A 57,671-nucleotide genomic window follows, 5' to 3' on the forward strand; every position below is an offset into this window, starting at 1 on the left:
AAAAAAGTATTCACCTGTTCTGTCCAAAAGAAATTCTATGGTACCTGCATTCTCATACCCGACTGCTCTGGCAGCCAGGACAGCGGTTCTGCCTATCTCTTCTCTCTGGCCCGGGGTGATTGCACTGGATGGAGACTCCTCAATCAGCTTCTGATGCCGTCTCTGAACGGAACAGTCTCTTTCTCCCAGCTGCACCACATTCCCATATTTGTCTGCGATAATCTGTACCTCTATATGTCTTGGCCTTCCCACATACCGCTCCAGGTACATGGTATCGTCTCCAAATGCATTGACAGATTCCCTCTGGGCCGTATTAAAATTATCCGGGAACTCTTCCTCTGATTCTGCAATGCGCATTCCTTTGCCTCCCCCTCCGGAGGAAGCTTTGATCATGACAGGGAAGCCAATCTGCTTTGCAGCTTTCAGGGCTTCCTCCAGGGTATATACAGGCTCTCTGGTCCCCGGCACCACCGGTACACCTGCCTCTATCATGGTTCTCCTGGCCTCAGATTTATTACCCATTTTGTTAATCAGGGCTGCAGAGGGACCGATAAATGCCACGCTGCATTTTTCGCACATTTCTACAAACTTACTGTTCTCCGATAAAAAGCCAAATCCCGGATGAATAGCTTCTGCCTTGGTAGCAATGGTAGCGCTCAGGATTCTTTCCATGTTCAGATAACTCTCTGAGGCCTGGGCCGGACCAATGCATACGGCCTCATCTGCCAGCTGTGTATGCAGGGCATCCCTGTCAGCCTCTGAATAGACCGCCACCGTTTGTATTCCCAGTTCTCTGCAGGCTCTGATAATCCGTACGGCAATCTCTCCCCGGTTGGCAATTAATATTTTCTGAAACATACAAACTCCTAACTGATTGCAAATGTCAGCTCTGCAACCGCTGTAATCTTCCCCTTTTGGTTGGTGGCCTTCGCAGCCCCTACCCCGATGGGCCCTTTTTGCTTTATAATCTCTATCTCCAGTGTCAGTACATCCCCCGGCAGCACTTTTTCTTTGAACTTAGCTGACTTAATAGACGCAAAGAAAGCAGTTTTTCCCCTGCACTCAGGTTTGCTTAAGATAGCCACTGCCCCCAGCTGAGCCAGTGCTTCAATCTCCAGGACACCAGGCATTACCGGCTGTCCCGGAAAATGTCCGGCAAAATAAGGCTCATTAAAGCTGACACATTTTGTCCCTTTTGCCCTCACTCCGGGCTCCAGTTCCTGTACGGTATCTATCAGTAAAAATGGCTGTCTGTGAGGAATAATCTCCATAATTTCTTTGGTACCCAGTTCCATTCACATCTCCTCCTATCTAATGACGAACAGCGGCTGTCCGTATTCTACTACCTGCTCATTTTCTGCTAAGACCTGCTCTACCACCCCGTCATATTCTGATTCAATTTCATTCATCAGTTTCATAGCCTCTACAATTCCAAGAACCTGGCCTTTTTTTACGGTGTCGCCCACATGGACAAAAGGACCTGCTTCCGGAGAGGCTGAATTATAAAAAGTACCCACCAGAGGAGCCTTTACAACTTTTCCTGCGAGGATCTCCTGTCCCTCTTCCTCTATCTTTACAGAAAATTCAGACCCGCTCTGTGCCGTTGGCACAGGATCCAGAACGACCTGTCCGGCAGCAAACTTCGGCTGCTTATTCGTTTTCATGGATAGTTTCAAATCCTTATCTTCCATTTGAAAATGTGTCAGTGAAGAGTCACTAACTGTGCGAATTAAGGTAATAATCTTATCAAATTCCATTCTCATCCCCTCCTACTCTGTGTACTTTTTCACCAGCAGACTGGCGTTGTGTCCGCCAAACCCCAGGGAATTGGTAAGGGCATAAGGAACATCCATCTCAATTCCGTGCCCTGTCACATAATCAAGGTCACATTCTTCATCCTGCACCCGGTACCCCACGGTTTCATGGACATAGCTGTCCTGTATGGATTTTACACAGGTGATAAATTCCACTGCTCCGGCAGCCCCCAGAAGGTGTCCAATCATGGATTTGGTAGAGTTCACTTTCAAATTTTTGGCGTGTTCCTGGAACAGTTTTTTAATCGCCCTTGTCTCAAACAAGTCGTTGTGATGGGTACTCGTGCCGTGGGCATTAATATACGGCACATCCTCAGGAGTGATTCCTGCTTCCCTTATAGCATGCTCCATGGCCCTGGCCGCGCCTTCCCCATCTTCTGCCGGAGACGTGATATGGTAGGCATCACTGGTCGTTCCATAGCCGGCCACCTCCGCCAGAATCCCGGCGCCTCTGGCCTTTGCATGCTCCAGCTCCTCCAGAACTACGACACCTGCCCCTTCCCCCATAACGAAGCCATCTCTTTCTTTGTCAAAGGGGATAGAGCAGCGTCCCGGATCAGTGGATGTGGACAGCGCTGTCAGCGCCGCGAATCCGCCGATGCCGATGGGAGTCACCGATGCCTCTGTGCCCCCGGCTACCATGATATCAGCCTCTCCCAGCTGAATCGTCCGGTATGCTTCTCCGATGCTGTTGGTTCCTGTTGCACAGGCAGTTACCACGTTGATACTTTTCCCCTTCAGTCCAAACTGAATGGAGACATTTCCTGCTGCCATATTGGAGATCATCAGGGGAACCAGAAGCGGATTCACGCGGTTCGGCCCTTTTTCCAGAAGTTTTGTGTGTTCACGTTCCATAGCCTGGAGGCTTCCGATCCCTGAGCCTACAGCACATCCAACCCGGTAGGGATCTTCCTCCCCAAGACAATATCCAGACTGTTCAATTGCTTCCTTTGCAGCCGCCACTGCATACTGGCAGAACAGTTCCATTCTCTTTGCCGCCTTAAAATCCATGTATTCCTTGCCCACAAAGCCTTTCACTTCTGCCGCCAGATGGGCTTTGTATTCAGATGCGTCAAACTTTGTAATCTCTCCAAACCCAGTCTTCCCTGCCTTCACTCCTGCCCAAAACTCTTCTACATTCAGCCCCAGAGGGGTAATGGCTCCCATTCCTGTCACTACTACTCTCTTCATTTTGTCCCTCCTACATGCTCATGCCGCCATCCACACAGATGACCTGGCCGGTAATATAGTCTGCATTCTCAGAAGCCAGAAATGCCACCATCCGGGCAACATCCTCAGGACTCCCAAAGTGTCCCAGAGGAATCTGGCTTTCCGCATATTTCTTCACGTCTTCACTTAAGACTTCTGTCATCTCTGTGGCAATAAACCCGGGAGCTACCGCATTCACGGTTATCCCCCTGCTTGCCAGTTCTCTGGCCATTGATTTTGTAAGTCCGATCACCCCAGCCTTAGACGCGGAATAATTTACCTGACCCGCATTGCCCATAACTCCAGAGACAGAAGAAATATTAATAATTTTTCCCCCGCGCTGCTTCAGCATCTGACGCGCTGTGTGCCGAATGGTGTTGAAGGTTCCTTTCAGATTCGTTGCGATGACCTCGTCAAACTCTTCTTCTCTCATCTTCATTGCCAGATTGTCTCTGGTGATTCCTGCATTGTTCACCAGTATATCCAGGGAGCCATAAGCTTTTACAATCCCTGCGATCATCTCCTGACAGGCGCCATAATCAGCTACACTGCACTGCCATACAGTCCCGTCACCTCCTGCCTCCTTTATTTCTCTCACTGCTTCTTCTGCCCGTTCCCGGGATCCGTTATAATTTACCACTACAAATATGCCTTCTTTTGCAAGCGTAAGGGCGATGGCTTTTCCGATGCCCCTGGACGCTCCTGTCACTAAAGCTATGCTTTTTTTCATATCCAATTCCTTTCTCACAGGCCTAAGCCAGGTGTTCCATTACCTTCTGAAAGTCTTCTGTGTTCTGTATATTCATTACTGTCACATCCCGGCTGATTTTTCTGATAAACCCGCTGAGAGTTTTTCCTGGTCCAATCTCCACAAAGGTATCAACACCCCCGGATATCATCGTCTCCACGCTTTGCTGCCACTTTACGGGGGAAGACACCTGCCGGACGAGAAGCTCCTTTACACAGCCGCTGTCCTCGATGTATTCTGCCGTGACATTCGTTACATAGGGAGTTTCAATGGGATGTATCTCTGCCTTTTTTAATTCCTCCCGGAGTTTTTCGCCCGCACCGTCCAGCAGCCGAGAGTGGAAAGGCCCGGAGACCTTGAGGGGGACAATTCTTCTGGCTCCCGCCTCTTTTAGTTTTACTTTGGCAGCCTCCACGGCCGTCTCCTGTCCGGTTATTACAATCTGTCCCGGACAATTATAATTAGCTACAGAAACTGTCCCCGGGACAGCATCACAGATCCCTGCAATCGCATCTCCGTCCAGCCCCATGACAGCAGCCATAGCTCCTCCAAAGGGAACTGCCTCCTGCATAAAGATTCCCCTCTTTCTCACAAGGGCGAATGCATCCTCTAACGACAGAGCTTTGGACGCCACGAGGGCTCCGTATTCTCCCAGACTCAGCCCGGCGTTCACACAGGATGAGAGTCCGGTTTCCTCCACCGCCTTTAATATGGCTGCTGATACCGTCAGCATAGCAATCTGTGTGTATTCTGTAATATTCAGACGACTATTTTCCGTAAAACAAAGTTCCGGAAGATCCAGTCCCGTTACCTGGCTGGAGCAGTCGAACACCGCCTTACATACAGGCATCTTCTCATAGAAATCCTGTCCCATCCCTGCATACTGGGCTCCCTGTCCCGGAAAAACAAATGCAATTTTCTTCATCTCTGAAAACTCCTTTGTGCATAAAATATTTTGTATATCAAACTATATGTTCACAAGAAAGATTGCGCGAAAGCGCAATCTCGGCCTGCAGCGGGCTGTCGCAGACAGCATCTTCCTTTCCGCCGCAGTGTGATCCCCCGGAGGGTTTTTTATTACATAGGGAACAGAGTTTCCTATTTAGTAAAAAAATCCGGCTTGCCGGATTCACATGTATTTCTTATAGAGAAAGGTGTGGGCTTTATGCCTCCACACCTTTATTTTTTAAATACTCCATTACAGCGCCCACAGTTGTCAGCTCCTGCAGTTCCTCAGCAGGAATCTCTACAGAGTATTCATCTTCAAGAGCCATCACTAATTCGAATAAATCCAAAGAATCTGCTCCCAAATCATCCTTGAAGGACGTCTCCGGAGTAATGTTGCCTTCTTCGCAATTTAACTGTTCAGCAATGATTTCTCTCATCTTTTCTAACATATCATAATCTCCTTTAATTAAACTTTACCATACAGCGAAAGCTGTATGCTCACCCAGAGGAATCTTCCTCCGGCCCGAATACTTTGACATTCAAAGTATATCTGCTATTGCCCGTTTTGTCAACTATAATTTTCTATTCTTCCTGCTTCTGAAACTTTATCCGCCGGGATACACTGAGGGCAATTCCGATCTCTGACATCAGGAATAGAATGGACGTACCTCCATAGCTGATAAAGGGAAGCGTAATTCCCGTAGTAGGAATCAGATTAATTACCACGCAGATATTCAGTATAACCTGGAGGGCTATATGGCCGAAAATGCCGCAGACAAGCAGTGAACCGTACAAATCCGGGGCATTCTGAGCAATAAACATCAGCCGGTACAGCAGGTACGCAAACAGTATCAGCACTACAGCTCCTCCAAATACCCCAAGTTCCTCACAGATAATGGAAAATATCATATCGTTCTGTGCCTCCGGCACGGCTCCAAGTTTCTGCGCGCTGTTTCCCAGGCCTTTCCCAAAAAAGCCGCCGGATCCTATGGCATACAGCGCCTGCATAATCTGGTATCCTCCGTCGCTGATATACTTCTCCGGCTCCAGCCATACAAGTACTCTTCGAATACGAAAGCTCTCGCTGGTCTCCAGAGTCTTTGCCAGGATTGCCACCCCTCCGGCTATCAGGGCCGCTCCCCCCGCACCGGCTATAATAAAAGGTTTTGTTCTGGGGTGGGCTATAAATATCATGATAACCGTGATTCCAACAATAATAATACCTGTGCTCAGGTTTTCTGTAAAAATATAAGCAAGCGCTCCCAAAAATCCTCCTGCACACAGCAGCATCACGCACGCCTTCCATGTTTTAATCTGCTTCCCCATCTTGATAATCAAGAGAGGAATAAACGTAATCACCGCAATCTTAGCTACCTCCGACGGCTGAAACTGAATGGGGCCAATCTTCAGCCACCTCCTGGCTCCGTTTACAACAATTCCCAGAGGAGATTTTACCAGTACCATCAGTACTGCCGCTGCCAGATAGATAAAGGAAGCCAGAGGCATCAAAAGGTGGTAATCCAGCCGGGAAATTACCAGTGCAAACAGAATACTGACTACACTGATCAGTGCCTGCTTTCCAAAATAGGCCATATCATCCCCGAATTTCAGTTCCGCCACATAGGCGCTGGTGCTGTATAATATTACAAGGCCAAAGCAGGTAAGAAGCAGCACCACAGCCACCAGATTGAAATCATAATAATCAATCTGCGCCCTTAGCCGTTCTTTTGCCCTCTGCCTGGCTCTCGCACGTTTCTCTCTGCTTTTTACTAATGCCTTCACTTGTGCTAACATGAAGTTCCTCCGTTATTATCTTTCCGTTATTTCAAGCTCTATATGCGAAGAGCATATTTCATCAGTTCCCAAAATCCTGTTCTTGTATCACTCTCCTGGTCCAGTACCTTCCGCACCAGAACGGGGTTATCGGTAATTATGTTATCTACCCCGCAGTTTATCATTCTCTTGACATCTCCCCTGTAATTCACTGTCCAGGCATGTACTTCTTTGCCGCAGGCATGAGCCTCTGCCACAAAGTCTTCATCTACATAAGTGTGTTTCACACTGAAAAAATCAGCGTATTTCACATTGGCAATACTGCCGTAAGTCATGGTCATAATATAACCGGTTCTAATATCAGGATTCGCCTTTTTAACCTGTTTCAGAAAATCATAGTTCATTGAAGTAATTACACAGTGGTCAGCAAAATCGTTTTTCTCTATCTCCCTGACGACCCGCTTAGCGATCCCTTTATTCTCACCATTATACTTAATCTCAATATTTAAGTCCAGCTTTCCTTTGGAAAAATTTATGGCCTCCTCCAGTGTGGGGATTTTTTCCCCCCTGAATTTTTTATGAAAACTGATTCCTGCATCCAGTTTGCTCACCTGGGGGTAGGTTACGTTCCATATATTTTCCTTCAGGCCTGCCGTTCGCTTCAGAGAATTGTCGTGGAGCAGTACAAGCACACGATCTTTTGTCTCCTGCACATCAATCTCAGCATAATCGCAGAGGGTATCGTTTGCATAAGCCAGTGCGCTTACCGTATTCTCAGGCGCCATCAATGCCCCTCCCCGGTGAGCTGTAATCCCCACAGAATTCCATATATTCTCCGCAGTCTGGCGGCTCTGTATCATCACATAGACACCGTAAAACCCTTCAGATACCAGCAGAACGGCAGTCAATACCCCGGCAACTCTTCTTCTCAGCTTCAGCCCCTTTGAGGTATGCCTGGGAAACAATATCCGCTTCTTCCAGTTGCTGACCGAATCGGGATAGGCTTTCTCATAAATCACAAAGACAAAGGCTAAGGTCAGAACCAGCTCAACCGCGCCTGCTGCCAGCCCCAGTCCAATATCCAGCCACCGGCTGTAGGTCAGGACAGCCCCCGCTGCCATGGCTGTTGATTTGGTCAGCATAGAATAAAGGACCACAAATATAACTGCAATGAGATATACCGTTCCTACAATCAGAGCCACAAGTATATTAATCACCGCAATTCCAACAACTGTCTTTCCGGCATTTTTCCGAAATAATTTCAGGGCTTCCGGCACCCGTTTCCCTAATTTTCCCCCAGTCATAAAGCTGCCGGGAAGGATATAGATGAAAAGCAGGGAAAAGGCAAGCAGTAATCCGCATACGGCAAACAGCACCCAGTGCCATGGCACAGCCTTATAGAGCTGCTGTGCCGAAAACTGCAGCAATTTAATATAAGAGATCTCCCTCACAATAAGGTGCAGCTCCATAATAGGAGCCGGCAGTCCCGCTGCAAGAATCCATGCTGCCTTATTTTTCCGGATCATGATAAAGGTCCTGTAGAGCCCCCCGAACAAAAGATCCCCCGGTGTCACCTTCTGCCTGTTGGACGAAGCTTCAAAACAGGTGATCAGCGCACCTGCTTCTATCAGCAGAAAAAACAGAATTTGGAGAAACACGGCCAGCGCCAAAACCACAGAAAGGGGATGGAAAATAAAGCTTGTATAGTTCTCAGCCGTAAGATAGCTGAACCCCTGTTTTTTCAGAGAAAAGTCGATGGCTGTCTGCACGCAGTAGCCACTGAGAAGAAATGTTGCAGTCCGGTACATAATTTCAAATACCAAAAGGCTTCTCATATTCTTCTTTACAATGTAATACAGACGGCCAAATATTTTTCTCATATACCCTTAAACTTCTGCCTTTCTATCCTGAATTCAGCTCATATCCCTGCAAGACATAAGAAACACCTCTTTTTGATCCAGCCAGGGAATAGCGGCGGCTGTTGCCATAACCTTCTTCCCCAGCACTTCGCTGTATAAAACCCCACTGACTTTTTTTCCTCCCCTCTTCAGTCGGAGGCTGGGACAGTACTCACAGGGGGTGTCTCTGCAGTAGAAGGCTTTGTAGCATATGCTGCCCTCTGCAGCCTCCCTCACAGCTTCCCGGGTAGCCAGATTCGCGTATTGAATCTTATAGGTATTGCGTTCCACAGCATAAATCCATTCTTCCTGATTGTCTAAAATCATGTGCAGGCTGTCCAGCAGCTGCTCCTTCCTGTCCTGGGCTCTTTTCTTCAGAAGAAAAGTCCCTACCATTTCCGAAATCAAAGCGAGCGTTTTAATCTGAGCCTGCGGCCAAAACCGATTCTCCCGGCACTCATCAAACCCTACGTATCCCCTGTTTTTTCCTCCGTCACGAATCAGGCAGTGAAGCATAGATTTAATTCCCTGCGCGTCCAGGATTTCAAATTGTTCTTTTGTCATCTCCCGGATATTCCTGCAGTAATATATGCCGTACTCATCAAAATTATCATAATAATCTCCCAGCACTGCGTATGGCACCTTCTGAAGAAACTCCTTCTGCGGTGCAATTCCTTCCGAACACCATTCAAAGGTGTTGGTACAGTATGTGCCGTCCTCAGAATCCTCAAATATATAGACTCTGCTTACATCCATCTGTCTGCCCACAATTTCAAGGATCAGAGGAATCGATTCCTCAAGATTGTCCCCATTATAAAGGATGTGAAACACGTATTCTGCCAGCTGGTAGGGCAGCACCCCCAGATTTTTGTCGGATTCTATCTCTTTTTCCCCGGAGGCCGCAAACGACTTCAGCTCCGCAGCAGTCAGTGACTGGGGAGGCATCCCCTTATCATACACAGCATATCTATTCTTCCCTTTTTTCTTGGCATAATACAGTGCCACATCTGCATTTTTGAAGATGTCCTGAAAGGTTCTGCCGTCTCCGGGTATCCTGGCAATACCGATGCTGCAGGAGATCTGCTGTTTATCCATTTCCTTATTCATCAGCTTCCCAAAGGCATCCAATATCGCTTTGGCCTTCTTCTCTGCATCCTCTGTCTTTTGAATCCCCCACAGGAGTACTGCGAATTCATCGCCTCCCACTCTTCCCACAATATCGTTGCTCCGCACCAGCTTTTTCAGGCTTCTGCCGGCCTCTGCCAGCATCACATCCCCGTTCAGGTGTCCGAATACGTCATTGATTTGCTTGAAGTTATCTATATCTATGATAAAGAAGGCACCCTGCTCCCCTTCCTGCATATGCAAAAGTTTTTCTTCTGTCAGATTCTGCACCGTTATCTTATTATACAAACCTGTGAGAGCATCCCTCTGTGCCTGTTCTCTGAGCTTCAGAGACTCTTTTTTCATATGATCAATATCCGTCAGAATGCAGTAAAAAACCTGGCTGCCGTCTTCTCTGTTTACTACCTGCCCTTTATCGTGGACATAAAGAAGCTTTCCGTCTCTGCAGATTATCCTGTATTCAATTTCTTTTTGATCCCTATGTGCCAGCTGCTTTTCTACCTTGTCCCAGGTTTTTTCCAAATCCTCGGGATATATCATGCGTGAGAATTCATTTTGAAACCGTTCTGCAATCTCCTTTCTTGTATATCCCGTCATCTTCAGAAAACCGTCACTGATGAAAAGCAGCTTTAATTCTCTGGTATATTCACAGCACATCACTCCTCCAGGAATGTTCTGAATCAGCGCATTCATGTCCTTTGTCTTTTCTTTTAATTCCAAAGACTTCTGCTCTACCAACTCGTGCAGATTCATGAGTTTTTCCCCTTTCCAAATACCAGTAAGTCAACCTGAGGAACAGGCAGCAGTCTATAAATTGCAACCTCTGCACTAATTCATACCCTGTCCTGACAAGAATCTCTGCCTGTAACCGGGTCTGCCCCTACTGCTACTGTACTCATATGTAATTTACACTCATTCTACCCTTTTCAGCCGGAAAAGGCAATCATTCCGCGGAACATTTTCCATGAAAAGACATAGGATAGTACTGTAATAACTTAAATTTTGTAAAGGATATGCTTATGGACAAATGCAGAATGAATAATTATCCAGGGTACCGTCCCTATTATCCCCCTCCATGCCCGTCCAGGACTCCGGAACCGCGTTCCGCAGCTCCCTGCAAACCGGCTGTGGACTGTGATTACTCTGTTGTCAACTCTCTCCCCCTGGCCATGGGATATGTTCCCTGTCAGAAGTTCCGTTCTACCTTTGAGCTCTGCAAAGCGCTTCAGGTAGGAACCATTTTCCCGGAACTTTGCAAGCCATTTACCGGAAAGCAGGTGATGAATCGATGAATGGAAATAACAAACCATGTAAAGAACAATTACTTCAGCTGATTAACGAAGTCAGCTTTGCTGTGGACGATATTCTCCTTTATCTGGATACCCATCCGTGTGATGAGAAAGCCCTTGCCTTCTATCAGGAAAAAATTGCAATCCGCAAGGAAGCCCTGAAAGAATACGCTGCCTATTACGGACCTCTGACCATTGATACTGCAGATGACGCCTGCAGTGATTCCTGGGAATGGGTTATGCAGCCCTGGCCCTGGGAAGTGAAAGGAGGTTGTAAATAATTTATGTGGAATTATGAGAAAAGATTACAGTATCCGGTCAATATCACAAAAACAAACGCTAAAATAGCACAGGTTATCTTAAGCCAGTACGGCGGCCCTGACGGAGAGATGAGCGCTTCCATGCGGTATCTCTCACAGCGTTTTTCTATGCCGAACCGAAAGGCTATGGGTGTACTGAACGATATAGGCATATCGTTACCGGTATTGCCCCTTTCCATGGCTTACGTCTAATCTTAAGATACTATTTGTGAACTACATAAAAATACGGTATAATACCAAAAGTATCTTTATGAAATGTGAGGTGATTTTTTTGCTGCACATAGCAGTATGCGACGACGAGAAAAATTTTATTGCTAGTTTGGATGATTTATTGCAAAAATACGCTGCCCAAACAGATCTGGAAATAAAAGTTACTCCCTTTTATGATGGCAGCGAATTAGTGGAGAAATACGACACTACCTTTGACTTGATTTTCCTTGATATTCAGATGAATCAAATGAACGGCTTAAAAGCTGCAGAGCGGATCCGTCAGATGGATGAAGAGGTAAGCATTATCTTTCTTACCACATTAACACAATATAGTCTGGAGGGTTATAAATATCAGGCCACCAACTATATTATCAAACCAATAAAATATGCCCGGCTGAAGGCGGAAATGGATAAGTGGCGGAAGCGGCGTCCCCAGGGAGACTCCCCATATCTGGCAGTTTCCTCTCCTTCCGGCAAATACAGGATATTTCTGAAAACCCTGCACTACATAGAGACTTTTAACCGCAGTCTGCTTCTTCATACTGAGCAGGAGAATATTATCTGCAGCAAAAGCATGAAGGAGATGGAACAGGCCCTGCGCAGCAAAGGGTTTGCCCGTTGTCACACCAGTTACATAGTCAATCTCTTTTTTGTCAAAGGAGTAAAAAAACTTGAGATCGAACTGATCACCGGCGAGATTATCCCTATCAGCCAGCCTAAGCGCAAAGAATTTATGGAGCAGCTGGCAGATTACTGGGGGGACTTTTTATGATGATAGCATTCCTTGATGGACTTGCCTGTGTCTTTGCGGCTGCCTATGCCTTTGTATTTTTCTGGATTCTCAAAACTTTTTTATGTCTCCGAAAAAAACGCCTGATGAAGGCCGCCGCCTTTTTGGCCTTTATCCCCTTGGCTGACTGTGTCATCTATTCCAATGATTTGGTCGGTATCTTAGGTACTATGATCGGTTTTATACTCTATCTCCTTATCTTTTACCGGGGAAGCCTCATCGTAAAAGGTTCCGTAGTGCTGGTCTTTTACCCGGCTTTAATCGGTATTAATTATCTGACCCAGGATATCGGGGCCCGCCTGTTTCACAGGGCTGCCTCCATTGAGTTCGGACAGGATATTGTCTGGACGCACGACTTACTTTTGACCAGTACAGCCTTGCACACAGCTTCCTTTTTGTTCCGCCTTCTGTTCTGGGCGGGGGCATGGCTGATTCTGCGGAGGTTTCTTTCTCAGATCACCTCAAACCTGACCACGCGGATATGGCTGATCGTTGACATGCTGTCACTGGCTTCTTTTGTCGCTATTTTTACTATTATATATTTCATGCCGGAAAATGCGGTCATTGTCTATCCCATCTGCGGTGCCTCTATTTTCTCAAGCTTTGGCTGCGTCTATCTCGCCTCTTATATCTGTAATTCGGTTCAGGTTGCCTACCGGGCTCAGGAATTGGAGATGCAGCACAGCTACTACAGGGACAGACTAAAGGAGGAAGAACGGGTCCGAAGTGTTTATCATGATCTAAAAAACCATCTGCTAATCCTGGAGGCACAGTCTGGCGGCAGCGGGGAAGCCCAAAAGACCATTCAGACTCTGAAAGCTCAAATTGAAGGTTATGAAGCTTATCAGCACACTGGAAATGATTTTTTGGATATTATTCTCAGAGATAAATTCAGGATCTCCCGGGAAAAGAAAATCGATTTCAGTGCGGTAGTACACTTTGAGGACGGTTCCTTCCTGGAGCCTCTGGACATCAGTACCATCTTTGGGAATGCTCTGGACAATGCCATAGAAGCCAGTGAAAAACTGCCGGCAAGCCAGAGACTCATAACGGTTAAAGCGGCCCGTGTCCGGGATATGCTCGCTGCCACCGTAGAAAATAACACAGCTTCTGACCTGCCGCTGTCAGAAAAAACCACCAAAAAGGATGTTCTTTTACATGGATTTGGATTACCAAATATACAAAAGACTGTAGAAAAATACGGAGGACATTGCCGGACCCAGACAGACGGAAATACTTTTATTCTGAAAATACTGATTCCACTGCCGGACTCATAATACTTTCCCTTAGGGACGCTGCGTTAAGGCAGCGTCCCTTGTTTGTCTCACCGGAAATACCCAAGCCTTCAGGTACCCTACCCGTATTAGTTTTTACGTACAGAATGTTAGTTTTCGCATTTTCTATTGTGCCTTTTTATCTGCGGATTATAATAAACTCAAGTTCCCGAGAGGACATGAAAATTGCAGAAATGAGGTATCTAGTATGAGTATTTTGAGTACCACCCGCTTAACCAAACAATATGGCAGTGAGTCAAATATAGTTAAAGCTCTGGACAATGTAACTCTCTCTATCGAACAGGGAGAATTCGTGGCTGTTATCGGCACATCCGGAAGCGGCAAGTCTACCCTGCTGAATATGCTGGGAGGCCTGGACCGCCCCACCTCCGGGAGTATCAAGGTGGATAAATTTGAGCTTGGCAAGCTCTCTGATGAAGATCTGACCGTATTCCGGCGTCAGAGAATTGGATTTATCTTCCAGAACTATAATTTAGTTCCAATTCTGAATGTTTATGAAAATATTGTTATGCCCATTCAGCTGGACGGCAAGAAGCCCGATGAAACCTTTATTATGGAAATCGTATCACTCCTGGGCCTGGAAAAGAAATTAGACAATATGCCCAATCATCTATCCGGCGGCCAGCAGCAGCGTGTGGCTATCGCAAGAGCGCTGGCAAGCAAACCGGCTATTATACTGGCGGACGAACCTACTGGTAATCTGGACAGCAAGACAAGCGACGAGGTAATACAACTGCTGAAGCTTACCGGCAGCCAATACCGGCAAACCATCGTGATGATTACTCACAACCCGGAAATTGCCCGGCAGGCTGATCGCATCATCCGCATTGAAGACGGAAAAATCACAGAGTAAAGGCGGTGAAACCATGAAAAAGCAAACATCTATCCTACGCACATTGACCGGCCGCAGCTTTCGGGCCAACAGAGCCAGAAATATCGTGGCCGTTATTGCCGTTGCTCTGACTACACTAATGTTTACTACTCTGTTTGTACTGGCGCAGAGTATGCAGAAAAATATGATAGAGATGACGTTCCGGCAAACCGGGTATGACGCTCAGGCTTCTTTTAAAAATATAACAGAAGAGCAGGCAGAACGGATTGCCGCCCATCCGGATGTTGAGGAGCTTGGGCAAAGCATTGTGCTTGGCCTTGCGGAAAATAAATCCCTTGCAGGAAAGCAGGTAGAAATACGCTGGGGGAATGACAGTTACGCCTCTCATTCGTTCGCTCTGCCCACCACAGGCTCTATGCCTCAGACAGCCGATGAAATTGCACTTGACACCCTGACTCTGGATCGGCTGGGAATTCCCCATGAGATAGGGGCGGATGTCACGCTGGAATGGAGAAAGGACCTCTCCCAAGAAGAAAAAACCAATGGAAGCTTTACACTCTGCGGCTACTGGGAGGGGAATGAATCCAGCTATGCCAGTATGGCCTGGGTCAGCCGCAGTTTCGCCGATGAGATGACCGCCGGACAAACTCCCTCTGAAGATCAGATTCTGGGACTTCACATGGCTCAGGTTTCTCTTCCCAGCGACAGCAATATTGAAGCCTCTATGGATAAGATTCTGGCGGACACACAGCTGTCCCAGCTGGAATACGGCGTAAATCTGGCTTATTCCCCAGAAATGAATGCTACAGCAGTCCAGGAAAGTATTCCCATGTATCTGGGAATGATTCTGGTATTCGTCGCAGGCTATCTGATCATCTATAATATCTTCCAGATCTCCGTAGCCGCAGACATCCAGTTTTATGGAAAATTAAAGACTCTGGGCACTACCACAAAACAAATTCGTCGTATACTATATGGCCAGGCTAACCGCCTGTGTCTGATAGGAATTCCTGCCGGCTTAGTCTTCGGTTTTCTGCTGGGTATGGTTCTGGTTCCTGTACTAATGGGTACCTTCGGCGGATCTGCAGTAACATCAGCCCATCCCGCCATCTTCCTTGGTTCTGCGTTGTTTGCCTGGGCAACGGTTCTGATATCCTGCCTGCGCCCCGCAAGGCTTGCGGGCAAAGTTTCGCCCATGGAAGCACTCCGATATAATGACTCGGACTCAAAAAGCAAAAAGAAGACAAAGAAGGGAAGAAAAGGGGCCTCCCTGACCGGAATGGCATGGGCTAACCTTGGCCGTAACAAAAAGCGTACGGTTACTGTAATCTGCTCCCTTACACTCGGCCTGGTACTCCTGAGCTGTTTTTACGCCAAAAACGCCTCCTTTGATATGGAAAAATATCTATCCGGACAGACAATTGCTGATTTCGAACTGGCAGATATCTCCCATGAAGATGCCGTAAACGGCTACAATCCTCAGGGAAATACGCTGAACAATGAGTTGACTGCTGACGTGGAGGCACTGGAAGGTCTGGAAGCTCTGGGTCATATGTACTCTCACCAGTTATCCTGGGAAATGGATGCACAGACAATTGAAAACTTGAATGCCTTCTATACGCAGGATATGCTGGATGACTGGTCCACCTACGATCCCACCGGCCCTAAGGCATTGAAAGCTGCAATAGCGGATAAGCGGGCAGATACTGTCATCTATGGACTGGATGGGATTCCCCTTGATACTATTACTCAGTCACAATATCTTTATTCCGGCACCTATGATGCTGAGACATTCGCCACTGGGAACTACGTACTTGCAATTGGTCCTGCCATCGATGAGTCTGAGAAAGAAAAATATAAGGTCTATCCCACACCCTCTGTTGGGGACAGCATTATAATAGAAGAAAAAAACTATACAGTAATGGGGATTGTCTATCCGCTGAATTCCGTGGACAGCGGAGCCATGGAAAACGGAGGCGGAAGCGGCTTCAGTCTGAGCTTTATTCTCCACTCGGATGCATTCTGCAGACAGTGGCCGGATAATACACTGCGCAAGCTCTTTTTCAATATAGAGGATTCGCACCTCAATGACGCCCGGAAAGTGCTGAATGAATATACAAAAAATATGGATGCAAGCCTGCCTGTTACTTCCCGGCAGACCATGATTGAACAATATCAGGCTGAAACCCGTGCCTCCGCTGTTATGGGAAATGCCATAAGTTTAGTGATCGCACTGGTAGGTATTCTGAACTTTATAAACAGCATGGTTACTGCTATTGTTTCCAGAAAAAAAGAGTTTGCTATGATTCAATCTGTCGGTATGACAAAACGTCAGCTCTGCAGAATGCTGATTTATGAAGGACTGTATTATGCAGTTATCACCATTGGAGTTTCTTTTCTGGTCAGTGCCTTCGCAGTAGGGATTGGTGTGCGTGCTATGGTAGAGGGGGGATACAGCACGTTTCGTTTTACACTGCTTCCTTTGGGAATCTGTATCCCTGTTCTGCTGGGATTCGCTGTTTTGGTTCCGCTTCTGTGTTTTAGAAATCTGGAGAAACAGAGCATTGTAGAGCGGCTGAGAGCAATCGATTAAGAAAACTTACCCACCTTCTCCCGCGGTCTCCAGAAGCCTGCGAAAAGCCTGTTCAAACTGACGGTCATCTTCCCCTGTCCTCTTTTTCGGTCCCCTGATGTGATTTTTGGACGGGGACCGCCGTGCTTTTTTTGCCAGATGCCTCTCCATTAAAAGCTGGTCTATATTTTTATCTGTATACAGCATTCCGGAGGGATGAATCCCGTAAGCCCCTTTTCCCAATGCCATTGCTGCCACACCGTAATCCTGTGTCACCACTATATCTCCCTCTCGGCACAGTGTAATAAGGGCAAAATCCACTGCATCTGCTCCGGTTCCAATCACCTTTATGCTGCTGTAATCTGACTGCAGCATATGATTGGTATCGCAGAGCAGGGTGACAGGTACCTTACAATCCATGGCAGCTTTCTCAGCAATTTTGATTACCGGACATGCATCCGCATCTATAAGAATTTGCATGGAACGCCTCTCAATACCTTTCTCTGTGAATCTTGGCAGTCTCTACTTCCGCAAGGGTATGGGGGGTTGGATGTTCTGCAGGAATCCCCAGAGAGAGGATTGCTTCTAATTTAAAGTTCTCCGGATAGTGAAGAAGCTGTCTCAGATATTCCTCCGCGGTACCCTTTTCGGCTTCCCGGAGACGGCCCTGTATCCAGCAGCTTCCTATCCCCAGACTGTCCGCCATAAGGTGCATATTGGACATAGCTATGGAACAGTCCTCTGTCCACACATCCGTCTTCCCTGCATCTGCGATTACAACAACGGCACAGTCTGCACCTTCCAGCATCTTTGCCGCTCCCACCCTGCAGCCTGACATTGCTCTCAGGGTCTCTCTATTTCTTACTGCAATAAACTCCCAGGGGCGGATTCCCCGGCCGGATGCAGACAGCAGACCCGCCTGCAGAATCATCTCCAGCTTTTCCTCGGGCACCTCCTCCTGTGTATATTTCCTGATACTTCTGCGCTTTTTCATAAGTTCCAGTAATTCCATTTTTCTCTCCTTTCTGCTATTTATGGTACCCGGTTGTCAGCACCGCAGCAACCGCATTGCCAAGTTCGTCGTAGACATTCATCTGATAACAGCAGGTGGTGCGTCCGTCCTTAATACAGACAGCTTCTGCAATCAGCTTGTCACCTTTCGGCGCCCCCAGGTATGTAATGCTGGAGTTCAGAGATACGGTGCCCATCACCTGCCAGTTGGAAGCCACTGCAAATGCGAAATCTGCCAGGGTAAAGGATACCCCTCCCATGGCTGCTCCCATAGCATTTCTGTGTCTGCGCTCCAGAATCAGACTGCATTTTGCATAGTGGTCAGCAATCTCTTCTATGACCGCGCCATTTTCTGTTGCAAACCGGTCTCCCTCAAATAATTTTCTGACTCTCTCTAATGTCTGTTTGTCCATATTTTCCTCCGAGTATTCACCTGCTCTGTACAGCGGGTGCATTGTATCTGATATTTGTATGTTGTTTTTAATTTTAGCACAATTTTCTTCTTTTTGCCACGTAAAAGGAACCGGCAGCCTCTGGATTGCTCAGAGTCCTGCCGGTTTTTTCTCTTTCCTGAGTAATTTTATTTCCAATAATTTTGTAGTATAGTTTTCCCCTCTTCCACTGGTTCTGATTTTCATATGGAAACCTACGGGCAGGCATTTTAGCCAGACAGCCATCGTATTATGGTCATATATAATTATTTTTTCAAGAATCTCTCTGTATATGCTCTCCCTGGCGGATGGAATATTCAGCATCTCATCCAGCAGCTCCCTGTAATGACATACCTCACAGAAATCACCGGATACTACTCCTGCTTTTTCCTCTGCAGTGTGAATCTGACGATTTACAGTCTCGATTTTTTCTTCATACCACCCGGTCTGCTTTCTTAAGTCTTCTCTGCTCAGCATTCCCTCCAAAAACAAATCAATAGCCTTTCGTTTTTTTTCTTCCAGTGCCTCTCTTTTCCTCGTCAGCCGCTCCATTTCCATCCGTTCCCCCTCAGCAGGCTTCAATTTACGCAGATTTATAAGCACTTCTTCCTTCAGGGAATTCCATGATACCGGCACCCGGGCAGCTGCAAAGTCCATACAGCTTAACAGGGCATTCTCACTGACCGTCTGATTATCGCACCCGGCCTTTCTCCCCAAATCGTCTGTTTTTTCTCTTCCATACCCCGCATTGGCACTGCATCTCCACGCTTTATACAGGCTTCCGTCCTTTCTCTTTTTTGTGCGGCTGACAAAGCTTCGGCCGCATCTGCCGCATATTAGCTTACCGCTGCACCAGTAACGGCTGCTGTGTTTCTGCTGTTCCCCGGCCTTAAACGTTCTTGCCCTCAGTGCTTCCTGGGTGCGGTTCCAAAGCTCCCTGTGGATAATCGGAGCATGGTGATCGGTTATATATATCTTTTCTTCTTCTCCTCTGTTGTATTTTTTCTTATGTGTGAGATAATCCGGCGTAATTGTTTTTTTCTGACAGAGGTCACCTACGTATTTCTCATTTTTCAGGATACGCAGTATAGAGGCATTGCTCCACAGAAGGCCGCTTTTTGAGGGAAATCCCTCCTCAAAAAGCTCTCTTGCTATGACATAGGTTCCTTTTTCCTCGTTCGTATATTTATGGAAAATAGCCCTCACAATCCGGGCCTCCTCCTCAATAATATACAGCTTTCCATCCTTCACTTCATATCCCAGAAGCTCTCTTCCAAATACAACGCCCTGTTCCATCCTCCGTTTTTGTCCCCACTTTACTCTCTCTGAGGTTTTGCGGCTCTCCTCCTGAGCAATGCTGGCCATAATGGTAAGGCGCAGTTCTCCATCCTGTTCTCTGGTATCAATGTTGTCTATGGTAAAGATAACTCCAATCTTATATTCCTTTAATTTTCTTGTATAATACAGGGTATCTACAGTGTTTCTTGCGAATCTGCTGACCTCTTTGGTCAGAATCAGGTCCATATTCCCAGCCATGGCATCTTGTATCATACGTTTAAAGCCTTCCCGCTTAGCTGTCTGAGTGCCGCTCATCCCCTCGTCATAATAAATGCCCACAAGCTCCCAGTCTGAATGACTCCTGATATACTCTGAGAAGTACCTGCGCTGACTCACCAGAGAATTAGCCTGATCCACATGTTCCGTGGAAACTCTGCAGTAAGCGGCAACCTTTAGCTTTTTCACAGCACACTGCTCTCTTTTATTAGCAGATCTAGCTGAGACTCCGTCAGTACATTTTTTTTATAGAGTTCTTTGTAAACCCCAATTTTAATTAGTTTTTCCAATTCTTTGCGCTGTATCTCTGACACCTCAACGCTCTGCTCATTGTTGCTGTTCGTCGATTGCCTGGACCTGCCGTAATCTGGCATTTATCTCACTCCTAAAGCTGCATTACTAAAATATATGCCATACAGCTAGGCCATAGTCCGGGGCTTATGGGGCAAAATCGGCTGCGATATAGGTACAGAAGAACTGGCACACCTGGAGATGGTATCCACCATCGTTCATCAGCTCACAAAGGACCTGACTCCGGAAGAAATTATGCAGCAAGGCTTCCAGAACTACTACGTAGACCATACCGTAGGCATCTGGCCCCAGGCTGCAGGAGGGGTACCTTTCAATGCATGCGAATTCCAGTCAAAAGGGGATCCCATCACAGACTTATTCGAAGACATGGCTGCAGAACAGAAAGCCAGATCGACCTACGACAACATTCTGCGACTGGTAAAGGATCCTGAGGTTGCAGATCCTATCCGTTTCCTGAGAGCCAGAGAAGTTGTACACTTCCAGAGATTCGGAGAAGCTCTGAGAACCGTTCAGGAAGAACTGGACTGCAAAAACTTTTACGCTTTTAATCCCAGCTTTGATTTTCCAAAAAAATCTGGCTGTGACTGCAAATAAGCAGAATGCGGCCCTCCGGGCGCAAAAAGCCACCGGGATTATTTCCTTCCCGGTGGCTTTTTGATCATTTCCTTATGTTTATATTCTTAGCAGAGAGCATCCATGCCTCCGTCCAGACGGATTCCTGACCCCATAATATGGGAGGATAGATCAGAGGCAAGATAGAGGGCAAGATTTGCTACTTCCTCCGGCCTGCAGTACCTTTTATCCAGATAATCCTTACCGAATATTTCTTCACACTCTTTATGTGTCTTTGTATCTCCAAAGGTGTTTTTTTCAATCCTGCTAATCATGGGTGTATCTACTCCTCCAGGACAGATATAATTACAGTGCACTCCGTGAGGGCCAAGTTCCAGAGCTACGGATTTCGTCAGTCCGGCAACCGCATGCTTGGATGAACAATAGGCGCTCATTCCGGCAGCGGTAGTATAACTTCCATTAGATGCAATGGTAACAATTGCGCCGCTTCCCTGTTTTACCAGATAGGGAGCTGCGTATTTCATGGCATACATAACGCCGAATACATTGACATTGTAGACTGCCATATAAGACGCAAAGGTGCAGTCCGCGATTTCCTCGTATTTCCCCTCGTATCCGGAATTCGGCACAAGGACATCTATCCTTCCAAACTGCTGATAAGCCCCGTCGATCCAGGCCTTCACCTCTTCTGGTTTCGTGACGTCGGCCACAAATGTTTTCAAATTTTCCGGAGCAATATCCAGATTCTTAACAAAAGCATCCAACTTTGCCTGACTTGTAGATGAGATTGCCAGTCTGCAGCCCTCCCCCGCAAAAGCCCTGCAGAGCGCCTGCCCTATCCCACCAGTGCATCCATTAATGGCGACGACTTTATTTTGCAGATTTAAGTCCATAAATACCTCCTCCTTCTATTCTCGAAGCTGTTTTTTTAAGGGTGACAATTTTAATGCTGCCAGCAGCAGTATCATCCCAATACCGGTTGTCACGGCAAATACGATCCAGGCAAGGCCCATACCTCCCTTTGAAGCCAGAAGCGCCGCCATTACCGGGGACGCCAGAGCCTGGCCAATATATACGGCAACCATCAAAGTTGCGGAGATCTGCGCAAATTCTTTTGCACCGAATGCTGCCGTTCCTACAAAAGAAGGAATGCTTGCACAAACCGGATAAGCGGCGGCAGCAAAGATTACCGTCAGTACCATAAGATACGTGGCGCCGCTGACAGGCCATAATACCATACAGATAAAAGTAAGAATAAATGCAGCACACACATAGACAATGAAACCGCTTGTTCCAAGCTTATTGGAAATTGTTCCGGCTGCCATCAAAAGCAGTCCCGCCAGAAGCAGATAGATGGCATTCCAGTTTGCGGCCCCGGTTGCCGTCATTCCATTCATCTGCCACCAGGTTGGCGCATAGGACAGATATGCTGTTCCCCCTATTGTCGAGAAGAGCAGTGCTGCCACAAGCACTTTAAATGAAGTGGACGATACGGCTTCTTTATAGGATACCCCCGGCAGTTCTGCCGCTTCTGTCTGTGCAAAGGCACTGTCCCAGCCCAAAGGCTTTTGTCCCTTTTCCTCTGTTGTCTTAATCAGGAACAGTACTGCAGACAAACCAATGATCAGCACGAGTACTGAGAGTACGCGATAGCAGTTTTTATAATCTGTTACCTTAAATAATTGTCCTGCCAGAAAAACCCACACTGCTGCTCCGATGCCCGCGCCAGAAAGTACCATGCCGGTAATCTGTGCCCGTTTTTCTACAAACCACTCCGCAATCACCGATGAACAGACCGCATGAGTGCCGAATGTTATAGAAAAGGAAGCCAGTGCACCGGCCAAATACATAAGAATCAGGCTTTGAACATTCGCCCCCGGTGTCACAAAGGTATACAACTGCATATGTGCCGCACACGCAAGTATAGAGATAAACATAGTTTTCCGTGCCCCCAGTTTTCCGAGGGCTTTAATGGCTGCCAGACTCAGCACTACATTGCATATAGTGTTTACCGTACCAATCTGGCCTACAGCACCGATAGAGTGCTCACTGTAAGCAGACAGAGATGCCAGGAAAGTTCCCAGGGTGGTACAAGCCCCCAGATTAACAAAAATCACAAGAAATGCCCCCACTGCCGCTTTATAACCAAAAAATCCTTTTTCTGTCTTCACCTTGTCCTCCTTGTGTTTTTCTTCCTTATTGGAGCGCCATCGCAGCATAGAAGCCTTCACGGATTGCTTTGCCTGCTTTTCCCGCCTTCAGACAGTCTCCGATTAAAGTCGTCTTCAGAGGGTATTTTTCTGCAATTGCCTCAGCCACGGAGCTGTTCGGTTTTTGTCCGAATGCAGTAATTACTCTGTCAGCCGGAAGCACCTTTTTATCCCCACCCGCGGTCTCGACAGCTACTCCTTCCTCCGTGACTCCCGACACTTTCGTATTTGTCAGGATCGTTACTTTATATTCGGCCAGAAGTCTGTCCAGACTCAGCTTATTGATCATCATTACATCCCGGGCACAGGCATCCATCATTTCTACTATGGTAACTTTCTTCCCTTCCATAGCCAGCTCAAGGGCCGTATCACAGCCGGAAAGCCCTCCGCCGCAGACTACAACATGTTCCTCCTCAATCCCCTGGATGTGCGCCTGGGTCACATCTATTACTTTTTTATCATCCATTCCGGATATACAGGGGACAAACGGAACGGAGCCGGTGGCTGCAAAGATCTCATCCGCCACCGCAAGGCACGGATCCTGGGGAGATACCTTTGTATTAAACTGGATCTTTACTCCCAATTTCTCCAGCTGAATCCCATACCACTCCATAAGATCGCGGATACGCTTTTTAAACGGTGCGCTGGCAATGGCTCTGAAGGTTCCTCCTATTCTGTCAGAAGCCTCATAGATTGTCACATCACATCCCCGCAGAGCAGCAACTCTGGCAGCCTCCAGCCCCCCGGGACCTGCGCCTATAACAGCAACCTTTCTTGGAGAAGGCAGCGGTGTAATCTCTAAGGAGCCTTCCATGCAAGCCTGTATATTGACCGTACAGGAAAGCTGTGTCAGTCTCCCGAAGATACGTCCGATGCACTCTTCATTACAAATCAGACAGGGACGGATGTCTTCCCTGTGCCCTGCTTTCAGCTTATTTGGAAAATGAGGATCCGCAATCAGCTGACGTCCGAAGCTGATAATGTCTGCATTTCCTGATTCCAGCAGTTTCACTGCCGTCTCCATAGAATGGTTGCCCGCATTGATGATTGGGATACTTACATGTTTTCTGGCCTCCTCACAGACATATGCCATACAGGCCTCGCCGGTATAACAAGTGGGAAAAATATAATCCATGGTCTCATAGCAGCCGGAATCAATATCAATAGCATCTACCCCGGCTTGCTCCAACAGCCGGATGATAGGCATAGAATCCTCCAGGGTACGTCCGCCCTTATACATATGGTCCAGGGAGATGCGAAACAGGATCGGAAAGCAAGGTCCTACCACTTTTCGGATTGAATCTACAATCTCCGTGGCAAATCTCACCCGGTTCTCCCAGGATCCCCCATACTCGTCCGTACGTTCATTCCACTGGGGAGAGATAAATTGATCTACCAGATACCCGGCATGACCATGTACTTCCACCGCATCAAAGCCTGCATTTAAAGCAAACTGAGCAGCAACGGAAAAATCTTTCATTATGTCTTTAATTTCTTCTGTCTCAAGAGGACGGCAAATCATATCCGGATTGTAAAAAGAGGGATTTGCAGATGCAGAAATCGGAACTCTCTCTCCAATATCCGGCATACCGTTTCTTCCTGTACCGCAGCTGAGCTGAAGACAAATCCTGCCTCCCCATCTGTGTATACGCTCTGTAAGAACTGTAGCCTTCGGAATAGCCCTGGTACTGTGAAGTGCCAGAGTAGGCCCTCCCTGTGCAGTTTTTTCGTTGAGGAACATGGCTCCTGTCATGATGAGTCCTGCCCCTCCTTTTGCCCTCTCCTCATAGTATCGGATGCCTTCCTCACTGTCTGTACCGTCTACCATTGGGGTAAAAGTCCCCATTCCAGACATCATGATTCTGTTTCTGAGGCGCATTCCATTGATTTTAATTGGCTGTAATAATTTATTATAATTGTAATTCATCTCACATTCTCCTTATCTGCCTGTTATTCTTCCGTCCCTTTATATGGCTGTCCATCCGCCGTCGCAGGTTAAGATAGCACCCGTCACATAAGTAGATTCCTTTGCCGCCAGAAATACAACGGAGGAATCCAGTTCCCCATCCCTGCCGGGACGGCTCATAGCAGTTCTTGTAACGATAAAATCATTCATAGACTGCATAGCCTCAGGACCATTGGCCTCTGATGCAAAAAATCCGGGACAGAGGGCATTTACCGTTACTCCCTTTTCAGCCCATTCAGTGGCAGCCTGGCGGGTCATATTAATAATTCCTCCTTTGGCTGAAGCATACGCAATAACGGGCAGCTCTTTCAGTCCGCCTTTTCCCAGAATGGAGGCAATGTTTATAACACGGCCATATCCTTTCTCCAACATTACTCTGCCAAAATATTTCATGCAGTAAAATGCCCCGTCAAGATCCAGGGTAAGTACCTTTCTCCATTCCTCATCCGGAAGTTCTTCCAAGGGAATACAGCTTCCTCCCCCGGCATTATTCACAAGGATATCTACCGTTCCTAATTCAGACACAACCTTTTCCACAGCTCCTTTGATCTGTTCTGTATCCGTCACATCGCAGGCAACCGGAAGGCAGGTTACCCCAAGCGCTTCAATCTCCTTCGCCACTGCTTCCAGCTTTTCCTTTCTTCTTGCCAAAATCGCCACATCAGCTCCCTGACGTGCCAATGCCAGCGCAAACTGACGTCCCAAACCTGCCGATGCCCCTGTCACTACTGCAACATTTCCCGTTAAATCGAACATAACTGTTCCTCCTTTTTACATTAACTATGTTTATTGTTTCCGCTGGTACCAACAACGTTTTGTTAATTATATGTCAATCCCTCGGCTGCGTCATCAGTAATACCGAAAAAATACATCTGTCATTTTTGTGCATCTGCACAACAGAAAAATATTTTTTCTTATTGTTCTATCTGTATACTTTTACTCCTATATATCAGGTAAACCCACCATTTTATATAGAATGATTGTGATATCCTTAACAATTTATATCATTTTCAATAATTTAGGCTGGCATTTATGGTTTTCTATCGATATAATAGGAGATATAAAATATTGTTATATGTATCTTTGTACAAGGAGGCATCTATGGCGGATTCCATTGATTTTCTAGAGTTATATGAAAAAATATTTAAAGTACTGCCACGCAATAATGTCCAGAGGCTTATGGAGGTCTGTTATGAAGTTGTGGGTGTCCCGATACTGACCGTAGATGTCATGTATAACCTTCTGGGCATTGCACCCAATGTAAAAACCGGGGATTATCAGTGGGATTACCTGCTGGAAAATAAAGGCTATGAAACTGATATGATTGTACGCCTGTACGAGGACGGAATCATGCAGTCAGTCAATAACCGGAATGCGCCTTATGTGGTAGACTGGGGATCCTGCAGGGATAATCCCAAGATTCAGGGCATCGTCAAGGTAAATGATATCGTGGAAGGATACGTTACTATGCAGTGCACATACGATCAGATCACCCCCGACCGTCTGAAAGCCATGGATATTATCATGAATGTCTGTGCTCTTTTTTTCCGTGAGAACGATTCGGAAAGCAGTATGCCCTACACATATCAGAAAGTATTTGCAGGAGAGTTATTTAATCACCGTATTAAAACCCCCAGACAGCTAACTATGTGGCAGAAAGATATGAACTGCGACTTAAACCCTCCCTATCAGATTTTTGCTGTCAGTACTTATGATAAAAGTGAGAAAAATGTATTGTCCTACATTCGGAAACTGAGTCAGCAGTTTTCTCCCTACCAATTCGCACTGATTCAGGAAAATATTCTCTATGTGCTTCACTATAATATGAAGAAACGACCGAGAGGGAATTCTGAAGAAACTTTATTTATAAAAACACTGCGCAGGTTTAACGGCTGCTGCGGAGCCAGCAGGTACTTTGACGATCTTCTCTGCGCCTCAGACTATATTAAACAGGCTGAGGACGCCATGACACTGGGACAGTCCATGGGCAGCCCCAATGGCGTCCACTATTATGAAAGCCTCTATCTGCCGGCAATACTGGCTCCGCGGCTGTCCCAGATGCCCCGGACCAATTATATCTCCCCTGCCATACCTCTTCTGGAAGAGTATGACAGTGAAAACTCCACGGAATTCTTAAAGACACTGGAGGCCTATACCAAAAATCTGTTCCGAACTTCCGAAACTGCCGCGCAGCTTCACATTCACAGAAATACTCTGCTTTACAGGGTACAGAAAATAGAGGAGATTGGAGATTTTTCCCTGAAAGATTACAGCACAGTTTTACACCTTATGATTAGCTTTTATATGCTGGATCTGGAAAATAATTATAATACATAGATGTATTCATGCTATAATAACCTCAGCAAAGCGATACTAACCCTGCACTCTAGGAAGGAGCCGAAACATGAAAGAAATCATTACTGTACCGGACACCAGGTTCCATAAAGTGATTCGCCTCATCAGTCTTCTGCTGATCATCGGAATGTTCCTGAACATTATTCTCTTCTGGCGTACGATTCCCAATCAAATTCCCGGACACTACAATGGCGCAGGGGAAGTAGACAGGTGGGGCAGTAAAGGAGAGCTGTTTCTCATTCCCATCCTGACTTTTTTAATGTTTCTCGGAATCTCTGTGCTGGAAAAGCATCCGTCTATGTGGAATACCGGTGTTGCCATCACCAGCAGGAACAAAGACAGAGTATATCGTTATGTAAAAAACATGATTGCTGTGCTGAAGCTTATAATGACTGGTGTTTTCACCTATTTATCCTTCTGCACCGTACATCTTCTGCCCCTTTACAGGCATTTTACAGCACTGAGTCTGATAGCCGTATTCGGCAGTATGGCATACTATCTCATACGAATCCTGAGGGTGCCGGGGTAACCTGTTCATGGCAGCGGGAAAGAAGACTCTTCTGCCGGCTCTGGACTGCTATAAGTTCCGGCATGGATCAATCTTAACAAAATCTGCACAGAACATCTGCATATAATCATGTATACTATAAAGCAGGAGTGTAATCTCCCGCTTATCCCGGCAGTTTCTAAACACATACAAGGTTATACCACCATATCATCTTTTTCTGTTTTAATCATCCGGGCTTCCTGATCCGGTATGCCGGAATAAGTGGGCCTTACACTGGCTACTGTTCATCCTGTCACCAGAAAGGAGGAGTCTCTATTTGAGATTGCACCATCGACTGAAAGAAAAAGTCCTTGAGTCTGTCTCCTCTGTCCTTCCTATTACTGTAATCGTCTTGATTCTAAGTATCACTATCGCGCCCTTAACGCCGGGAGCTCTCATCTTATTTATCTTCGGCGCCGTGCTGCTGATTCTGGGTATGGGTTTCTTTACCTTAGGGGTAGATATGTCTATGATTCCTATGGGCGAAGGCATAGGAGTTCAGATGAGCAAGTCCAAAACCATTCTTATTTCTCTGGCAGTCTGCCTTATTCTCGGTATCCTGATTACCGTGGCAGAGCCGGATCTTCAGGTACTTGCCAACCAAGTACCCGCCGTTCCTAATCCAGTATTAATTTTTACCGTAGCTGCCGGAGTCGGAATCTTTCTCCTCCTGGCGGAAGTCAGAATGTTATTCCAGATCCCATTATCCTATACTCTGGTATTTTTCTATGCCATTATTTTTCTTATGGCTTTCTGTACTCCGGATTCGTTTGTGCCTGTATCTTTTGATTCGGGAGGTGTGACCACCGGTCCTGTCACCGTTCCTTTCATCATGGCTTTGGGTATTGGTATGGCATCTGTCCGCAGCGATAAGAATTCTAACAGCGACAGCTTCGGCCTAATCGCGCTGTGCAGCATCGGACCTGTTATGGCAGTTCTTCTGCTGGGGATCTTTTATCATCCCTCGGAGACCGTGTACGCTCCTTCAGAGATTGCCGTTATTGCCACCACAAAGGATGCCGCCCGCGAATTTCTCACAGGAATTCCCCATTATGCAGGGGAAGTAACCACAGCACTTCTTCCAATTATTTTATTATTCCTTGTATTTCAGCTGCTGTTCCGCCGCTTTCACAGGCACCAGCTGCTGAAGATTGTATCCGGGCTGGTCTATACCTATATCGGTCTGATCCTTTTTCTGACCGGCGTCAATGTAGGATTTATGCCTGCCGGACAGCATATCGGCGCAGCCATAGCCCAAAGTCCGTATAAAGTATTGCTGATTCCCATCGGGATGCTCATCGGTTATTTCATCGTAAAAGCTGAACCTGCCGTTCTTGTCCTCACAAAACAGGTAGAAGAGATATCAAACGGCTCCATCTCCCAAAAATCAATTGAGCACAGTCTTTCTATCGGCATTGCTCTTTCTGTGGGAATTGCCATGATAAGGATCCTAACCGGAATATCTATCATGTGGTTTTTAATCCCAGGATACCTGATTTCCCTGATAATGACCTTTTTTGTTCCTCAAATTTTTACGGGTATTGCCTTTGACTCCGGAGGTGTGGCCAGCGGGCCAATGACGGCTACCTTTCTTCTCCCCCTGGCAATGGGGGCCTGCGAGGCTGTGGGGGGCAATATACTCACAGATGCTTTTGGAATTGTAGCAATGGTGGCCATGACCCCCCTTTGCACGATACAGCTTCTGGGACTCAGCAGCCGCTTAAAGGAGCACCTTCCCCCACGGCAGCCCCGGGCAAAAGAGGAAGTGGAGGACTGTATTCTGTATTTTGACGCTGAAGATTAGGAGGTAAGACATGACTGCAAAACAAGAACCGCTGAAACTAATGGTAACCATTGCCGAACGCCACCAGGGAGCCGTGCTGGCCGATTTCTATACAAATCAGGGAGTCTTCTGGCATTACCAGTGCTGCGGTTTCGGGACCGCATCCTCTGATCTGCTGGATGTATTAGGATTTGGCAGCCCGGAAAGAGACATTTTGTTAAGCCTTGGAACCTCTTCCTGTATTACCAGACTTTTATATGACCTGAACACCGAGCTCAGAGCACAGGTTGAGGCCAAAGGCATTGTTTTTGACATTTTGCTCACAGGAATTAACCAGCTGGTTGCTTCCGTTTTCTATGAAAATAAGGGAGAAATCCCTGAAGATACCGCGAAAGGAGAGATTGCTATGACTGGTTACGGAGGGTCACACAGCCTGATCCTGGTTGCTGTCAACCAGGGACATACAGATGATGTCATGGATACTGCGAAAAAGGCCGGTGCAAGAGGGGGAACTATCCTCAAAGCACGCTGGCTGGGTACGGAAGAGAGCAAGCACTTTTTCGGCTTTACCCTGCAGAATGAAAAAGAGGTGGTAATTATTGTAGTTCCTGCCCAGAACCGGAATCTTATTATGGAGGAAATCAATAAGGCCCACGGTATCAGCTCTGAAGCACAGGGCATGATCTGTTCCGTGGGCGTAGACCAGGTAGTAAGGCTGACGTAGCGGTCAGCCCAGCTTATGATATTCTCTGTAAAACAGGATTGAAGTAACGGATACTGCAATGAAGTCTGCAATTGGTTCCGCAAGAAATACACCCAGTACCTGATTAGGTATCAGATGCGGCAGTATAAAAATCAGCGGAATCAGTAAAATTACTTTTCTGAGCAGTGCGAGAAAAACTGAGGTTTTGAAATTCCCCAGGGCGATAAACGTCTGCTGGCACGCAATCTGTATTCCAAAAAGAAGGGATACTGCCATGTAGATGCGGATCGCCCATTTTGTATATGCTGCAAGCTCTGCATTGCCGGTAAATATAGCGATAAACACCTGGGGAGCGAAGATACTGATGGCCCACAAAAGAGTCGAATAAATCATAGAGCTTTTCAGCAGCAGATGAAACGCTTCCTTTACCCGCTGGATATTCTCCGCTCCGTAATTAAAGCTGATGATAGGCTGTGCCCCCTGTGTCAGCCCCTGAAGAGGAAGCATAGAAAACTGCATTACACTGGTAAGGATTGTCATAGCCCCTACAGCGATGTCACCCCCGTATTTCAGCAGGGAAGTATTAAAGCATACAGACAGAATACTTTCTGTAAACTGCATGATAAAAGGGGCCGCCCCCAGTGCCAGACTCGGAAAAATATATTCACCTTTGGGGCGCATATTCTTCAGACGGATTCTAAGGGTACTCTTTGATCCGGTAAGGAACTTTACCACCCAGACAGAGGATACCGCCTGGGAGATAATCGTGGCAAGAGCTGCCCCCCTCACGCCCATATCGAGCCCAAAAATAAAGATGGGATCCAGGATAATATTGCAGACAGCCCCGATTGCTACGGTCAGCATACCCGTCTTGGCGTATCCCTGGGCATTGATAAAAGCATTCAGTCCCAGCGACAGCTGGACAAATATCGTGCCAACGGAATAGATCTGCATATATGCCCAGGCATAGCTGATGGTATTGCCGCTGGCTCCGAACATCAGCAGAATGGGTTTTCCGAAGGCCAGAAATATAACTGTGAGGAGTATGGCCAGCACCGCCAGCATGGTGGTACAGTTTCCCATAATCTTCTCGGCCTCTTCATTCTTCCCTTTTCCCATCATAATGGATGCCCTTGGGGCACCTCCCATACTCACAAGGGCCGCAAATGCAGAAATGGCCATTATCACAGGCATAGTGACCCCCACCCCGGTAAGCGCATTGGGACCTATGTCCGGAATATGACCTATGTACATCCTGTCCACCATATTGTACAGAACATTAATGATCTGGGCTAAGATAGCCGGCAGCGCCAGCTTAAAAAGAAGGCTGCCTATCCTATCCGATCCCAGACTGGCTTCCTTCTGTGTCTTTTCATGACTCATGACAATTGCTCTCCTTTCAGCATTCTCTCAACATTCTCAATCATCAGCCTTAAAGTTTCATTGGTTACTTTCTTATATTCTTCCGGGATTCCCTCTTCCAGCCTGGCTGCCAGCTGCTCCTGTGTCTTCTGCAGGTCACCCACGATCTCAGGATCACTCAGCTTCAGATGGATAACCCTGTGATCCCTCTCATCTCTTCGGGTAGTCAGATACCCTCTGGAAGTAAGAGACTCCACGGATCTGGCCACCAGTCCTTTGGAGATTCCCTTACACCTGACAATATCACGGGAAGTGTCCAAAGCCGGGGCATTGTTGTATAAAAACAAAAGTACAATCATCTCATTGGGCGTAAGTCCGTAGGAAACCAATGCCTCCTGAAAATATTTTCGGTAAAGTTTTTCAAGCTTTATAAATTTGTCGAAATAGCCCCTTCCTAATTCCAGCATTCACTCTTCCCCTCCAATGGTTTTCCAGTAAACAGTTTACCCGTAAACTATTCTATGCCTTTCTCCTGTTTTTGTCAATCGCAATTCTACAAATACTCTTTTTTGCTGGTGAATCCCTTTCCCTTTACTTCTTTTACGGGGCTTACAATCATAAATGCCTCTTCGTCAATCTTTTGTACCTCTTTGTTCAGCCTCTGAAGCTCACGTCCGGAGATTACGGTGAGGATTACAGGAAGGCTGCTGCGAAGATATCCGGTTTCCCCGTGCAGCAGGGTAGAACTGCGATCCAGTTTTCCAAGGATCATCCCATTGATCTCTTCATATTTTTCACTGATGATTTTCACCTGGGTTTTGCTCTGACCCATGAGAAGGACCTTATCCAGAACCGTGGTGTAAAGGAATACCAGTAGCAGTCCGTACAAAACCTGCTCCTGAACGGAAAAGAGGATCTGCAGCAGCAGAATTCCGCAGTCGCACACATACATTACAGCTGAGATAGGAAGACCCCAGATCTTGTTGCATACCAGGGGAGGAATGTCCATCCCGCCAGTGGAAGCCCCCGCACGAATTACAATCCCTATGGCTGTTCCGATCATCACTCCTGCGTACAGCGCCGACAGCATGTGATCCGAAGTCACATTTGCCAGCGCCGGCACAGACTGAAAAATTCCGAGAATGATGGGATAATAAAAGGTGCTTATGATCGTTGTCATAGCAAATTTCTTTCCCAGAATCAAAGCCCCTATAAGAAACATCAGAACGTTAAATACGCTCACAAAACCTGTGACCGGTATCTGGAAATAGTGGTTGGCCACAATTGCAAGACCTGTGGTACCCCCTGTAATTAATCCATTGGGAAGGATAAACATGGTAACCGCAAGCGCATAGACGGTATTGCCCAGAATCACCATCCCCACATCCTTTCCTGTTCTAATAACTTGTTCTTTCATTATTCTCCTCCTTTTTACTGTGCTGATAAATTAGTACTCTATTCTGATAAATCAGAAAAGAAAAAAGCCATGCCGGGTATTGGCATGACTTTTTTTATCCTTCTATCTATCTGATTGCTGTTTCTATTGTTTCTGTCTCTGTTCATATGTAATTTGCTCCTGCAGTAAAAATCATAGCACAGCGCCCGCAATCTTGCAAGTATCTATTTCAGAAAATGACAATACCATTCCTACAAATGACGATTGGTCATTTTCTGGTTGTAAACTGCAATTACCCATGCTAAAATAACAATATATTTTCAGAAAGGTGCATAATAATTATGGATGAAATAACCCGATTCCTGGAAGAGTTCTATGCCTCCCTGCCGCCTCAAAAGGCTGACGCCGCTGTCAGACAGAGGCTTCTTAACCGGTTGGAAGCAGAATATATGTCTTACCTTTCCCAGGGCAGACCAAAGAAAGATGCCGTTTCTCTCACCCTGATGCATTTTGGATTTCAGGATGCTTTGGACGCAGAGCTGCGAAAAGAGAAGCTTCTTGACACTTATAAACGCTTCCGCACAAAATACCCCCTTCTTATTCGGGGAGGATTCCTGGGCATTCTGATTGTCCCGGCTGTGTTTCTGATTCTTATGTTCAGCCTGGAATCAAAGCTCATCTTCCTTACGGCATGGATTGTGTCCATCATCCTTCTGGCCGCCTATCTGATCTGTGTGGAATACATTGACTATCGCTATAAAAAATTGCTGGAATCAGAAAAACTAATAGAGGGAGAGCAGAAATGAAAAATATATTCAGAATCTATCGGCGAGACGTAAAACGCCTCACCAAAAATGTTATGGCGCTCATTGTAGCCATCGGCATAAGTATTATACCTGCACTGTATGCCTGGTTTAATATTGCGGCTAACTGGAACCCCTACGGCAATACAGCAGGTATTAAGGTAGCCGTATCCAACGAAGACGAGGGCTTCCGCCTGGAGGCTGTCTCCCTGAACATTGGAGAGCAAATCATATCTAATCTAAAGGCCAATGATCAGATCGGATGGCAGTTTACAGACACAAAAGCAGCCCTTTCAGGGGTCAAATCCGGCAAATACTACGCAGCAGTGGTCATTCCCTCTGACTTCAGCAAAAAGATGTCCAGTATACTTTCTTCAGATATTGAACGTCCTCAGATACAATACTACATAAATGAAAAGAAAAATGCCATTGCACCCAAGATTACAGACAAGGGCGTAGGTGTAATCCAACAGCAGGTTAACGCCACCTTCATCAGTGAAGCCACTGAGGCTATTGCCGGAGTTTTGAATATGACTACCACTGATCTGGAGGATAAGCAGGTCACGATTCTTGACCGCTTTATCTCCTCTCTCAATACCATTGATACGGACCTTGCACAGTACGAAGAGACCATAGACGCCTTTATTTCTGCCGTAGACGAGGTCAACGGTCTTGTACAGACCACCAAACTGGCTTTACCGGATGTTGATACCGCCCTGGCCAACGGCAATACCGCCCTGGCTGACGCCCAGTCCATTATGGATGCCTCCCAGACCTCTCTCAGCGATATTACCCAGGTGCTCGGGAATGTCCTGGATTCCAGCCAGGGACTCTATGACTCCGTATCCTCCACTGCAACAGATGCCTTCTCAGGTATAAAAAATAGTGTGGATGACGCTGCAGGGAAGCTGGAACAGACCACTTCCCTGTCCCAGTCCATTATTGATATGAACAATAAGAATATTGCCCTGCTGGAGAAGCTGAATGCCACCCTGGGATTGTCCACCATTGAGGATCTGATCCTTCAGCTGCAGCAGTCCAACGAGCATCAGCAGGGGATCATTGACAAAATCACCGATACCTCAGAATCCATCTTGTCTGCCTCCAATCAGGCGGCCGAAACCAGAGGAGACATCCAGGCTCTGATAAAAAGCAGCACAGAAGATCTGGCCTCTATCCGGGCTTCCTACCGCACTGCCGTACAGCCCTCCCTGGACAGTCTTCTGGACAAAATCTCCAGGGCCTCTGCGGATCTCTCAGGTATGCTGAAAAGTGCGGACGGCAGTCTCTCCAATATTGATGGAATCCTGGACGGCGTTGGAAACTCACTGGCCTCCGGAAAGGATTCCCTGTCCAGTACGAAAGATATTATTGAAACCACGAGAGGGAAGATTCGTAAACTGGTAGACGGCGTAAACTCTGTGGGAGAGGATGAACGGATCTCTAAACTCCTGGAGATTATACGCAATGATCCCACAATCATGGGTGACTTTATGTCCTCCCCGGTACAGCTGGACACTACTTCCCTCTATTCCATTGAAAATTACGGTTCTGCCATGGCACCGTTCTATTCCACTCTTGCCATCTGGGTGGGGGGCATTGTCCTGGTAGCTATTATGAAGGTAAGAGTTGACGAAGACGAAAAGCTCAGGAATCTAAAGCCCTCTCAGTGTTATCTGGGACGTTACCTGCTGTTTCTCACCTTCGGTCTGATACAGTCATCCATCATCTGTCTTGGGGACTTATTCTTCCTGGAGATACAGTGTAAGAATCCGGTACTTTTTGTTCTGGCCGGAATGGTCTGCAGCCTGGTATTTACGAATATTATCTACACATTGACGGTTTCCTTCGGAGATATCGGCAAAGCGCTCTGCGTCATTCTCCTGGTAATTCAGATCGCCGGGGCCGGAGGGACCTTCCCCATTGAGGTCACCCCTCAGTTTTTTCAGAACGTATATCCCTTTCTGCCGTTTACTTACGGGATAAACGCCATGCGGGAGACGGTAGCGGGAATCTACCATATGAGCTACTGGACGGATATTCTCCATCTGCTGCTCTTTGTTCCCTTTGCCCTGCTTCTAGGTCTTGTTCTGAGGAAACCGCTCATCCGTCTGAATGAATTTTTTGAGAGACGGCTGGAAGACACTCATTTAATGTAGTCCCCTAACGGAAAGGAGCATCCTTATGAAAGATATCCCCTTACTGCTGCCGCTGATTCCCGACGATCCTCTGATGCCCCTGGACACGGTCCAGGGATTCCGGGTTCGTCCCGGCTTTTTTGAGATTAACGGAGCCACCTCTCTCCCAGGAGCTGTGAATTTTACGGTCCATTCCCACGCTGCTTCTTCCTGCGAACTCCTGCTTTACAAACGGGAGGCATCAGAACCCTATGCCGTACTAAGGTTTCCGGAGAATTACAGGATAGGCAACGTATATTCCATGCTGGTCTTCGGTCTGGATATCGGAGAATTCGAGTACGCCTACCGGCTGGACGGACCCCGGGACCCGAAAAAAGGGTTATTGTTTGACAAAACGAAGCCCCTTCTGGATCCTTATGCAAAAGCCGTCACCGGGCAGAGCGTGTGGGGCAGCAAACCCCTCCCCGGGTCATCCTACCACGCAAGAGTGGTCAAAAATAATTTTGACTGGGGAAACGCCCGCCAGCCCCTTCTTCCCATGCAGGATCTGGTGATTTATGAGCTCCATGTCAGAGGCTTTACCAAACATTCCAGCTCTCAGGTCCGCCACCCCGGAACCTTTGCCGGACTCATGGAAAAAATTCCTTATCTGAAGCAGCTGGGCATTACCGCGGTGGAACTGATGCCCATATTTGAATTTGACGAGACCATGGGAAAAAGAGAGGTGAACGGAAAGACTCTCCTGGATTACTGGGGATATAATTCGGTCAGCTTCTTCGCCCCCAACACCAGCTATTCCTCCCAGAAGGAATATAATTATGAAGGACATGAGTTGAAATCTCTGATAAAAGCCCTCCACAGAAACGGCATCGAAGTAATCCTGGATGTGGTATTCAACCACACAGCGGAGGGGAATGAAGATGGTCCCTTCTTCTCTTTTAAGGGCTTTGACAACAATATTTACTATATGCTTACCCCTGACGGACACTATTACAACTTCAGCGGCTGCGGCAATACCTTAAACTGTAATCATCCCATTGTCCAGCAGATGATTCTGGAATGCCTCCGCTATTGGGTGACTGTCTATAGAGTGGACGGCTTCCGCTTCGACCTGGCAAGCATTTTGGGGCGTAATGAAGACGGAAGTCCTATGAATAAGCCGCCACTTCTCCAGACACTGGCCTTTGACCCCATCCTCGGCAATGTAAAGCTTATTGCAGAGGCATGGGATGCAGGAGGGCTTTATCAGGTAGGCAACTTCCCGTCCTGGAAGCGGTGGGCTGAATGGAACGGCAAATACCGGGACGATCTCCGCAGCTTTTTAAAAGGAGATTACTGGATGGCCCCGGAGGCAGCCAAGAGAATCACAGGCTCCCCGGACTTATATACCGGACAGTACCGGGGATACAATTCCTCCATTAATTTTATCACCTGTCATGACGGCTTTACTCTGTGCGACCTCTATTCCTATAACCAAAAGCATAACGAGGCAAACGGATGGGCTAACACGGACGGAACAGATGACAACCGCAGCTGGAACTGCGGTTGTGAAGGCCCGACCTCAGATCCCGCCGTCTGTGCCCTTCGAAAGCGGCTCATTAAAAATGCCTGCGCCGTCTTAATGTGCAGCCGGGGAACGCCTATGTTTCTTGCCGGTGATGAATTCGGCAATTCCTCCATGGGCAACAACAATCCCTATTGCCAGGACAATGAAATATCCTGGATCAATTGGAAGGATCTGGATGCTAACCGGGAGCTTTTTAACTTTTTCCGGTTTATGATCCGTTTCCGAAAAAAACACGTTTCCATCCGCGGGGGAAGAGGCCCCTGCTCCTTTGGTTTCCCCTTTATCAGCCTGCACACAGCAGTGCCCTTTGATTCAGGAATTACTCCTGACACGAAGGCAATGGGCGTTATGTATGCCAGCCAGGGCGAGCGTCCGGATACTGATGATATTGTCTACCTGGGAGTCAATGTGTACTGGGAGGATATTACGATTCAGCTGCCGAAGCTGCCCCCTCCCTACGGATGGTATCTGGCGGCAAATACGGCAGCTGATACAGAAGATTCCTGTGTGGCCTGGAATCCCAAAGAAATGGTTTATATAGCGAATACATTCGTACTGGGCCTTCGTTCGGCAGCGGTATTTACAGCCTGCAAAAGACAGGAACTCTTACCAGACCAGTAAATCAGCGCCCCAGGTAAGTCCGGCTCCGAATCCGGAGAGTATAATCTTATCCCCCCGCTCAAGCATTCCCCTCTGATTCATTTCATCCAGAAGGAGGGGGATGCTGGCCGCTGATGTATTGCCGGTGGACTGCAGGTTCATGGGGAACTTGTCTTCTCCTGCCCCTAGACGTTTTGCCACGGATTGAATGATACGGCTGTTTGCCTGATGAAGCACAAAATATTTGACCTCTTCTATACCGGTACCTGACTGCTCCAGAACCTGACGGATGCACTCAGGTACTTTTTTTACAGCAAACTTGAATACCTCCTGGCCCTCCATCGTAATATAGTCCTGAGGCAGTTCCTCGGGCACCAGCATATTGCGGACCGTACGGTTCCGGCAGGTAAGAACCTGGGATTTTCCCCCGTCTGCATGCTGTACCACAGACAAAAGGCCTGTACTGTCCTTCTCCACTACAGCTGCGCCGGCACCGTCTCCAAAAAGCACACAGGTGCCTCTGTCTTCCCAGTCAATCAGCTTGGAGATCGTTTCTGTACCGATGATAAGGGCATTTTGGTACATTCCGCTCTCCAGATATGCATGTGCTGTATTCAGTGCAAAAAGGAAACCAGAACAGGCAGCGCTGAGATCAAAGGCAGCCGCCTCAGGGATTCCCAGCTCTTTCATGACACAGCAGGCCGTGCTGGGGAAAAAATAGTCCGGCGAACAGGTTGCGGCAATTACAAGCTGTATCTCCTCCGGATGTTTGTGACTGCTTTTCAGCGCATTCCGGGCTGCCTCAGCCGCCAGACTGACGGTTGTTTCGTCTTTGGCGATCCTTCTGGCACGTATGCCGGTGCGGGAAGAGATCCATTCATCACTAGTCTCCACCACTTTAGCAAGGTCATCATTTGTCACTATTGTCTTCGGAAGCGCACTTCCGGTTCCTATTATCCTTGTAGCCATTCTATTATCCACCTATACTTTTATATTATCTCGCTCATTTATTTTGACTATCAAAGTATATGATGATTTCAGGCATTTGTCAATATGTCTCTGTTTTAAAAGCCTTCTGAGGATGCTTTTCCTCTTTCAGATATACATGCTTGATATAATGAAGGGTTTTCTCTTCTCCCTCTCTGGCCAGCATGCGCAGAAGCCTCTCCAGATCCTGGTTGGTTTTCTCGTGGACAAACCACAATTTTTCTTTCCCGGCCAGAAAATACTGCAGGGGTGCCTGATCGGTGTAGGTTTCCGGAGAATAGGTTCTGGATGCGCTGATCCGATCCATAACCATCTCAGCAATATATTTTCTGGGCATGGGCACCCCTGCAATCACGGTCCTGCAGTTTATGCCATAGTCCACCCAGTGCTCAAAGTGATGCTTATTTCTCCCATAGTGGTGCATCCAGGAGGTTGACATTCCAGTAGCCTCCCGCTCCGCATTATTAGGACTGCGGTTTCCCTGGTAATACCTGCAGCCCACCTTAAACTCCGTCCATGAATATTTAGACAAATCGTGCAGCAGCCCTTGTTTATAGAGGCCAATGCGGAAGCAGTACCTCATTACCATCATTTTATGTTTTGTAATTGTCTTAAAATGTGCCCATGCATGCATACGCTCTTACATCTCCTACTTTCCCACCAGTACAATAATTGTTCTTGGGGATACTTTAATCCCTTTTTGATCTTTCACGGGAGGTTCTTCCGTTTCCTCATAGAAGCCGGCATTTTCATTTTTCCCTGTATTGATGGCAACCCGCCATTTTCCATTCCCCGGCAGATGGGGCAGGGCAAATTCATGCTCCAGCCAATGCATATTATATGCAATATAGATCCATGCGTCAGGAACCCCCGCCGAATCTTCGGCATAGTTACCGTTGTACATGACTCCCACATGACGGAAATTATTATCCAGCTCAGCAAACCAGGCCCTCTGGCTGTGATAGGAAACATCCGGACTCCCATACGATTTGTAATCCATGCACCGAAGTTCCCCTGGCAGATGAAGCACAGGATGTGACGCCCGGAACGCAATACTTTTTTTTACGAATTCCAGGAGTTCCCGATTCCGGCGCAGACCGCTCCAGTCTACCCATCCCACTTCATTGTCCTGACAATAGGCATTGTTGTTGCCATTCTGGGAATTGCCAATCTCATCTCCCTGGTAAATCAGAGGAATGCCCTGGCTCAGAAGCAGAAACAGAAAGCTGTTTTTAATCTGCCGTTTTCTGAGGGCTTTGATACTCTGCTTTCTGGTGGGACCTTCGATGCCGCAGTTCCAGCTGTAATTATAATTCATGCCGTCTCTGTTTTTCTCACCGTTCTCCTCATTGTGTTTTATATCATATGCTACTGCGTCTGCCATTGTAAACCCATCTTGTATACTCATGTAATTCACAACGCCATGGGTATCCGGGTTTCTTCTGGTGCAATAGGTAAAATCCACCAGCATATCCTCGTCTCCCTTCAGGAAACGTCTAAACACCTGACGGCTCCACTCATTGTATTCCGCCAGGTGTCGGAAATGAGGAGTTTTGTTTCTATATAATTTCTGGGCATCCACCCCGGCAAAAAAGAGTTTGGTATCTGCCAGCAGCGGATCCTCAGTAACATACTCCTGCGCCCTGGTGTCCCCCACCAGATGGAATCCGTCAATATGATATACCGTTTTCCAGTACCTCAGAATATCCAGCACCTCAAGGGGAGATATTTCCGCAGTAAAATAAAACTCCATCATGCACTCTATGCCAGCCTGGTGAAAGTCTCTTACCATCTCCATAAATTCTCTGGCCGGACTTCCGGTTGCACAGTAGGACGCTTTGGGTGCAAAGTAAAATGCCTGATCCGTATATCCCCAGTAGTTAACCTTCGCGGCATCCTTCTGTTCATAAGCATATGCGGCAGGAATCCCGTCCTTCACCATGATTTCATCAAACTCATAGCATGGCATGAGTTCTACTGAGGTAATCCCCAGTTCCTTCAGATAGGGTATCTTTTTTGCCACCCCCCGAAAGGTCCCTTTTTGTCTTACCTTTGAGTTTTTATGGCTGGTATATCCTCTCACATGTAATTTGTACAAAACCATCTCTGACAGAGATATGGCGGGCCGCTCCTCCTTTTCCCACAAGAATTTTCCCTCCAGCACACCGCACCGGAGACTGTGCGGATTCTTGTGATCCACAGCAGTACCGAAGCGTTCTCTGCCTGTCAGCAGTGCAGCCCTGGGGTCCTGACGGATCTCACCGTCTATTTTATAATTGTACTCCATCTCTCTGGGACGGAATTGCTCTATAAAGACAGCAGCTACCTCCCCGGTTCTCTCTTCGGGAGGCAGGGGGATCTCTTGTATAAGCCTTCCGCTGTTCTTCTCGTACAGCAAAAGACTTGCCTCCTTTTCATCCGGGATGACACTTGCAAAATTATAGCCATTTTTTGCTCTGTACACTCCTAATATTCTGGGATTGCCTGGTAATACTCTGATTTCAGCCTCGTTTTCTCTTCTCTTCAAGCCTTTTCCCTCTTTCCCTCTATACTTTATTCTTCAGAACACAGCTTCTCCATCTTGTCATGGACGGTTCCGGCATCTCTCTCATCTGTCATGGTAATGAGTGTATCACTTGCAAATACTCTGGTCTTGCCTTTGGGAATGATTTCCTTCCCTCCCCTTTGAATTGCGACCAGAAGACAATTCTCAGGCAGCGGAATCTCTCTCACCAGCTGTCCGTTAATCTCTGAACCATGCATCACTACATATTCTGATAATACCTTCTGCCCCATGGTTTTTGGGGTCTGAATTCCCCTCTTCTCTAAAAGGCGCTCCAAAAGACTCTCGTATATTGGGGCGGAGCGCAGTAGAGTTGCCACGATATAGGCCACAATAGAAACTAAAGAAAGGGACAGCATCTGATCTACAGTCCCTGTCATTTCAAATATAAGAATAATTCCTGTCAGGGGCGCTCTGACAATTGCCGTAAAATATCCTGCCATAGCCAAAAGGATAAAATTATTAATGTATTCCGCCTCCAGGCCAAAAAACTCTGCCCCGGCAATTCCAAAGGCACCGCCTATAAAAGCCCCTAAAACCAGAAGCGGAAAAAAGATTCCTCCAGGAGCTCCGGATCCAAAACTTATGGCTGAAAATAAAAACTTCACAGCTAAAAGCACAAGCACAGTGCCCAGCACCATGTTCTCATGAGTAATCATTTCCACAAGCTCATGACCGCTTCCCAGCACCTCAGGCATGGTAAACCCTAAAACGCCTGCCAGCAAAAACGGAATCAACAGTCTGGTGGACTCATTCAGAAACTTTTGCTTCTGATAAATCTCCTGGGCTTTCAGTGTTGCATAATTATAGAAAGCCCCCAGTATTCCTAAAAGTATACCAAGAAGTATAATTGCCCAGTAATATTTCTGCGGCAGTTCACGCCCGATGTCAAACTGAAATACCGGATCAAGTCCCAAAACATGGGAAGCCATAAAATCTGCTGTCAGAGAAGCTGTCATAACTGACACTAAAACTGACACAGAAAAGTTTTTATGAACCTCCTCCAGAGAGAACATTACACCTGCCAGCGGAGCATGGAAGGCTGCGGAAAGCCCTGCACTTGCTCCGCAGGTCAGAAGAAACTTTTCTTCTGTCTTTCCCCGGTCCAACAGCCTGGAGATTCCTTTTCCGGCCATGGCTCCCAGCTGGATAGAAGGGCCTTCCCGCCCAAGAGACAGACCGCCCAGCAGAGCCAGACACCCGCCTGCCAGCTTCGCAGCCATCACCCGCCACCAGGTCTGCTCCAGCTTACCTGTCATCTCTCCCTCCAACTGGGGAATCCCGCTCCCTGATATCAAAGGCTCCCACTTTACCAGCCGTCCCACAAGCAGAGCCAGAACAGCAAGAACCGCAAACCACAAAGCCATCCTCCAGGGCACACCCCTGGCAAAATCCAGCACCCAGTTCAGAGCTTTTCCGGCATAGCTGAGCATAATGCGGTATAACAAAGCGATCCCTCCCCCTGTAATACCCACCAGAAGCCCTTCTCCGATTAAAATAACGTTTAACTTGTCCGCACGCTTTAATGTGTGCGCAACATCCTTCTTCACGTATAATTCCTCCCATCTCCTCTTCTGTTATTATAGAGGGGGGAGAAAAAAAAAGCAATGCAGGATTCAATAAAAAACAGCTGCTGTATGCTGTTCTGATCAATACAACATACAACCGCTGTCTGTTATCCCGCCCCCTATTTTATTCTTTACTCACAGTCTCTCCTAAGGTACGAATAAGTGACGTATGGCATTTTTATCTATTTTTCCATTTGCCGTCTTTGGTATATCCGACAGGGGAAGAATACGACAGGGGATTTTATATTTTGCAATCCTGTGTTCCAGTTCCTTCTGCACTGCCCCTTCCTTCCACTCTACCCCAGGGGCAAAGCGTATGACTGCCACGGGTATCTCTCCGTATTTTTCATCCGGCACCCCTACGACGGCTGCCTCCAGTATACCGTTTAACTGCATGATTTCATTTTCCACATCAAAGCTGCATATCTTTTCCCCGCCGCGATTTATCATATCTTTTTTTCTGTCAACTATGTAAAGATATCCGTCCCGGTTGCAGTATCCTAAATCTCCGGTTTTCAGCCATCCGTCTTCCGTTATCGCAGAGCTTACCCCATGATAATATTCTTCCAAAACGAAGGTTCCCTTCAGCATTACTTCACCTACTATGCCAGACGGGACTTCCTTTCCTGTGTCATCCGCAATCCTTACTTCCAGATTTGGCATGGGTATGCCGGAAGCTCCTATGTATCTGCTCTCAGCTGCTCCTCCCGGGAATACCGTACCTGCCCCGGCTGTCTCTGTCAGCCCGTAGATGGTATGGAATTTAACCTGGGGCAGCCACTCATATATTCTGCGTATGTTTTCCGGAGACATATTGCTGCTTCCACAAGCAAAGCTATTTAGCGATGGAATTGACGGAAACATATCTTTCTTATCCATCAGCATACAAAATACAGTAGGTGATGCATGGATAAAAGTAAGCTTATTCTCAAGAGCACACTGCAGCACCTTTTCCGGTTCAAATTTTCTGTGCAGATACAAGGATGCGCCAATATAGAGAAATTCACCTAATAAAGTGATCATCCCTGTTATATGGTAAATGGGAGTGGCGATAACTGATCTGTCTTCTGACGTAAGCTTTAAAGTCTTTTCATAGGTTACAACAGAATGCATCACATTGTAATTCTTTAATAACACCCCCTTGCTCTGAGATGTAGTACCTGAGGTAAACATGATCAGCACCGGATCTTCCAGTGCCCCCCGGGATACAAGAGGTGCATATCCCTTTGTACTCCTGGCAAGATATGCAAATCCATATCCCTTCTCTGCATTTTCCGCTTTAATTCGCACGAAGGAGTATTCTTCTGCGTTTTCAAACCACTCATAAAAATCTTCGTCACATATAATATAGGAGGCTTCTGCTTTCATGCAGAGGGACAACACCTCCTGTTTTTTATATTTACTGGGCAGCGAGACTGTTACCGCTCCTAATTTGCAAAGCGCAAGGAAGGCTACACAGAACTCAATTCCGTTGTATAACATCAAAGCTGCATGATCCCCCTTTTTTATCCCATATACACAGGAAAGAGACAATGCAAAATCATCTACTTTTTTCAGGAAATCTTTATAGCTGTACCTACGCTCCCAAGGATCTGTCAGAGCAATCTTTTCGGGGAATCTCGATACACTTTCCGCAAGTGCATCATACAGATTTGGCGGCATATTTTTAAAGGTTTCCACTTCTCTGCCGCCTATTTTTATTTTCTTTAGTTCTTCCCACTCATTACCCCGCCAATAGTTTTTCCACGTTACCATTTTTCACCCTCTCCGCAGGCACATCTGCCTGCATCACAATGTCTCTCTTTTATTTAAAATCTCAATCAGCCGTACCTTTGATTTTCTCAAATGTTCAAACATAATGAGCCGGGCGTACTCATGTCTTTTCTCCTCAACAGCCTGAAATAAGATCTGATGGTCAATCATTGAATTCATTACAATGCCGGGGGAAATATTTATCTGTTCAATATATCCGCTTATTACTTGCTCGAACAGATCAAATATAGTAAGAAGCATCTCATTTCCTGCAATCTCGCAAAGTGCCCGGTGAAACTTATGATCGTATTTGGAATACATATCCTGACGATTCATGGTTACAGAATCATTCATATGCTCCAAAAGCCTCTGAAGATACTCCACATCCTCCTGGGTACGTCTCTGAGCAGCCAGCTCACAGGCACCGCTTTCAATATACGTGCGGGCATCATAGATCTCTTCAATATTACTCTGCTTATAAGCCATCAGCGGAAACAGAGGCTTCATAAATTCAGAAGGCCTAATTTCATTCACGTACGTTCCGTCGCCCTGAACAATTGATAAAACTCCCATCATACTTAATTTTTTCAGACTCTCTCTCAAAGTTACACGGCTTACTTTATACATCACTATCAATTCCGATTCCGAGGGCATTTTATCCCCCGGTTTCCACTTTCCCGCAGCAATACTTGCCAGAATCTCATCTGCGACTATATCATATTTAAATTTTTGTTTTTTTTTCGAACTCATAGGGACTGCTTCTCCTTTAAACGTATTATGTTTCATTCTATATCATACCTGACATTTAATGGAAAATCAAGCAGTCCCTGAGGATCAGACGAACAGGTTCGGCAGTGCCATGGAGAAAAACGGGATATAAGTTACCAGCATTAAGACAATTATCATACCTGCCAGCAATTTTAAGGTATATCCAAATGTATTTTCCATAGGTATTTTGCTTATCTTGGTACCTACAAAAAGGTTCACTCCCACAGGCGGCGTAACCATCCCGATTGATAAATTCATAATCATAATTACCCCAAAATGAATCGGATCTACGCCCAAAGGCTGCACGATTCCCAGCAGAAGGGGGCCTAGAATAATGGTTGCCGGTGCGGCATCCATAATCATTCCCACACCTAAGAGCAGCAGATTTATCAGCAGCAGTACCACATATTTATTCTGAGAAACTCCTAACACCGCATCTGCAATGGCTGTAGGAACCCCCTCCATTGCCATCAATTTTCCAAAGGCTACGGAAAATGATATTACGATTAGGAAGCTGCAGCTCCGAAACGCCCGTATAAAAATCATCGGCAAGTCCTTTATCCTTAGCTCCTTGTAAATAAAAAATCCCACAAACAATGCATACATACAGGCAACTACCGCTGCCTCTGTGGGAGAAAAGATCCCTCCGTATATACCCCCTAAGATAATAACCGGCACCAGCAGAGCCCAAAAAGACTCACGAAAAGACCTTGATATTTTTACATTAAATAGCTTTTCACTCTCCTCCGCCACCTCAGGGGGCGGTGTGAAATTCTTTTTTCCGCAGATAAGCTTTGTCATAAAGAGCAGAGCTATACCCATTAAGACTCCGGGCACAACGCCTCCCATAAACAGTTTAGAGACAGATACCTGGTTCACTACCCCATACAGCAAAAACATAATACTAGGTGGTATAATAGGTCCTAATGAACCTGCAGCAGCCGTTATGGAGGTAGAGAATTCCTTATCATACCCGTAACGAATCATCTGGGGAATCATGATACCTCCGATACAAGCCACAGTGGCAGGTCCGGAACCAGAAATCGCCGCAAAAAACATACAGGCAATTACCGTAACCATTCCCAGTCCGCCTTTTCTATTTTTAATTAATGACATACAGAAATTAATCAGTCGCTGGGAAATACCTCCATTGATCATTAGTTCCCCTGATAATACAAAGAAAGGTATCGCCAGCAGTGTAAAGCTGTAGGTGCCATTCAGGAAAGATTGTATAATAAAATCCATGGGTACTGTGTGAAACGCCAGCACATACAGAACACAGGAAAGGCCGATGGATACGGCGATGGGAAATCCAATGAGAATAAACAAAAACAAAGTTCCTATCAAAACTAAACCCGCCATTTATACATCCCCTCCTTCCTTTTTAATAAGATCAAGCTTAATGGTGAGATAAATATTCTGCAGCGATCTCACAATAGACGCAAACATTCCCACAGGGAGCGCCAGGGACATAATAAACAGCGGAAACGTGGTGGCAGATACCGTTCCCAGCAGATATTGATCCATCACCTTAAACCACCCCGCATACATTACTACTGCTGAATAGCCGATATTTATTACCATCATAACCAGATACAGCCCAGCCTGTACCTTTTCCGGAAGCCTTGCTGTGATAACTTCAATGCGGATATGCTCGTTTCTCAGAATGGCGTTGCTGGACGCCAGAAAGACAAACCAGACAAACATATACAGGGAATACTCTTCAAGAACCGGTGATGAAAGATGAAAGAGAAATCTGAGCACTACCTGTGTGAAAAGCATAATCAGCATAATCCCAAACAGACAAGCACACAGATATTCCTCCAGGTGATTCCAGAGTTTTTTATCATTAAAATGTAACTGCATGTCAACCTCCCTTGCCGCAACAGAGGCGCCCCCGCAGGGGCCGCCCCGCAGTTGCTATTGTGCCACTATTTCCAGTGCTTTGTTAATATACTGTTCATCAACCAATGCCGCCTCTTTGTCAGGGAAAATATGTGTACGGCATGCATCCTCGAGTACTTTTGTCTCTTCCTCCGTAACCTCATATACCGTCATGCCCTCGTCTGCTAAAGCTTTCATTGCTTTATCCGTATATGTCACTTCTTCTTCACGGATATATTCCGTCATTTCTGACACACATTCATCAAACACCGTCCTTAAGTCATCCGGAAGGCTCTGGTACCACTCTTCATTTACAATATACTGATGGAATGCGGCTCCGTTCTTTAATATTTTCAGAGACTTCAGCACCTCATAATACCGATTGCTGTAGAAAAGGTTCTGGGCAGTCATCATACCGTCAACCATGCCCTGCTGGCACGCCTGGTAGACTTCATTAAATGAGATAAATACAGGAGTAATGCCGATACTTTCCACCAATGCAATCTGCTGTGGCGTTTCATTGATTCTGATTTTAAGTCCCTTAAAGTCATCCAATTTTGGAACATCCTTTTTTGTGGTTCCAAATGCATACCATCCCATATTAAAAGAAGCATCCGCAATAATCCGCACTCCTGTAGTTTCTTTGAACTTCTCGTTTAATTCCAGCATCCAGTCAGATTCCGCTAATTTATACATCTCTTCATTGGATTTGTATATATAAGGAATATTCCATACATAGTATTCTTCCATATTTGAGATACCTGCAAAAAGTCCGGGCATTGTATTGGCCATCTGCAGTGTATTATCCCTTACCTTTTCAAGGGCATCTCTGTCTGTCTCCGCAATTGACTGATTTGGAAAAATCTGCACTTCAATCCTTCCATCCGATTTCTCCTCAATCAGCTCTTTGAAATGGAGATATCCCAGTTGGGTAGGATCCGTCTCTGAGACAGTGTGTCCAATTTTCAAGGTGTACGTTTCCCCGCCGGAAGTCTCTTTTTTCTCTTCACCGGCAGTATCCTTTGGGACAGAGGAGTCTGAGGATTTGCCGGTACCGAAAGAACCGCACCCTGCCATCATCAGCATTGCTGCAGACACTGCAATTGATTTCATAAAAATACTTCTTTTTCTCATAAACCTTTCTCCTTTTCCTGGTTTTGTTGGCTGGTTTTGTTAGCTGTTCTTATTTGCTGCTCTTGCTCACTGCGTTTAAATCATAGGAAACACTTAATCCCTCCCGTGCATCCCTTTGAATCCCGTATTGGGCGGCCGGATATCTAAGTCCGTTTCCTGCTAATTTTTTTAGACCATCCAGAATTTTGCAAATGTATGCCGGAGGGAAGGCCAGAACCATCTCATCATCCCAAACTCCCCCGAACCGTCTTTCTCCAAAACAAGGCATCGTAAAGCATGGCTTCTGCGTTACAAATGCACGGATCCAGGAATCTGTACATGAGGTCTCTCCAACAAACGAGGATTCTATTACCTCATAATCATCATACTGCAGTGCACAGCACATAAACATAATCTGCTGCGGCGTGCCGTATACGAGGCATACATCCGGCGGATTCAGTCTGCCGAGTACCGCAGGAGAGGCCGCCACCCCCTCATACATTTTATCCAGATGATACATAGATTCCTGATGTCTGGCTGACTCTTCAGGCTTTTCAAACCAGGTGCCTGCAAGGTGCGGGCTGTGAATATAATCTTCTTTCGGAATAAATCCACAGACACCGGAGCACTGAATGGTGGGCATATGCTCTTTTGTAAAACCAACCGTGTAATTCAGCCTGGTGGCCTGCCCCACCATCTGGCAGGCGGTAAAGATCTCCCCCTCTGCCGGGATGCGGATCTTCTTTACCGCTCTCATTTCCCTGAGATCTTCAAAAAATTTAATAGCCGTAGGGGCTGCACGCAGTTTAAGTACTCCGATTAATTCCTGAAAATATTCCGGCAGTTTTCCATCTTCATAAGTATATAATTTTGCTGCTTTTTCTGCATTCATTCTAATTTCCTCCGGGCCATCGGCTAGATGACAGCTTTGCTTTTCAGTTCTTCTATTTTTTCTTCATCCAGTTTCACAATATCCCTCAAAACTGCCTCCGTGTGCTCTCCAAGTACCGGGGGCAATGCGTAAATCTCGCCGGGTGTCTTAGACAGCTTGAGATTTATGCCGGTTACAGGCATTTTGGTACCATCCGGATATTCTAATATGCGCAGCATTTCCCTGGCCTTTACCTGGGGATTATTTACCACATCTACCGTATCTGCTACTACCGAACAGGGGATGCCAGCATCTGTGAGCAGTGTTTCAATCTCATAGGCCTCATGGCAGGCCGCCCACTGCCCCGTTACTTCCTCTATATAGTCCGGATTAGCCATCCTCTGTCTGCTGTATTTGTACTGTTCCTCCTCCAACAGATCCTCTCTTTTGATAATCCTTGCAAAGGTATCAAAAAAGGTATCGCTTCCTGCATGGATAAATACATATTTTCCGTCCTTTGCCTTAAATGTGTTGGCAGGACTCAGGGCGCGGTCCCGGTTGCCTGCCTGTCCCATAACAATCCCGTTGGCTATGTAATCCTGTGTTGAAAAAAGAGAATAGGCAATACCGGCATCCAGCATAGAGATATCCACATCCTGACCGTCTCCTGCTTTTTTCCTGCTGTACAGAGCAATCATAGTTCCTAAAGCGCCGAACGTTCCTCCTATATAATCCAGATACACGGAACCAATCATCATTGGTTTTGTTCCCGGATCGCCAGTCAGGCTCATAATACCAGACATAGCCTGAGCGATACAGTCAAAAGCAGCTCTGTCTTTATAAGGACCTGTCTGTCCGAATCCGGAAACATGGGTTACAATAATTCCTGGATTCAGCTTATCCAGCACCTCTCTGGTTAAGCCCATCTTATCCAGAGTACCCGGTCTGAAGTTCTCCACAATAACATCGCAGTGACTGATGATTTCTTTTACAAGTTCCATGCCCTCCGGTGTCCTGTAGTTTATCCTGACACTCTTCTTGTTTCTGTTTACCGAATTAAAATAAATGCTCTTTTCTCCCAACCAGGGGCCAAAATGTCTGGTATCATCCCCCGCCCCTTTTTCGATCTTTATTACTTCAGCACCCATGTCTGCGAGGAGCTGCGTGCAGAACGGACCCGATACAAAACGGGTGAAATCGGCAATTCTTACACCTTCCAGCGCTTTCATTCCCATAGCAATCCTCCTACATTTTTTTAATCTTTTCTACAAACTCAACCAGAATTCCCTCTCCGTGGCGGGGCCGCAAAAAATTAACAATGATATCGCCCGCCCCCTTCACCGCCCTTTCCTCTAACATCTTAAGACCTTTCGCTTCGAACTCCTCACGCACTTTGGACACATCTTCCACCTCAAAGGCAATATGATGGATTCCCCCTTTCCCGTTATTGTACTCTGTCAAAATGCCTTCTTTGGGTACAACAAGCTCTATAGCGGAATCGTCCTCCCTGTGCCTCATAAATATGCAGTCTGCCTGATATGCTTCCACATATTCCGTGTAATCTTCCTCCAAATCGAACTTTTCCATAAAGCGCTGTACTCTGTCAGGCTGTGTCATAACAATACCTATATGATGTAATTTCATCCCTTTCATTGATACCCCTCTTTCTTCTCCAGCATCTCCTTTATTCCTATGGCCCCCTGCCTGTATATACTGACAGGAGTTTTTATTAACTCCTCCGCAAGAAGAGGCTCAAATTCCATTTGCTCCAGTATGTCTCTCTGCAAATCCACACCTTCTGCAATTTCTGTCAGTAAAGGACCCTCCTTTGTCAATCTGAACACGGCTCGTTCTGTTACAAAGTACATCTTCTGCCCCCTCTCCCGGGCAATTCTTCCGTTGTAAGAGATCTGCTGTACGTTCTTTACTAGTTTTTTGAACCGGCCTTCCTGTTTGATCCGCAGTCCCTTTTCGTCCATATCTACTTCCAGTCCTCCACCGGTGAACGTGGAACAGAATATGACATTCTTTGCCGTTGTTGTAATATCTACAAACCCTCCTGCTCCTGCTGCTTTAGATCCCATCTTAGTCGCATTCACATTTCCATACTGATCCATCTCTCCGGCACCCATAAAAGTAAAGTCAATGCCGGTTCCAGTATAGTATTCAAATTGTCTGTCATGGGCAATTAAAGCCATTGCATTTCTGGAGATACCGAAATCAATTCCTCCCGCCGGTACACCGCCGTAAATCCCTGATTCGACTGTGATGGTTATCTTATCCTGAATATCTTCCTCTGCCAATATGGGTCCCATAACATCATTGGGTATTCCTGTTCCTACGTTAATAATGGCACCTTCCTCTAAAAGCATGGCAGCCCGCCTACCAATTGCTTTTCTGACAGAGAGCTTTGCTGCGGCGGCTTTGTTCTCCTCTCTCAAAACTGCCTGACCACTGTAGGAAGGATCATAATACCACGATGATGTCTGTCTGTGATCCTGCAGTAAGTCATCACATACCACAACCGCATCTACCAGCACTCCGGGCACCACCACTTCTTTGGGATTGATCGTTCCCGTTTTTACTACGTGTTTCACCTGGCAAATCACCTTTCCGCCGAAACGCTTTGCGGCCATAACTGCAGGCAGGATTTCCAACACCATGGCTTCCTCCTCCGTCGACAGATTTCCCATTTCGTCACAGTAGGTTCCTCTTATAAGAAGGGTATCAATGGGTATTTCCTTATACTGCAGGTATTCTTCACCGTCTATGGTGACTACACCCACAATATCCTCCAAATCCTTTGTTCTGTCGTTCATCTTTCCGCCTTCCACTCGGGGATCGATGTATGTACCCAGGCCAATTTTACTAATTTTCCCCGGCTCCCGCAGTGCCATACTGTGAAACATATTGGCCATCTGTCCCTGAGGCAGATTATAGGCTTCCACTTTGTTGCTGCTAATCAGTTCCATAAAGGCAGGGCACAGTCCCCAGTGTCCCCCGACCACTCTTTTAATCAGATGTTCATGGGCAATATGCTGTAAGCCGTCTCTTTTGTCTGACTGCCCGCAGGTATGAAACAGTGTTAAATCCCTGGGCTCTCCCGTCTCCATAAATTTTTTTTCTATCGCCTTTAAGATACTTTCGCAAGTAGATACTAACGTCATTCCCGTGGTACACAGTGTACTACCATTCTTTATCATGTCTGCGGCTTCCCCGGCCGATATAAAAACTGGTTTTTTCATAGTATTGCTGCAAACTCCTTCCCGCTATTTACACAGTTCGTAAAGAACAGCCAGGCCCTGACCTCCGCCGATGCACAGTGTGGCAATTCCATATTGTACATTCCTTCTGACCATCTCATTCATCAATTTAATAGTAATGATGCAGCCTGTAGCTCCAATAGGATGTCCCAGGGCAATCCCGCTTCCATTTACATTTACAATAGTTTCGTCCAGCCCAAGCTCTCTGATGCACGCCGCAGCCTGAGATGCAAATGCCTCATTTAACTCTATCAGTCCAATATCCTTTTTTGTCAGCCCTGTTTTTTTCAGCAGTTTTCGGACTGCGGGGACAGGGCCTATCCCCATTATCTGGGGATCAACGCCTGCAGCTGCTGCATCCACAAGTCTTACAATAGGCTTGAGCCCTAAATCTGCCGCTTTTGATTCCTTCATGACGACGACAGCCGCAGCCGCATCGTTTATACCGGAGGCGTTTCCAGCGGTTACTGTTCCATTCTCCTTAAATGCAGGTCTCAGTTTTGCCAGTTTTTCCATCGTTGTATTCGGCCTGATATACTCATCCTCATCAAATATTTTTGTCTCCTTTTTATTTACCCTTACTTCCACAGGGACAATCTCATCTTTAAACAGACCGGTTTCTCTTGCAGCGGCTGCCCGCTGCTGGCTCATAAGTGCCAGCCGATCCTGATCTTCCCTTGTAATATGATACTTCTCAGCAACGTTCTCAGCTGTGATGCCCATATGATTTCTGGTGAATGGATCGGAAACTGCAGTTACCAATCCATCCTCCAGCTCCCCATGTCCCATTCTGTAACCATAACGGGCATTTCTGAGATAAAAGGGAATATTCGTCATACTTTCGCATCCGCCGGCTACTGCAATTTCACACAACCCGTCGCGAATCTCCTGTGCGGCTGTTACAATTGCCTGCAAACCGGAGGAACATAATCTGTTTACTGTTATAGCTGTAGCTTCCACGGGAATACCTGCCTTTACAGAGGAAAGACGTGCTGCAAATGCATTTTCTGCCGCCTGACCCACACAGCCGTATACTACCTCATCCACATCCTCCGGTTTAAGACCTGCGCGTTTTACAGCCTCTTTAATCACAATGCCTCCCATGTCACTGGCCTGCAGTTCTTTTAATGACCCTCCCATACTTCCAACCGCAGTTCTGCAGCCGGAAACAATAACAATACTTTCTTTTTTCATTACAGCTTCCTCCATGAGCGTATTCTTTTTACTGATCTTTTGTACTCTAACTGATTAAAGTACCATTCCGCCGCCTACCTCAAAGATTCCCTGCGTAATATATGAAGCCTCGTCGGAGGCCAGGAATGCTATCATATTGCCAATGTCCTCCGGCTTTCCGGCCCGTCCCATTGAGATTTTGCTGACCATGATATCCCAGGCCTTTTCTGGAACCCCTCTGGTCATCTCCGTATCAATAAACCCCGGTACGATAGCATTGACCGTGACATTTTTCTTTCCCAGCTCTTTTGCTGCCGTGCGTGTCAACGCAATCACTCCTGCCTTTGCCGCGCTGTAATTCGCCTGTCCGATATTTCCGTTCAGGTACGAAGCCGATGAAATATTTATTATACGGCCGTATTCCTTCTCTCTCATATGAACTGCTGCAGGCTGCATACAATTAAACACTCCGGTGAGATTTACTGCTATCACTGCATCCCAGCTTTCTTTTGTCATCTTGTGAAGCATCATGTCTCTGTTAATTCCCGCATTATTCACTAGAATGTGGAGATCTCCCTGCTGCTCTATCGTAGATTGAATCAAATTATGTGCCTGATCAAAATCTGAGACATCAGCCAATATGTAAGTTGCTTTTCCACCCATATCTTTTATCTTGTCTGCAGCCTGCCTTGCATTTTCTTCATTGACATCAGAGATTACAACGGTTGCACCTTTCTCCGCTAACTTCCCGGCGATCCCGAATCCAATCCCTCTTGCTGCTCCTGTAACAATCGCAATCTTGTTCTCTAAATCTCTGCTCATTTTTATAACCTCACTCTTCATTCAGTAGTAGACAGTACAGCGCGCGCGTAAACATAATATGTCTTATTGCATTTCCATTTATAAACATAATATGTTTATAGTTACATTATACACATTTTTTACACTTTGTAAATATCTTTTTTTCATTTATTCGTCTTTTTGTTTATTTTTTAGTTTACTTTTCTTACTTATTTGTGTATAATGCCATTATAAACATATTACTAAGGAGGGATTAAAATGTCTTACGTTTATTCACAGATTAAAGTTGGAGACTCGGAAAGCTTCAGCAAAACAATCACCGCAGCAGACATATTACTATTCGCTGCGGTATCCGGGGATCAAAATCAATTGCACATGAACGATGAATACGCCAAAACTACTCCGTTTGGGAAACGAATCGCACACGGCGCGCTTACTTCAGCGCTTATACCCGCCGCCCTGACTGCCGCCTTTCCAGGTTCTATCTATATCTCCCAATATGTAGAATTCAAGGGTCCTGTGTTCATCGGCGATACCATCACTGCAGTCGTTACCTGCAGAGAAAAAAAGGAGAGAAACCGGGTTATTATGCAGACAAACTGCTATAATCAGAATGGAGACTGTGTCTTAGAGGGGACAGCTGAGACAAAGCTGGCAAAAGAACAGGTGCATTGAAACACAATTTATTTCGGTAATTATATTGCAAACACATTCTTAATCTGTTAGAGTATCTATTGTAGCACCTTACTGCTACAATAATTTCTAAAGAGAGGTATCATCATGAGCGACGAAAAATTTATGGGCGGCTGTGACCCCAGCGACTGCGCTTCCTGCGGAGGCGGCTGCGGCTCTGTTCCCAGAGTGCCCAACCCTACCATAAAGCTGACGCTGGAGGACGATACAGAGCTGGAATGTGCGGTACTCACCACATTTGACGTCAATGACCAGGAATACATTGCTCTTCTTCCCCTGGATGAAAACGGCAAGAATACCAACGGCGATGTATATCTTTTCCGCTTCTCAGAAGATGGGGATCAGCCTGTAATTGAAAATATCGAGAGAAATGATGAATACATGGCTGCTGCAGAGGCATTTGACGAATTTATGTCTAATCTGAAAGAGGATGCAGGCAGTACGGAATCCTAGGCATAAAAATAGAAAGCTGCTAATCTAACAGCTTTCTATTTTTATGCCCAGGATATAGTCTTATGCTTCCAGACTTGGAATAGGCACTTCTATATCAACGTCCTGACTATAGTCAATGTTATCAAAATGGAACCCGAACATATGATAGAAGTCCTCCCAATATCCTTTAATATCTGACAGCTCCTCCACATTTTCTGTGGTAATATTCTCCCAGCATCTCATAACCTCTTCCTGAATCTCTGGCTTCAGCTCCCAGTCATCCATACGAATCTTGTACTCTTCATCCATATTTACAGGATCTGTGAGCAGCTTATCATGAAAGAGGCGGGTAATCTGCTGGATGCAGCCTTCGTGGTTTCCCTGTTCCTTCATTACCTTATAGAGAATAGCAAAGTACAGGGGCACAATAGGAATGGCAGAGCTTGCCTGGGTAACCAGAGCCTTATTGACTGAGATATATGCGCTCACTCCAGGATACTCCCGGTTTAACTCCACTGCTGTGTGCATCAGGTGCTTCTTAGCCTGTCCGATGGTTCCGTCAGAATACATGGGATAGGTAAGTGCAGGCCCTATATAGGAATAAGCAACCGTAACCGCTCCCTTTTCCATCACATCCGCTCTGGTCAGCGCTTCTATCCAGTCTTTCCAGTCTTCCCCTCCCATGACCTTGATGGTTCCTTCCATCTCTTCCGGAGTTGCGGGTTCTACCGTCTTTTCCCCGATGGTGTTATTGCGCAGATCCAGGCTCTTATTCGTAAATGGCCGGCCAGTCGTCCTTAACACGGAAGAATAGACCGTACCGTCCAAAGTGGTCCGGCGGGGTGCCGCAAGACTGTAGATCACCATATCTACTTTTCCCAAGTCTTTTCTGATTATGTCAATTGTCTTTTCTTTTATCTCCTTTGAAAACGCGTCCCCGTTGACAGATCTGGCATACAGACCTTCATTTTTGGCCGCCTTCTCAAAGGCTGCCGTATTATACCAGCCGGGAGTTGCTGTACGTTTTCCGTTAGACGGTTTCTCGAACATAATTCCCAGAGTAGACGCTCCGCACCCGAATGCCGCTGTAATTCTGGAGGCGAGACCGTATCCTGTAGAAGCACCGATGACCAACACCTTTTTGGGGCCGTCCATTCTGCCCTTCTCCTTAACGTATTGGATCTGCTCCTTTACATTTTCCTCACATCCCGCCGGGTGGGCGGTGGTGCAAATATACTCTCTCACCTTTGGTTCTACTATCATAAATAAATCCTCCTAATTCATCCACACTGTGAGTATCTGGTTTTAAAAACCAGATACTTTGGCTATCAAACTATTCTACCACATTTTTCACAGATTGCAAAGAGGATTTTTATTCAGGCTGTGGATTCTTCCTTACCTGTCAGTGCTTCCAAAGCCGCCGTTTCGTACCTCGCAGGCATCATCATCTACGGTAATTCCATATTCTACAAAGATCCCCTGCATAAATCCGCTCCCGGCGTTCAGCTCTATGGTCTTTCCTTCTCTGGAATCATTGGTAATCTTAGAAAATATATGGCCCTCATTTTCTGAGTAAAAGTAATCGCTGTCAATAATCCCAACGGTATTATTTAACTGCATGCGGAACTTAAAGCCCAGACCGCTTCTTGGGTAACATTTCAGAACCCAT

54 protein-coding genes and 2 pseudogenes (2 of these 56 cut by a window edge) are annotated in these 57,671 nt (G+C 46.5%); 17 read left to right on the plus strand and 39 right to left on the minus strand.

The window, feature by feature from the left end; genetic code table 11:
• The 10 genes from BUA56_RS06285 to BUA56_RS06330 form a co-directional block, all read right to left on the minus strand.
• Positions 1-858 carry the 5' portion of an acetyl-CoA carboxylase biotin carboxylase subunit gene (locus BUA56_RS06285; RefSeq protein ID WP_072850027.1) on the minus strand. 483 nt of this gene lie to the left of the window's left edge, so the window shows 858 of its 1,341 coding nt (coding positions 1-858); the start codon lies at positions 856-858; its stop codon lies off the left edge, out of view.
• A gap of 8 nt (positions 859-866) precedes the next feature.
• On the minus strand, positions 867-1,295 hold the full coding sequence (gene fabZ, locus BUA56_RS06290) for a 3-hydroxyacyl-ACP dehydratase FabZ (protein ID WP_072850029.1): 429 nt from the start codon (positions 1,293-1,295) through the stop codon (positions 867-869).
• 12 nt (positions 1,296-1,307) lie between these two features.
• Positions 1,308-1,757: an acetyl-CoA carboxylase biotin carboxyl carrier protein gene (gene accB / locus BUA56_RS06295; RefSeq protein WP_072850031.1), complete on the minus strand. Its 450-nt coding sequence runs from the start codon at positions 1,755-1,757 to the stop codon at positions 1,308-1,310.
• 12 nt (positions 1,758-1,769) lie between these two features.
• The gene (gene fabF / locus BUA56_RS06300) at positions 1,770-3,005 is read right to left on the minus strand and encodes a beta-ketoacyl-ACP synthase II (RefSeq protein ID WP_072850033.1); all 1,236 of its coding nucleotides are present in this window, start codon (positions 3,003-3,005) and stop codon (positions 1,770-1,772) included.
• Between the two features lie 10 nt (positions 3,006-3,015).
• Positions 3,016-3,753 (minus strand): 3-oxoacyl-[acyl-carrier-protein] reductase, encoded by a 738-nt coding sequence (gene fabG, locus BUA56_RS06305; protein ID WP_072850035.1) that lies wholly within the window; start codon positions 3,751-3,753, stop codon positions 3,016-3,018.
• A 22-nt stretch (positions 3,754-3,775) separates the two neighbouring features.
• A complete protein-coding gene (gene fabD, locus BUA56_RS06310) occupies positions 3,776-4,696 on the minus strand; it encodes an ACP S-malonyltransferase (RefSeq protein WP_072850037.1) in 921 nt (306 codons plus the stop codon).
• Positions 4,697-4,934: 238 nt separating this feature from the next.
• Positions 4,935-5,168 (minus strand): acyl carrier protein, encoded by a 234-nt coding sequence (gene acpP / locus BUA56_RS06315; protein WP_072850039.1) that lies wholly within the window; start codon positions 5,166-5,168, stop codon positions 4,935-4,937.
• A gap of 133 nt (positions 5,169-5,301) precedes the next feature.
• Positions 5,302-6,513: an FtsW/RodA/SpoVE family cell cycle protein gene (locus BUA56_RS06320; protein ID WP_072850041.1), complete on the minus strand. Its 1,212-nt coding sequence runs from the start codon at positions 6,511-6,513 to the stop codon at positions 5,302-5,304.
• A gap of 38 nt (positions 6,514-6,551) precedes the next feature.
• A complete protein-coding gene (locus tag BUA56_RS06325) occupies positions 6,552-8,372 on the minus strand; it encodes a glycerophosphodiester phosphodiesterase (RefSeq protein WP_072850043.1) in 1,821 nt (606 codons plus the stop codon).
• 33 nt (positions 8,373-8,405) lie between these two features.
• Positions 8,406-10,268: a diguanylate cyclase gene (locus BUA56_RS06330; protein ID WP_072850045.1), complete on the minus strand. Its 1,863-nt coding sequence runs from the start codon at positions 10,266-10,268 to the stop codon at positions 8,406-8,408.
• Between the two features lie 281 nt (positions 10,269-10,549).
• Between BUA56_RS06330 and BUA56_RS22590 the strand changes: the two genes are divergently transcribed.
• The 7 genes and pseudogenes from BUA56_RS22590 to BUA56_RS06365 all read left to right on the plus strand — a co-directional run bounded on the left by BUA56_RS22590 (position 10,550) and on the right by BUA56_RS06365 (position 16,844).
• Positions 10,550-10,807, plus strand: coding sequence for a spore coat associated protein CotJA (locus BUA56_RS22590; RefSeq protein ID WP_187143900.1), 258 nt, complete (start codon positions 10,550-10,552; stop codon positions 10,805-10,807).
• On the plus strand, positions 10,804-11,085 hold the full coding sequence (locus BUA56_RS06340) for a spore coat protein CotJB (protein ID WP_072850046.1): 282 nt from the start codon (positions 10,804-10,806) through the stop codon (positions 11,083-11,085). The genes BUA56_RS22590 and BUA56_RS06340 overlap by 4 nt, the downstream gene beginning before the upstream one ends.
• Positions 11,086-11,088: 3 nt before the next feature.
• A pseudogene (locus tag BUA56_RS06345) lies at positions 11,089-11,274 on the plus strand (manganese catalase family protein); the annotation flags it as partial.
• 58 nt (positions 11,275-11,332) lie between these two features.
• Positions 11,333-12,106, plus strand: coding sequence for a LytR/AlgR family response regulator transcription factor (locus BUA56_RS06350; protein WP_341443398.1), 774 nt, complete (start codon positions 11,333-11,335; stop codon positions 12,104-12,106).
• Positions 12,103-13,401 carry an ATP-binding protein gene (locus BUA56_RS06355; protein WP_242946729.1) on the plus strand — a complete coding sequence of 433 codons (1,299 nt, stop codon included), beginning with the start codon at positions 12,103-12,105 and terminating at the stop codon, positions 13,399-13,401. Before BUA56_RS06350 ends, BUA56_RS06355 begins: the two co-directional genes overlap by 4 nt.
• A 205-nt stretch (positions 13,402-13,606) precedes the next feature.
• Complete coding sequence (locus BUA56_RS06360) at positions 13,607-14,272, plus strand: ABC transporter ATP-binding protein (protein ID WP_072850050.1); 666 nt, start codon at positions 13,607-13,609, stop codon at positions 14,270-14,272.
• Between the two features lie 13 nt (positions 14,273-14,285).
• Positions 14,286-16,844, plus strand: a complete 2,559-nt coding sequence (locus tag BUA56_RS06365) for an ABC transporter permease (protein WP_072850052.1) — start codon at positions 14,286-14,288, stop codon at positions 16,842-16,844.
• A 6-nt stretch (positions 16,845-16,850) separates the two neighbouring features.
• Here the strand turns inward: BUA56_RS06365 and BUA56_RS06370 are convergent, their stop codons facing one another.
• From BUA56_RS06370 to BUA56_RS06390, 5 genes are all read right to left on the minus strand, one after another.
• Positions 16,851-17,303: a YaiI/YqxD family protein gene (locus BUA56_RS06370; RefSeq protein WP_072850054.1), complete on the minus strand. Its 453-nt coding sequence runs from the start codon at positions 17,301-17,303 to the stop codon at positions 16,851-16,853.
• 10 nt (positions 17,304-17,313) lie between these two features.
• Complete coding sequence (locus tag BUA56_RS06375) at positions 17,314-17,835, minus strand: nitroreductase family protein (RefSeq protein WP_072850056.1); 522 nt, start codon at positions 17,833-17,835, stop codon at positions 17,314-17,316.
• 16 nt (positions 17,836-17,851) lie between these two features.
• Positions 17,852-18,247 carry a PaaI family thioesterase gene (locus tag BUA56_RS06380; RefSeq protein WP_072850058.1) on the minus strand — a complete coding sequence of 132 codons (396 nt, stop codon included), beginning with the start codon at positions 18,245-18,247 and terminating at the stop codon, positions 17,852-17,854.
• 129 nt (positions 18,248-18,376) lie between these two features.
• On the minus strand, positions 18,377-20,008 hold the full coding sequence (locus tag BUA56_RS06385; protein WP_072850060.1) for a recombinase family protein: 1,632 nt from the start codon (positions 20,006-20,008) through the stop codon (positions 18,377-18,379).
• Complete coding sequence (locus BUA56_RS06390) at positions 20,005-20,193, minus strand: hypothetical protein (RefSeq protein WP_072850062.1); 189 nt, start codon at positions 20,191-20,193, stop codon at positions 20,005-20,007. Before BUA56_RS06390 ends, BUA56_RS06385 begins: the two co-directional genes overlap by 4 nt.
• Before the next feature lie 85 nt (positions 20,194-20,278).
• Here BUA56_RS06390 and BUA56_RS06395 point away from each other — a divergent pair.
• Positions 20,279-20,725: pseudogene (locus tag BUA56_RS06395) on the plus strand (manganese catalase family protein); the annotation flags it as partial.
• An 86-nt stretch (positions 20,726-20,811) separates the two neighbouring features.
• Here BUA56_RS06395 and BUA56_RS06400 read toward each other — a convergent pair.
• Genes BUA56_RS06400 through BUA56_RS06415 form a run of 4 tightly spaced genes read right to left on the minus strand, consistent with a single transcriptional unit; the run spans position 20,812 to position 25,636 of the window.
• On the minus strand, positions 20,812-21,597 hold the full coding sequence (locus BUA56_RS06400) for an SDR family NAD(P)-dependent oxidoreductase (protein ID WP_072850066.1): 786 nt from the start codon (positions 21,595-21,597) through the stop codon (positions 20,812-20,814).
• Between the two features lie 15 nt (positions 21,598-21,612).
• Positions 21,613-22,923 carry an MFS transporter gene (locus BUA56_RS06405; protein ID WP_072850068.1) on the minus strand — a complete coding sequence of 437 codons (1,311 nt, stop codon included), beginning with the start codon at positions 22,921-22,923 and terminating at the stop codon, positions 21,613-21,615.
• Positions 22,901-24,841 (minus strand): NAD(P)/FAD-dependent oxidoreductase, encoded by a 1,941-nt coding sequence (locus BUA56_RS06410; RefSeq protein WP_072850070.1) that lies wholly within the window; start codon positions 24,839-24,841, stop codon positions 22,901-22,903. Before BUA56_RS06410 ends, BUA56_RS06405 begins: the two co-directional genes overlap by 23 nt.
• A gap of 39 nt (positions 24,842-24,880) precedes the next feature.
• A complete protein-coding gene (locus tag BUA56_RS06415; RefSeq protein WP_072850072.1) occupies positions 24,881-25,636 on the minus strand; it encodes an SDR family NAD(P)-dependent oxidoreductase in 756 nt (251 codons plus the stop codon).
• 345 nt (positions 25,637-25,981) lie between these two features.
• On the opposite strand from BUA56_RS06415, the gene BUA56_RS06420 reads away from it, so the two are divergent.
• From BUA56_RS06420 to BUA56_RS06435, 4 genes are all read left to right on the plus strand, one after another.
• The gene (locus BUA56_RS06420) at positions 25,982-27,217 is read left to right on the plus strand and encodes a PucR family transcriptional regulator (RefSeq protein WP_072850074.1); all 1,236 of its coding nucleotides are present in this window, start codon (positions 25,982-25,984) and stop codon (positions 27,215-27,217) included.
• A gap of 67 nt (positions 27,218-27,284) precedes the next feature.
• Positions 27,285-27,764: a DUF1648 domain-containing protein gene (locus BUA56_RS06425; RefSeq protein ID WP_072850076.1), complete on the plus strand. Its 480-nt coding sequence runs from the start codon at positions 27,285-27,287 to the stop codon at positions 27,762-27,764.
• Between the two features lie 301 nt (positions 27,765-28,065).
• Positions 28,066-29,586, plus strand: coding sequence for a DUF1538 domain-containing protein (locus tag BUA56_RS06430; protein ID WP_084067715.1), 1,521 nt, complete (start codon positions 28,066-28,068; stop codon positions 29,584-29,586).
• 10 nt (positions 29,587-29,596) lie between these two features.
• Complete coding sequence (locus BUA56_RS06435) at positions 29,597-30,289, plus strand: hypothetical protein (protein WP_072850080.1); 693 nt, start codon at positions 29,597-29,599, stop codon at positions 30,287-30,289.
• A gap of 3 nt (positions 30,290-30,292) precedes the next feature.
• Here BUA56_RS06435 and BUA56_RS06440 read toward each other — a convergent pair whose 3' ends face one another.
• From BUA56_RS06440 to BUA56_RS06450, 3 genes are all read right to left on the minus strand, one after another.
• A complete protein-coding gene (locus BUA56_RS06440; RefSeq protein ID WP_072850082.1) occupies positions 30,293-31,651 on the minus strand; it encodes an MATE family efflux transporter in 1,359 nt (452 codons plus the stop codon).
• Positions 31,648-32,097 carry a MarR family winged helix-turn-helix transcriptional regulator gene (locus BUA56_RS06445; RefSeq protein WP_072850084.1) on the minus strand — a complete coding sequence of 150 codons (450 nt, stop codon included), beginning with the start codon at positions 32,095-32,097 and terminating at the stop codon, positions 31,648-31,650. The genes BUA56_RS06440 and BUA56_RS06445 overlap by 4 nt, the downstream gene beginning before the upstream one ends.
• Positions 32,098-32,183: 86 nt before the next feature.
• Positions 32,184-33,047, minus strand: a complete 864-nt coding sequence (locus tag BUA56_RS06450; protein ID WP_072850086.1) for a YitT family protein — start codon at positions 33,045-33,047, stop codon at positions 32,184-32,186.
• 320 nt (positions 33,048-33,367) lie between these two features.
• Between BUA56_RS06450 and BUA56_RS06455 the strand changes: the two genes are divergently transcribed.
• The 3 genes from BUA56_RS06455 to glgX are packed head-to-tail and all read left to right on the plus strand — an operon-like array spanning position 33,368 to position 38,155.
• Positions 33,368-33,832, plus strand: coding sequence for a hypothetical protein (locus BUA56_RS06455; RefSeq protein WP_072850088.1), 465 nt, complete (start codon positions 33,368-33,370; stop codon positions 33,830-33,832).
• Positions 33,829-35,988 (plus strand): YhgE/Pip domain-containing protein, encoded by a 2,160-nt coding sequence (locus tag BUA56_RS06460; RefSeq protein WP_072850090.1) that lies wholly within the window; start codon positions 33,829-33,831, stop codon positions 35,986-35,988. Before BUA56_RS06455 ends, BUA56_RS06460 begins: the two co-directional genes overlap by 4 nt.
• A 25-nt stretch (positions 35,989-36,013) precedes the next feature.
• Positions 36,014-38,155: a glycogen debranching protein GlgX gene (gene glgX / locus BUA56_RS06465; RefSeq protein WP_072850092.1), complete on the plus strand. Its 2,142-nt coding sequence runs from the start codon at positions 36,014-36,016 to the stop codon at positions 38,153-38,155.
• On the opposite strand, the gene BUA56_RS06470 is transcribed toward glgX, so the two are convergent.
• From BUA56_RS06470 to fabG (BUA56_RS06540), 15 genes are all read right to left on the minus strand, one after another.
• Positions 38,141-39,103 (minus strand): beta-ketoacyl-ACP synthase III, encoded by a 963-nt coding sequence (locus BUA56_RS06470; protein WP_072850094.1) that lies wholly within the window; start codon positions 39,101-39,103, stop codon positions 38,141-38,143. The genes glgX and BUA56_RS06470 overlap by 15 nt on opposite strands.
• A 79-nt stretch (positions 39,104-39,182) precedes the next feature.
• Positions 39,183-39,755, minus strand: coding sequence for a DUF5662 family protein (locus BUA56_RS06475; RefSeq protein WP_072850096.1), 573 nt, complete (start codon positions 39,753-39,755; stop codon positions 39,183-39,185).
• 15 nt (positions 39,756-39,770) lie between these two features.
• Positions 39,771-41,648: an alpha-amylase family glycosyl hydrolase gene (locus BUA56_RS06480; protein WP_242946731.1), complete on the minus strand. Its 1,878-nt coding sequence runs from the start codon at positions 41,646-41,648 to the stop codon at positions 39,771-39,773.
• 26 nt (positions 41,649-41,674) lie between these two features.
• The gene (locus BUA56_RS06485) at positions 41,675-43,234 is read right to left on the minus strand and encodes a ClC family H(+)/Cl(-) exchange transporter (RefSeq protein ID WP_072850098.1); all 1,560 of its coding nucleotides are present in this window, start codon (positions 43,232-43,234) and stop codon (positions 41,675-41,677) included.
• Between the two features lie 165 nt (positions 43,235-43,399).
• On the minus strand, positions 43,400-45,007 hold the full coding sequence (locus BUA56_RS06490; protein WP_072850100.1) for a class I adenylate-forming enzyme family protein: 1,608 nt from the start codon (positions 45,005-45,007) through the stop codon (positions 43,400-43,402).
• 33 nt (positions 45,008-45,040) lie between these two features.
• Positions 45,041-45,754, minus strand: coding sequence for a FadR/GntR family transcriptional regulator (locus tag BUA56_RS06495; protein ID WP_072850102.1), 714 nt, complete (start codon positions 45,752-45,754; stop codon positions 45,041-45,043).
• Positions 45,755-45,838: 84 nt separating this feature from the next.
• The gene (locus BUA56_RS06500) at positions 45,839-47,134 is read right to left on the minus strand and encodes a TRAP transporter large permease (RefSeq protein ID WP_072850104.1); all 1,296 of its coding nucleotides are present in this window, start codon (positions 47,132-47,134) and stop codon (positions 45,839-45,841) included.
• A complete protein-coding gene (locus tag BUA56_RS06505) occupies positions 47,135-47,638 on the minus strand; it encodes a TRAP transporter small permease (protein WP_072850106.1) in 504 nt (167 codons plus the stop codon).
• 54 nt (positions 47,639-47,692) lie between these two features.
• Positions 47,693-48,790, minus strand: coding sequence for a TRAP transporter substrate-binding protein (locus tag BUA56_RS06510; protein ID WP_072850108.1), 1,098 nt, complete (start codon positions 48,788-48,790; stop codon positions 47,693-47,695).
• A gap of 49 nt (positions 48,791-48,839) precedes the next feature.
• Positions 48,840-49,661 (minus strand): DUF169 domain-containing protein, encoded by an 822-nt coding sequence (locus tag BUA56_RS06515; RefSeq protein ID WP_084067710.1) that lies wholly within the window; start codon positions 49,659-49,661, stop codon positions 48,840-48,842.
• A gap of 23 nt (positions 49,662-49,684) precedes the next feature.
• Positions 49,685-50,875, minus strand: a complete 1,191-nt coding sequence (locus tag BUA56_RS06520) for a CaiB/BaiF CoA transferase family protein (protein ID WP_084067712.1) — start codon at positions 50,873-50,875, stop codon at positions 49,685-49,687.
• A gap of 10 nt (positions 50,876-50,885) precedes the next feature.
• Positions 50,886-51,293, minus strand: coding sequence for a VOC family protein (locus tag BUA56_RS06525; RefSeq protein ID WP_072850110.1), 408 nt, complete (start codon positions 51,291-51,293; stop codon positions 50,886-50,888).
• Complete coding sequence (locus BUA56_RS06530; protein WP_072850112.1) at positions 51,290-52,885, minus strand: acyl CoA:acetate/3-ketoacid CoA transferase; 1,596 nt, start codon at positions 52,883-52,885, stop codon at positions 51,290-51,292. Before BUA56_RS06530 ends, BUA56_RS06525 begins: the two co-directional genes overlap by 4 nt.
• Before the next feature lie 24 nt (positions 52,886-52,909).
• Positions 52,910-54,097, minus strand: a complete 1,188-nt coding sequence (locus BUA56_RS06535; RefSeq protein ID WP_072850114.1) for a thiolase family protein — start codon at positions 54,095-54,097, stop codon at positions 52,910-52,912.
• A gap of 54 nt (positions 54,098-54,151) precedes the next feature.
• Positions 54,152-54,898: a 3-oxoacyl-ACP reductase FabG gene (gene fabG / locus BUA56_RS06540; protein ID WP_072850116.1), complete on the minus strand. Its 747-nt coding sequence runs from the start codon at positions 54,896-54,898 to the stop codon at positions 54,152-54,154.
• A gap of 237 nt (positions 54,899-55,135) precedes the next feature.
• Between fabG (BUA56_RS06540) and BUA56_RS06545 the strand changes: the two genes are divergently transcribed.
• Together BUA56_RS06545 and BUA56_RS06550 are read left to right on the plus strand one after the other, a co-directional pair.
• Positions 55,136-55,552, plus strand: coding sequence for a MaoC family dehydratase (locus tag BUA56_RS06545; RefSeq protein WP_072850118.1), 417 nt, complete (start codon positions 55,136-55,138; stop codon positions 55,550-55,552).
• Between the two features lie 105 nt (positions 55,553-55,657).
• Entirely contained in the window at positions 55,658-56,023 is a 366-nt protein-coding gene (locus tag BUA56_RS06550; RefSeq protein ID WP_072850120.1) for a DUF1292 domain-containing protein, read from the plus strand.
• A gap of 60 nt (positions 56,024-56,083) precedes the next feature.
• On the opposite strand, the gene fabV is transcribed toward BUA56_RS06550, so the two are convergent.
• Positions 56,084-57,265: an enoyl-ACP reductase FabV gene (gene fabV / locus BUA56_RS06555; protein WP_072850122.1), complete on the minus strand. Its 1,182-nt coding sequence runs from the start codon at positions 57,263-57,265 to the stop codon at positions 56,084-56,086.
• 132 nt (positions 57,266-57,397) lie between these two features.
• Positions 57,398-57,671, minus strand: the 3' portion of a protein-coding gene (locus tag BUA56_RS06560) for a dCTP deaminase/dUTPase family protein (RefSeq protein WP_072850124.1). It continues 242 nt past the right edge of the window; 274 of the gene's 516 nt are visible here — the last part of the coding sequence; its start codon lies off the right edge, out of view; the stop codon is at positions 57,398-57,400.

The organism is Lactonifactor longoviformis DSM 17459, assembly GCF_900129135.1.
Classification (GTDB): domain Bacteria; phylum Bacillota; class Clostridia; order Lachnospirales; family Lachnospiraceae; genus Lactonifactor; species Lactonifactor longoviformis.

Excerpts from the sequence above, each read along its gene's own strand:
- fabV (WP_072850122.1), bottom strand. The coding sequence starts at position 57,265 with ATGATAGTAGAACCAAAGGTGAGAGAGTATATTTGCACCACCGCCCAC.
- BUA56_RS06470 (WP_072850094.1), bottom strand. The coding sequence starts at position 39,103 with ATGGCTACAAGGATAATAGGAACCGGAAGTGCGCTTCCGAAGACAATA.
- BUA56_RS06460 (WP_072850090.1), top strand. The coding sequence starts at position 33,829 with ATGAAAAATATATTCAGAATCTATCGGCGAGACGTAAAACGCCTCACC.
- BUA56_RS06420 (WP_072850074.1), top strand. The coding sequence starts at position 25,982 with ATGGCGGATTCCATTGATTTTCTAGAGTTATATGAAAAAATATTTAAA.
- BUA56_RS06515 (WP_084067710.1), bottom strand. The coding sequence starts at position 49,661 with ATGAATGCAGAAAAAGCAGCAAAATTATATACTTATGAAGATGGAAAA.
- BUA56_RS22590 (WP_187143900.1), top strand. The coding sequence starts at position 10,550 with ATGAATAATTATCCAGGGTACCGTCCCTATTATCCCCCTCCATGCCCG.
- BUA56_RS06415 (WP_072850072.1), bottom strand. The coding sequence starts at position 25,636 with ATGTTCGATTTAACGGGAAATGTTGCAGTAGTGACAGGGGCATCGGCA.
- BUA56_RS06450 (WP_072850086.1), bottom strand. The coding sequence starts at position 33,047 with ATGAAAGAACAAGTTATTAGAACAGGAAAGGATGTGGGGATGGTGATT.
- BUA56_RS06495 (WP_072850102.1), bottom strand. The coding sequence starts at position 45,754 with ATGAGTTCGAAAAAAAAACAAAAATTTAAATATGATATAGTCGCAGAT.
- fabD (WP_072850037.1), bottom strand. The coding sequence starts at position 4,696 with ATGAAGAAAATTGCATTTGTTTTTCCGGGACAGGGAGCCCAGTATGCA.
- BUA56_RS06370 (WP_072850054.1), bottom strand. The coding sequence starts at position 17,303 with ATGCAAATTCTTATAGATGCGGATGCATGTCCGGTAATCAAAATTGCT.
- BUA56_RS06360 (WP_072850050.1), top strand. The coding sequence starts at position 13,607 with ATGAGTATTTTGAGTACCACCCGCTTAACCAAACAATATGGCAGTGAG.
- BUA56_RS06490 (WP_072850100.1), bottom strand. The coding sequence starts at position 45,007 with ATGGTAACGTGGAAAAACTATTGGCGGGGTAATGAGTGGGAAGAACTA.
- BUA56_RS06355 (WP_242946729.1), top strand. The coding sequence starts at position 12,103 with ATGATGATAGCATTCCTTGATGGACTTGCCTGTGTCTTTGCGGCTGCC.
- BUA56_RS06390 (WP_072850062.1), bottom strand. The coding sequence starts at position 20,193 with ATGCCAGATTACGGCAGGTCCAGGCAATCGACGAACAGCAACAATGAG.
- BUA56_RS06445 (WP_072850084.1), bottom strand. The coding sequence starts at position 32,097 with ATGCTGGAATTAGGAAGGGGCTATTTCGACAAATTTATAAAGCTTGAA.
- BUA56_RS06520 (WP_084067712.1), bottom strand. The coding sequence starts at position 50,875 with ATGGGAATGAAAGCGCTGGAAGGTGTAAGAATTGCCGATTTCACCCGT.
- fabZ (WP_072850029.1), bottom strand. The coding sequence starts at position 1,295 with ATGGAACTGGGTACCAAAGAAATTATGGAGATTATTCCTCACAGACAG.
- BUA56_RS06475 (WP_072850096.1), bottom strand. The coding sequence starts at position 39,755 with ATGCATGCATGGGCACATTTTAAGACAATTACAAAACATAAAATGATG.
- BUA56_RS06435 (WP_072850080.1), top strand. The coding sequence starts at position 29,597 with ATGACTGCAAAACAAGAACCGCTGAAACTAATGGTAACCATTGCCGAA.
- BUA56_RS06500 (WP_072850104.1), bottom strand. The coding sequence starts at position 47,134 with ATGGCGGGTTTAGTTTTGATAGGAACTTTGTTTTTGTTTATTCTCATT.
- accB (WP_072850031.1), bottom strand. The coding sequence starts at position 1,757 with ATGGAATTTGATAAGATTATTACCTTAATTCGCACAGTTAGTGACTCT.
- BUA56_RS06510 (WP_072850108.1), bottom strand. The coding sequence starts at position 48,790 with ATGAGAAAAAGAAGTATTTTTATGAAATCAATTGCAGTGTCTGCAGCA.
- BUA56_RS06375 (WP_072850056.1), bottom strand. The coding sequence starts at position 17,835 with ATGGAATTACTGGAACTTATGAAAAAGCGCAGAAGTATCAGGAAATAT.
- BUA56_RS06380 (WP_072850058.1), bottom strand. The coding sequence starts at position 18,247 with ATGGACAAACAGACATTAGAGAGAGTCAGAAAATTATTTGAGGGAGAC.
- fabF (WP_072850033.1), bottom strand. The coding sequence starts at position 3,005 with ATGAAGAGAGTAGTAGTGACAGGAATGGGAGCCATTACCCCTCTGGGG.
- BUA56_RS06535 (WP_072850114.1), bottom strand. The coding sequence starts at position 54,097 with ATGAAAAAAGAAAGTATTGTTATTGTTTCCGGCTGCAGAACTGCGGTT.
- BUA56_RS06365 (WP_072850052.1), top strand. The coding sequence starts at position 14,286 with ATGAAAAAGCAAACATCTATCCTACGCACATTGACCGGCCGCAGCTTT.
- BUA56_RS06330 (WP_072850045.1), bottom strand. The coding sequence starts at position 10,268 with ATGAATCTGCACGAGTTGGTAGAGCAGAAGTCTTTGGAATTAAAAGAA.
- BUA56_RS06340 (WP_072850046.1), top strand. The coding sequence starts at position 10,804 with ATGAATGGAAATAACAAACCATGTAAAGAACAATTACTTCAGCTGATT.
- fabG (WP_072850035.1), bottom strand. The coding sequence starts at position 3,753 with ATGAAAAAAAGCATAGCTTTAGTGACAGGAGCGTCCAGGGGCATCGGA.
- BUA56_RS06425 (WP_072850076.1), top strand. The coding sequence starts at position 27,285 with ATGAAAGAAATCATTACTGTACCGGACACCAGGTTCCATAAAGTGATT.
- BUA56_RS06525 (WP_072850110.1), bottom strand. The coding sequence starts at position 51,293 with ATGAAAGGGATGAAATTACATCATATAGGTATTGTTATGACACAGCCT.
- acpP (WP_072850039.1), bottom strand. The coding sequence starts at position 5,168 with ATGTTAGAAAAGATGAGAGAAATCATTGCTGAACAGTTAAATTGCGAA.
- glgX (WP_072850092.1), top strand. The coding sequence starts at position 36,014 with ATGAAAGATATCCCCTTACTGCTGCCGCTGATTCCCGACGATCCTCTG.
- BUA56_RS06325 (WP_072850043.1), bottom strand. The coding sequence starts at position 8,372 with ATGAGAAAAATATTTGGCCGTCTGTATTACATTGTAAAGAAGAATATG.
- fabG (WP_072850116.1), bottom strand. The coding sequence starts at position 54,898 with ATGAGCAGAGATTTAGAGAACAAGATTGCGATTGTTACAGGAGCAGCA.
- BUA56_RS06440 (WP_072850082.1), bottom strand. The coding sequence starts at position 31,651 with ATGAGTCATGAAAAGACACAGAAGGAAGCCAGTCTGGGATCGGATAGG.
- BUA56_RS06530 (WP_072850112.1), bottom strand. The coding sequence starts at position 52,885 with ATGAAAAAACCAGTTTTTATATCGGCCGGGGAAGCCGCAGACATGATA.
- BUA56_RS06505 (WP_072850106.1), bottom strand. The coding sequence starts at position 47,638 with ATGCAGTTACATTTTAATGATAAAAAACTCTGGAATCACCTGGAGGAA.
- BUA56_RS06320 (WP_072850041.1), bottom strand. The coding sequence starts at position 6,513 with ATGTTAGCACAAGTGAAGGCATTAGTAAAAAGCAGAGAGAAACGTGCG.
- BUA56_RS06410 (WP_072850070.1), bottom strand. The coding sequence starts at position 24,841 with ATGAATTACAATTATAATAAATTATTACAGCCAATTAAAATCAATGGA.
- BUA56_RS06455 (WP_072850088.1), top strand. The coding sequence starts at position 33,368 with ATGGATGAAATAACCCGATTCCTGGAAGAGTTCTATGCCTCCCTGCCG.
- BUA56_RS06405 (WP_072850068.1), bottom strand. The coding sequence starts at position 22,923 with ATGCTGCGATGGCGCTCCAATAAGGAAGAAAAACACAAGGAGGACAAG.
- BUA56_RS06545 (WP_072850118.1), top strand. The coding sequence starts at position 55,136 with ATGTCTTACGTTTATTCACAGATTAAAGTTGGAGACTCGGAAAGCTTC.
- BUA56_RS06400 (WP_072850066.1), bottom strand. The coding sequence starts at position 21,597 with ATGGACTTAAATCTGCAAAATAAAGTCGTCGCCATTAATGGATGCACT.
- BUA56_RS06550 (WP_072850120.1), top strand. The coding sequence starts at position 55,658 with ATGAGCGACGAAAAATTTATGGGCGGCTGTGACCCCAGCGACTGCGCT.